Source organism: Bacillus sp. z14 (2026) (assembly GCF_058313575.1).
This window is the reverse complement of record NZ_JBZFQK010000005.1, coordinates 173,015-230,685: the sequence shown is the minus strand read 5'-3', so window position 1 is coordinate 230,685 and position 57,671 is coordinate 173,015. Positions and strand designations below refer to the sequence as shown.

At 38.1% G+C, this 57,671-nt stretch carries 53 protein-coding genes, 2 riboswitches and 1 other annotated feature (2 of these 56 running past the window's edge); of the genes, 36 read left to right on the top strand and 17 right to left on the bottom strand.

Annotation, left to right across the window (positions count from 1 at the left end; all coding sequences use genetic code 11):
* Nucleotides 1–162 carry the 3' portion of a DUF2584 domain-containing protein gene (locus AC4G3O_RS16235; protein WP_066109181.1) on the top strand. It extends 81 nt beyond the left edge of the window, so only the last 162 of its 243 coding nucleotides appear in the window; its start codon lies off the left edge, out of view; the stop codon is at nucleotides 160–162.
* Nucleotides 163–298: 136 nt separating this feature from the next.
* Here AC4G3O_RS16235 and pckA read toward each other — a convergent pair whose 3' ends face one another.
* Nucleotides 299–1,888 carry a phosphoenolpyruvate carboxykinase (ATP) gene (gene pckA, locus AC4G3O_RS16230; protein ID WP_139892774.1) on the bottom strand — a complete coding sequence of 530 codons (1,590 nt, stop codon included), beginning with the start codon at nucleotides 1,886–1,888 and terminating at the stop codon, nucleotides 299–301.
* A gap of 378 nt (nucleotides 1,889–2,266) precedes the next feature.
* Nucleotides 2,267–2,395: riboswitch (SAM riboswitch) on the top strand.
* A gap of 133 nt (nucleotides 2,396–2,528) precedes the next feature.
* Between pckA and metK the strand changes: the two genes are divergently transcribed.
* Nucleotides 2,529–3,728, top strand: a complete 1,200-nt coding sequence (gene metK, locus AC4G3O_RS16225; RefSeq protein ID WP_139892775.1) for a methionine adenosyltransferase — start codon at nucleotides 2,529–2,531, stop codon at nucleotides 3,726–3,728.
* Between the two features lie 197 nt (nucleotides 3,729–3,925).
* Nucleotides 3,926–5,821: an asparagine synthase (glutamine-hydrolyzing) gene (asnB, locus tag AC4G3O_RS16220; RefSeq protein ID WP_139892776.1), complete on the top strand. Its 1,896-nt coding sequence runs from the start codon at nucleotides 3,926–3,928 to the stop codon at nucleotides 5,819–5,821.
* On the opposite strand, the gene AC4G3O_RS16215 is transcribed toward asnB, so the two are convergent.
* Nucleotides 5,818–6,669 carry a C39 family peptidase gene (locus AC4G3O_RS16215; protein ID WP_491136458.1) on the bottom strand — a complete coding sequence of 284 codons (852 nt, stop codon included), beginning with the start codon at nucleotides 6,667–6,669 and terminating at the stop codon, nucleotides 5,818–5,820. The genes asnB and AC4G3O_RS16215 overlap by 4 nt on opposite strands.
* Before the next feature lie 103 nt (nucleotides 6,670–6,772).
* Entirely contained in the window at nucleotides 6,773–7,303 is a 531-nt protein-coding gene (locus AC4G3O_RS16210; RefSeq protein ID WP_491136457.1) for a gamma carbonic anhydrase, read from the bottom strand.
* Between the two features lie 110 nt (nucleotides 7,304–7,413).
* On the opposite strand from AC4G3O_RS16210, the gene AC4G3O_RS16205 reads away from it, so the two are divergent.
* The 5 genes from AC4G3O_RS16205 to AC4G3O_RS16185 all read left to right on the top strand — a co-directional run bounded on the left by AC4G3O_RS16205 (nucleotide 7,414) and on the right by AC4G3O_RS16185 (nucleotide 12,561).
* Nucleotides 7,414–8,217, top strand: a complete 804-nt coding sequence (locus AC4G3O_RS16205; protein ID WP_066109165.1) for an alpha/beta hydrolase — start codon at nucleotides 7,414–7,416, stop codon at nucleotides 8,215–8,217.
* 22 nt (nucleotides 8,218–8,239) lie between these two features.
* Nucleotides 8,240–9,322, top strand: coding sequence for a tetraprenyl-beta-curcumene synthase family protein (locus AC4G3O_RS16200; protein ID WP_491136456.1), 1,083 nt, complete (start codon nucleotides 8,240–8,242; stop codon nucleotides 9,320–9,322).
* Between the two features lie 27 nt (nucleotides 9,323–9,349).
* Nucleotides 9,350–10,351, top strand: a complete 1,002-nt coding sequence (locus tag AC4G3O_RS16195; RefSeq protein ID WP_066109159.1) for an LLM class flavin-dependent oxidoreductase — start codon at nucleotides 9,350–9,352, stop codon at nucleotides 10,349–10,351.
* A 48-nt stretch (nucleotides 10,352–10,399) separates the two neighbouring features.
* Nucleotides 10,400–10,545: riboswitch (cobalamin riboswitch) on the top strand.
* A 178-nt stretch (nucleotides 10,546–10,723) separates the two neighbouring features.
* Nucleotides 10,724–11,776: a FecCD family ABC transporter permease gene (locus AC4G3O_RS16190; protein ID WP_066109155.1), complete on the top strand. Its 1,053-nt coding sequence runs from the start codon at nucleotides 10,724–10,726 to the stop codon at nucleotides 11,774–11,776.
* Entirely contained in the window at nucleotides 11,770–12,561 is a 792-nt protein-coding gene (locus tag AC4G3O_RS16185) for an ABC transporter ATP-binding protein (RefSeq protein WP_140462216.1), read from the top strand. The genes AC4G3O_RS16190 and AC4G3O_RS16185 overlap by 7 nt, the downstream gene beginning before the upstream one ends.
* Before the next feature lie 41 nt (nucleotides 12,562–12,602).
* Here the strand turns inward: AC4G3O_RS16185 and mnmM are convergent, their stop codons facing one another.
* Entirely contained in the window at nucleotides 12,603–13,169 is a 567-nt protein-coding gene (gene mnmM, locus AC4G3O_RS16180; RefSeq protein ID WP_066109149.1) for a tRNA 5-(aminomethyl)-2-thiouridylate-methyltransferase MnmM, read from the bottom strand.
* Nucleotides 13,159–14,133: a tRNA modification radical SAM protein MnmL/YtqA gene (gene mnmL / locus AC4G3O_RS16175; protein WP_066109146.1), complete on the bottom strand. Its 975-nt coding sequence runs from the start codon at nucleotides 14,131–14,133 to the stop codon at nucleotides 13,159–13,161. Before mnmL ends, mnmM begins: the two co-directional genes overlap by 11 nt.
* Nucleotides 14,134–14,317: 184 nt before the next feature.
* On the opposite strand from mnmL, the gene AC4G3O_RS16170 reads away from it, so the two are divergent.
* From AC4G3O_RS16170 to AC4G3O_RS16150, 5 genes are all read left to right on the top strand, one after another.
* Nucleotides 14,318–14,581 carry a YtzC family protein gene (locus AC4G3O_RS16170; protein WP_491136455.1) on the top strand — a complete coding sequence of 88 codons (264 nt, stop codon included), beginning with the start codon at nucleotides 14,318–14,320 and terminating at the stop codon, nucleotides 14,579–14,581.
* Between the two features lie 13 nt (nucleotides 14,582–14,594).
* Entirely contained in the window at nucleotides 14,595–14,768 is a 174-nt protein-coding gene (locus AC4G3O_RS16165) for a glycogen biosynthesis protein GlgD (protein WP_066109140.1), read from the top strand.
* 384 nt (nucleotides 14,769–15,152) lie between these two features.
* Nucleotides 15,153–15,376: a binding site (T-box leader), on the top strand.
* Between the two features lie 77 nt (nucleotides 15,377–15,453).
* The gene (gene leuS / locus AC4G3O_RS16160) at nucleotides 15,454–17,865 is read left to right on the top strand and encodes a leucine--tRNA ligase (protein WP_491136454.1); all 2,412 of its coding nucleotides are present in this window, start codon (nucleotides 15,454–15,456) and stop codon (nucleotides 17,863–17,865) included.
* Between the two features lie 65 nt (nucleotides 17,866–17,930).
* A complete protein-coding gene (locus AC4G3O_RS16155) occupies nucleotides 17,931–18,239 on the top strand; it encodes a rhodanese-like domain-containing protein (protein ID WP_490553412.1) in 309 nt (102 codons plus the stop codon).
* Between the two features lie 58 nt (nucleotides 18,240–18,297).
* A complete protein-coding gene (locus AC4G3O_RS16150) occupies nucleotides 18,298–18,483 on the top strand; it encodes a sporulation protein Cse60 (protein ID WP_066109131.1) in 186 nt (61 codons plus the stop codon).
* Between the two features lie 212 nt (nucleotides 18,484–18,695).
* Here the strand turns inward: AC4G3O_RS16150 and AC4G3O_RS16145 are convergent, their stop codons facing one another.
* Together AC4G3O_RS16145 and AC4G3O_RS16140 are read right to left on the bottom strand one after the other, a co-directional pair.
* Nucleotides 18,696–19,163 carry a VanZ family protein gene (locus tag AC4G3O_RS16145; protein ID WP_491136453.1) on the bottom strand — a complete coding sequence of 156 codons (468 nt, stop codon included), beginning with the start codon at nucleotides 19,161–19,163 and terminating at the stop codon, nucleotides 18,696–18,698.
* A gap of 15 nt (nucleotides 19,164–19,178) precedes the next feature.
* Complete coding sequence (locus tag AC4G3O_RS16140) at nucleotides 19,179–20,450, bottom strand: BaiN/RdsA family NAD(P)/FAD-dependent oxidoreductase (RefSeq protein ID WP_491136452.1); 1,272 nt, start codon at nucleotides 20,448–20,450, stop codon at nucleotides 19,179–19,181.
* A gap of 202 nt (nucleotides 20,451–20,652) precedes the next feature.
* Between AC4G3O_RS16140 and AC4G3O_RS16135 the strand changes: the two genes are divergently transcribed.
* The gene (locus AC4G3O_RS16135) at nucleotides 20,653–22,275 is read left to right on the top strand and encodes a putative polysaccharide biosynthesis protein (RefSeq protein ID WP_491136451.1); all 1,623 of its coding nucleotides are present in this window, start codon (nucleotides 20,653–20,655) and stop codon (nucleotides 22,273–22,275) included.
* 66 nt (nucleotides 22,276–22,341) lie between these two features.
* Here the strand turns inward: AC4G3O_RS16135 and AC4G3O_RS16130 are convergent, their stop codons facing one another.
* Nucleotides 22,342–22,557, bottom strand: coding sequence for a hypothetical protein (locus tag AC4G3O_RS16130; RefSeq protein WP_066109121.1), 216 nt, complete (start codon nucleotides 22,555–22,557; stop codon nucleotides 22,342–22,344).
* Between the two features lie 71 nt (nucleotides 22,558–22,628).
* Between AC4G3O_RS16130 and AC4G3O_RS16125 the strand changes: the two genes are divergently transcribed.
* Nucleotides 22,629–23,360 (top strand): pseudouridine synthase, encoded by a 732-nt coding sequence (locus AC4G3O_RS16125; RefSeq protein WP_066109117.1) that lies wholly within the window; start codon nucleotides 22,629–22,631, stop codon nucleotides 23,358–23,360.
* Nucleotides 23,361–23,399: 39 nt separating this feature from the next.
* Here AC4G3O_RS16125 and AC4G3O_RS16120 read toward each other — a convergent pair whose 3' ends face one another.
* Nucleotides 23,400–23,621, bottom strand: coding sequence for a DeoR family transcriptional regulator (locus AC4G3O_RS16120; protein ID WP_049669825.1), 222 nt, complete (start codon nucleotides 23,619–23,621; stop codon nucleotides 23,400–23,402).
* A 376-nt stretch (nucleotides 23,622–23,997) separates the two neighbouring features.
* Between AC4G3O_RS16120 and pepV the strand changes: the two genes are divergently transcribed.
* The 7 genes from pepV to AC4G3O_RS16085 all read left to right on the top strand — a co-directional run bounded on the left by pepV (nucleotide 23,998) and on the right by AC4G3O_RS16085 (nucleotide 32,094).
* The gene (gene pepV, locus AC4G3O_RS16115; RefSeq protein WP_066109114.1) at nucleotides 23,998–25,407 is read left to right on the top strand and encodes a dipeptidase PepV; all 1,410 of its coding nucleotides are present in this window, start codon (nucleotides 23,998–24,000) and stop codon (nucleotides 25,405–25,407) included.
* Between the two features lie 25 nt (nucleotides 25,408–25,432).
* On the top strand, nucleotides 25,433–26,287 hold the full coding sequence (gene dat / locus AC4G3O_RS16110; RefSeq protein WP_066109109.1) for a D-amino-acid transaminase: 855 nt from the start codon (nucleotides 25,433–25,435) through the stop codon (nucleotides 26,285–26,287).
* Between the two features lie 125 nt (nucleotides 26,288–26,412).
* Nucleotides 26,413–26,973, top strand: a complete 561-nt coding sequence (gene thpR, locus AC4G3O_RS16105; RefSeq protein ID WP_491136450.1) for an RNA 2',3'-cyclic phosphodiesterase — start codon at nucleotides 26,413–26,415, stop codon at nucleotides 26,971–26,973.
* A 125-nt stretch (nucleotides 26,974–27,098) separates the two neighbouring features.
* Complete coding sequence (locus tag AC4G3O_RS16100) at nucleotides 27,099–28,094, top strand: NERD domain-containing protein (protein ID WP_491136449.1); 996 nt, start codon at nucleotides 27,099–27,101, stop codon at nucleotides 28,092–28,094.
* Nucleotides 28,072–29,034 carry a diacylglycerol/lipid kinase family protein gene (locus AC4G3O_RS16095; RefSeq protein ID WP_139892781.1) on the top strand — a complete coding sequence of 321 codons (963 nt, stop codon included), beginning with the start codon at nucleotides 28,072–28,074 and terminating at the stop codon, nucleotides 29,032–29,034. The genes AC4G3O_RS16100 and AC4G3O_RS16095 overlap by 23 nt, the downstream gene beginning before the upstream one ends.
* A gap of 5 nt (nucleotides 29,035–29,039) precedes the next feature.
* Nucleotides 29,040–31,175, top strand: a complete 2,136-nt coding sequence (gene pulA / locus AC4G3O_RS16090; RefSeq protein ID WP_175354318.1) for a type I pullulanase — start codon at nucleotides 29,040–29,042, stop codon at nucleotides 31,173–31,175.
* 142 nt (nucleotides 31,176–31,317) lie between these two features.
* Nucleotides 31,318–32,094: a phosphotransferase family protein gene (locus AC4G3O_RS16085; protein WP_066109102.1), complete on the top strand. Its 777-nt coding sequence runs from the start codon at nucleotides 31,318–31,320 to the stop codon at nucleotides 32,092–32,094.
* Here the strand turns inward: AC4G3O_RS16085 and AC4G3O_RS16080 are convergent.
* Complete coding sequence (locus AC4G3O_RS16080) at nucleotides 32,082–32,360, bottom strand: YtzH-like family protein (protein WP_257469191.1); 279 nt, start codon at nucleotides 32,358–32,360, stop codon at nucleotides 32,082–32,084. The two genes, AC4G3O_RS16085 and AC4G3O_RS16080, sit on opposite strands and share 13 nt — an antisense overlap.
* 173 nt (nucleotides 32,361–32,533) lie before the next feature.
* Between AC4G3O_RS16080 and trmB the strand changes: the two genes are divergently transcribed.
* Nucleotides 32,534–33,169: a tRNA (guanosine(46)-N7)-methyltransferase TrmB gene (gene trmB, locus AC4G3O_RS16075; RefSeq protein WP_066109099.1), complete on the top strand. Its 636-nt coding sequence runs from the start codon at nucleotides 32,534–32,536 to the stop codon at nucleotides 33,167–33,169.
* A 52-nt stretch (nucleotides 33,170–33,221) separates the two neighbouring features.
* Nucleotides 33,222–34,073 carry a YtnP family quorum-quenching lactonase gene (locus tag AC4G3O_RS16070; RefSeq protein ID WP_066109096.1) on the top strand — a complete coding sequence of 284 codons (852 nt, stop codon included), beginning with the start codon at nucleotides 33,222–33,224 and terminating at the stop codon, nucleotides 34,071–34,073.
* A gap of 334 nt (nucleotides 34,074–34,407) precedes the next feature.
* On the opposite strand, the gene AC4G3O_RS16065 is transcribed toward AC4G3O_RS16070, so the two are convergent.
* Nucleotides 34,408–34,728: a hypothetical protein gene (locus AC4G3O_RS16065; RefSeq protein ID WP_139892783.1), complete on the bottom strand. Its 321-nt coding sequence runs from the start codon at nucleotides 34,726–34,728 to the stop codon at nucleotides 34,408–34,410.
* Between the two features lie 198 nt (nucleotides 34,729–34,926).
* On the opposite strand from AC4G3O_RS16065, the gene AC4G3O_RS16060 reads away from it, so the two are divergent.
* Together AC4G3O_RS16060 and AC4G3O_RS16055 are read left to right on the top strand one after the other, a co-directional pair.
* Nucleotides 34,927–36,003 (top strand): M42 family metallopeptidase, encoded by a 1,077-nt coding sequence (locus tag AC4G3O_RS16060; protein WP_066109090.1) that lies wholly within the window; start codon nucleotides 34,927–34,929, stop codon nucleotides 36,001–36,003.
* Nucleotides 36,004–36,066: 63 nt separating this feature from the next.
* Nucleotides 36,067–36,591: a DUF84 family protein gene (locus tag AC4G3O_RS16055; protein ID WP_491136448.1), complete on the top strand. Its 525-nt coding sequence runs from the start codon at nucleotides 36,067–36,069 to the stop codon at nucleotides 36,589–36,591.
* Between the two features lie 502 nt (nucleotides 36,592–37,093).
* On the opposite strand, the gene AC4G3O_RS16050 is transcribed toward AC4G3O_RS16055, so the two are convergent.
* Nucleotides 37,094–39,175: a class I SAM-dependent methyltransferase gene (locus AC4G3O_RS16050; RefSeq protein ID WP_491136447.1), complete on the bottom strand. Its 2,082-nt coding sequence runs from the start codon at nucleotides 39,173–39,175 to the stop codon at nucleotides 37,094–37,096.
* An 849-nt stretch (nucleotides 39,176–40,024) separates the two neighbouring features.
* Between AC4G3O_RS16050 and AC4G3O_RS16045 the strand changes: the two genes are divergently transcribed.
* The 5 genes from AC4G3O_RS16045 (at nucleotide 40,025) to murC (ending at nucleotide 47,434) form a co-directional block, all read left to right on the top strand.
* Nucleotides 40,025–41,227: an MFS transporter gene (locus AC4G3O_RS16045; protein WP_139892784.1), complete on the top strand. Its 1,203-nt coding sequence runs from the start codon at nucleotides 40,025–40,027 to the stop codon at nucleotides 41,225–41,227.
* 64 nt (nucleotides 41,228–41,291) lie between these two features.
* Entirely contained in the window at nucleotides 41,292–41,603 is a 312-nt protein-coding gene (locus AC4G3O_RS16040) for a thioredoxin family protein (protein ID WP_066109075.1), read from the top strand.
* A 217-nt stretch (nucleotides 41,604–41,820) separates the two neighbouring features.
* On the top strand, nucleotides 41,821–42,630 hold the full coding sequence (locus tag AC4G3O_RS16035) for a DUF1444 domain-containing protein (RefSeq protein ID WP_066109073.1): 810 nt from the start codon (nucleotides 41,821–41,823) through the stop codon (nucleotides 42,628–42,630).
* Nucleotides 42,631–42,746: 116 nt separating this feature from the next.
* Nucleotides 42,747–45,815 carry a DNA translocase FtsK gene (locus tag AC4G3O_RS16030; RefSeq protein WP_491136446.1) on the top strand — a complete coding sequence of 1,023 codons (3,069 nt, stop codon included), beginning with the start codon at nucleotides 42,747–42,749 and terminating at the stop codon, nucleotides 45,813–45,815.
* A 317-nt stretch (nucleotides 45,816–46,132) separates the two neighbouring features.
* A complete protein-coding gene (murC, locus tag AC4G3O_RS16025) occupies nucleotides 46,133–47,434 on the top strand; it encodes a UDP-N-acetylmuramate--L-alanine ligase (protein WP_066109068.1) in 1,302 nt (433 codons plus the stop codon).
* 56 nt (nucleotides 47,435–47,490) lie between these two features.
* Here murC and AC4G3O_RS16020 read toward each other — a convergent pair whose 3' ends face one another.
* On the bottom strand, nucleotides 47,491–48,606 hold the full coding sequence (locus AC4G3O_RS16020) for an aminopeptidase (protein WP_066109065.1): 1,116 nt from the start codon (nucleotides 48,604–48,606) through the stop codon (nucleotides 47,491–47,493).
* Nucleotides 48,607–48,770: 164 nt separating this feature from the next.
* Here AC4G3O_RS16020 and AC4G3O_RS16015 point away from each other — a divergent pair, with 164 nt between their 5' ends.
* The 3 genes from AC4G3O_RS16015 to ytxJ are packed head-to-tail and all read left to right on the top strand — an operon-like array spanning nucleotide 48,771 to nucleotide 50,370.
* Nucleotides 48,771–49,274, top strand: a complete 504-nt coding sequence (locus tag AC4G3O_RS16015) for a DUF948 domain-containing protein (protein ID WP_066109062.1) — start codon at nucleotides 48,771–48,773, stop codon at nucleotides 49,272–49,274.
* A gap of 28 nt (nucleotides 49,275–49,302) precedes the next feature.
* On the top strand, nucleotides 49,303–50,007 hold the full coding sequence (locus AC4G3O_RS16010) for a YtxH domain-containing protein (RefSeq protein WP_066109059.1): 705 nt from the start codon (nucleotides 49,303–49,305) through the stop codon (nucleotides 50,005–50,007).
* A 36-nt stretch (nucleotides 50,008–50,043) separates the two neighbouring features.
* Nucleotides 50,044–50,370 carry a bacillithiol system redox-active protein YtxJ gene (gene ytxJ / locus AC4G3O_RS16005; RefSeq protein ID WP_066109056.1) on the top strand — a complete coding sequence of 109 codons (327 nt, stop codon included), beginning with the start codon at nucleotides 50,044–50,046 and terminating at the stop codon, nucleotides 50,368–50,370.
* A gap of 27 nt (nucleotides 50,371–50,397) precedes the next feature.
* Here ytxJ and AC4G3O_RS16000 read toward each other — a convergent pair whose 3' ends face one another.
* Nucleotides 50,398–52,569 (bottom strand): cell division protein FtsA, encoded by a 2,172-nt coding sequence (locus AC4G3O_RS16000; protein ID WP_077248183.1) that lies wholly within the window; start codon nucleotides 52,567–52,569, stop codon nucleotides 50,398–50,400.
* Nucleotides 52,570–52,772: 203 nt separating this feature from the next.
* On the opposite strand from AC4G3O_RS16000, the gene AC4G3O_RS15995 reads away from it, so the two are divergent.
* Both AC4G3O_RS15995 and ccpA read left to right on the top strand, forming a co-directional pair.
* Nucleotides 52,773–53,858 carry a bifunctional 3-deoxy-7-phosphoheptulonate synthase/chorismate mutase gene (locus AC4G3O_RS15995; protein WP_066109050.1) on the top strand — a complete coding sequence of 362 codons (1,086 nt, stop codon included), beginning with the start codon at nucleotides 52,773–52,775 and terminating at the stop codon, nucleotides 53,856–53,858.
* 301 nt (nucleotides 53,859–54,159) lie between these two features.
* On the top strand, nucleotides 54,160–55,158 hold the full coding sequence (ccpA, locus tag AC4G3O_RS15990) for a catabolite control protein A (RefSeq protein WP_066109047.1): 999 nt from the start codon (nucleotides 54,160–54,162) through the stop codon (nucleotides 55,156–55,158).
* A 184-nt stretch (nucleotides 55,159–55,342) separates the two neighbouring features.
* On the opposite strand, the gene AC4G3O_RS15985 is transcribed toward ccpA, so the two are convergent.
* The 3 genes in view from AC4G3O_RS15985 to AC4G3O_RS15975 are tightly spaced (at most 28 nt apart) and all read right to left on the bottom strand, a layout consistent with a single transcriptional unit that may run on beyond the window.
* A complete protein-coding gene (locus AC4G3O_RS15985; protein WP_139892786.1) occupies nucleotides 55,343–56,491 on the bottom strand; it encodes an acetoin utilization protein AcuC in 1,149 nt (382 codons plus the stop codon).
* The gene (locus AC4G3O_RS15980; protein ID WP_491136445.1) at nucleotides 56,488–57,135 is read right to left on the bottom strand and encodes an acetoin utilization AcuB family protein; all 648 of its coding nucleotides are present in this window, start codon (nucleotides 57,133–57,135) and stop codon (nucleotides 56,488–56,490) included. The genes AC4G3O_RS15985 and AC4G3O_RS15980 overlap by 4 nt, the downstream gene beginning before the upstream one ends.
* A 28-nt stretch (nucleotides 57,136–57,163) precedes the next feature.
* A protein-coding gene (locus AC4G3O_RS15975) for a GNAT family N-acetyltransferase (RefSeq protein WP_066109036.1) crosses the window boundary here: on the bottom strand, nucleotides 57,164–57,671 show its 3' portion. 125 nt of this gene lie beyond the right edge of the window; only the last 508 of its 633 coding nucleotides appear in the window; the start codon falls outside the window, past its right edge; its stop codon occupies nucleotides 57,164–57,166.

Here is a 57,671-nt window from a genome sequence, read left to right as displayed (position 1 = left end):
AAAAAAGAAGGATACCGCCTATATCCAATTGAAATTCCGATTGATATCCGAAAAACTCTGGATGGAGAATCGAGAGGAACGGCACGGATAAAAAAAGTGGAATGGGAAAATAACTGCACAACCATTACATATGAGTTGATTTCTTTAAATTCCAGTAACTAAATTGAATAGAAACTAAAGAAAACAAACCTTCATCCAGAATTACATTGGGCGGTGGGTTTGTTTTTAAATTTAGACAAATAAAATAGTGCCTCAGGAAAGCCATTTCTTTTTGGCTTCCTAAGACACCGCTAGTTCTTTAAAAGGTAATTGGTCCACCTTTAGATTCAATTTCAGAACTGATATTTTTAAATTCCTTGAAATTTTCTCTGAATTTATGTGCAAGCTCATTCGCCTTTTCATAATAGGCTTCTGGATCTTTCCACGTTTTCTGCGGCTGTAAAACTTCATCAGGTACTCCAGGTACGTGTAAAGGAATCGCTAAGCCAAATATTCTGTCTTGTACCGTTTCGATATTGGCTAGTTCTCCTTCCAATGCAGCTTGAATCATCAATCGTGTATAAGAAAGCTTCATGCGGCTACCTGTCCCATACTCTCCTCCAGTCCAACCGGTATTAACCAGATATACCTGAACTTGATGTTCCTCAATATTTTTGCCAAGCATCTCAGCATATTTAGTTGGATGCAATGGTAAGAATGGTGAACCGAAGCAGGTAGAAAACGTAGCCTGTGGTGAAGTGATTCCGAGTTCAGTTCCTGCCAATTTACTCGTATAACCGCTTAGAAAATGATACATTGCCTGTTCTTTGGTTAACTTGCTGATTGGAGGCAGAACACCAAAAGCATCAGCAGTTAAAAAGATGATTGTATTGGGATGGCCCGCTATACTAGGTGTGACGATGTTCTGCATGGCTTCGATAGGGTAAGCTGCCCGGGTATTTTCAGTTAACATTCCATTATCATAGTCAGCAATTCTCGTATCTTCATCTACAACCACATTCTCTAGTACAGAACCAAAGCGTATGGCATTAAAAATTTGAGGCTCTTTTTCCTGTGTGAGATTGATGCATTTTGCGTAACAGCCGCCTTCAATATTAAATACACCATCAGGAGACCAGCCATGTTCGTCATCACCTATAAGGCGGCGATTTGGATCGGCTGATAAAGTAGTCTTTCCAGTGCCGGATAGGCCAAAGAAAAGAGCTACATCTCCCTCGAAACCTACATTTGCTGAACAATGCATAGAGAACACATTTTTCTCAGGCAACAGGTAATTCATGATTGAGAAAATGGATTTTTTCATTTCACCTGCATACTCGGTGCCTCCAATTAAGACGACTTTTTTCTCAAAAGAAATGATGATAAACGTCTCAGATTGTGTACCGTCCACGAGAGGGTTTGCTTTAAAACCTGGTGCTGAGATAATAGTAAACTCAGGAGAATGATTTTCAAGCTCTTCTTTAGTGGGGCGGATAAACAGCTGATGTACAAATAAATTGTGCCAGGCATATTCATTGATTACTTGTATAGGAAGGCGGTAGTCTGTTGCAGCCCCAGCAAACCCATTAAATACAAATAATTCATCTCGTTTTTCGAGGTAATCGATAACTTTATCATATAATTTAGAGAATGCGTCTTCAGATATTGCTTGATTGACGCTTCCCCAGGCTATTTTATCTTTAGTGGCAGCTTCCTCTACAATATATTTATCCTTTGGAGATCTGCCGGTATATTTACCTGTTTCGGCTTTAATCGCTCCAGTAGATGTGAGGATGCCCTCTTTTCTGGTTAATACTTTTTCAACTAATTGTGGCACTGAAAGCTGAATGTGAATATTATCATGAGTAAGTAATTGTTTCAATTCATTGGAAACTCCTACACTGTTCATAAGGTATCATCCTTTTCCAGAATTTTGGTAAGCATATTATATGGAAAATAGTATAACACATTTAATCGATTTATCCATACTAATTGTGTTAATTTTCAAAAATATGGTTTAATATAGTATATAAGAATAATTATTATTGTTTTCATTGGTGAAAGAATAGGAATATTAGTCAATATTGATGGATAAATAATAAAGTATATTTATTTGAATATTCGTAAATTAATTATATCAATATCATAATTGAAATGCGAATTTTAAGTTCTGACTGTACTTCTTTTAGAAAAAGGATGAAGCTAAAGTTTTATCTTAACAATATATTCCTGTTTATTTATTGACAGAAAATGATGGATAAGATATTATATACATTTGATATGGATACTCTTATCAAGACTCGGTGGAGAGACGAGCTCTATGAAGCCGGGGCAACCTGCAGTTTGATTCCTTTTAATGGAAATCACGCAAAGGTGCTAACTTGATGCAAGGTTATAATGCCTTGAACGATGAGAGTGAAAGGCAGATTTCTGAGACTCAGACCTTTCCTCTTTTCTTTATAAAGGGGAAGGGTCTTTTTTCGTATAATCAGGAGATAATTAAAGATAATGAGTAGCCATAAACAGGGAAACTGAAGGAGGAAATATACATGTCTAATAAGAGACATTTGTTTACATCAGAATCTGTAACAGAAGGTCATCCGGATAAAATTTGCGATCAGGTTTCTGATGCCATTTTGGATGAAATATTAGCAAAGGATCCAAATGCAAGGGTAGCCTGCGAAACATCTGTTACCACTGGATTAGTTTTAGTAGCGGGAGAAATCACTACTTCTACGTATGTGGATATTCCAAAAATTGTACGTGACACAATCAAAGGGATTGGTTATACACGTGCAAAATATGGTTTCGATGCAGAAACATGCGCTGTCTTAACCTCTATTGATGAACAATCTGCAGATATCGCCCAAGGTGTAGACCAAGCTTTGGAATCAAGAGAAGGCACGATGTCAGATGAAGAGATTGAAGCAATTGGGGCGGGAGATCAGGGTCTAATGTTCGGTTTTGCCTGCAACGAAACAGAAGAATTAATGCCTCTTCCTATTTCTCTTGCTCACCAATTATCTAGAAAGCTGGCTGAGGTTCGTAAACAAGAAGTTCTTCCATACTTGCGCCCTGATGGAAAAACACAAGTCACAGTGGAATATGATGAAAATAAAAATCCGGTAAGAATTGATACCATCGTAATCTCTACTCAGCATGACGCGGAAACAACACTGGATCAAATTAAGAAAGACTTAAAAGAACAAGTAATTAAACCGGTTGTTCCTGCTCACCTTATTGATGAACAAACTAAATATTTTATTAACCCAACGGGCCGTTTTGTTATTGGAGGTCCACAAGGGGATGCAGGCTTGACTGGCCGTAAAATCATTGTTGACACGTATGGTGGATACGCACGTCACGGTGGTGGAGCATTCTCTGGTAAAGATGCTACAAAAGTAGACCGTTCTGCTGCCTATGCAGCCAGATATGTAGCTAAAAATATTGTAGCAGCAGGTCTTGCAGATAAAGCAGAAGTTCAGCTGGCTTACGCGATTGGTGTAGCTCAGCCAGTATCTATATCCATTGATACGTTCGGTACAGGTAAAATTGAAGAGGAAAAATTAATTGAATTAGTACGTGCTAACTTTGATCTGCGCCCTGCAGGAATCATAAAAATGCTTGATTTAAGACGTCCGATTTATAAACAAACAGCAGCTTACGGACATTTTGGACGTAATGATTTAGATCTTCCTTGGGAGAAAACTGATAAAGTAGAAGTACTGCGTACGGAAGCTAACATCTAAGATAAACAGCATAAACATTTCAAGAAAGAGGGATAAACCCTCTTTCTTTTTTTGTCTAAATATGGTAATATTAGGAAACTATGAAATCGGGTATAATGGATCGTATTTTGTCGGGACCCTAGCTCATATCTAAAATCTAATTCTTTGATATTTTTAAATGAAAAACAGTCGAAAGTAAAGGTAGTGAGTGAATAATAATGTGTGGATTTGTAGGATGTATGCATGATCACCAACAAGCGAATCAGGATTCAGAACTAATTAAAAGTATGAATGACTTGATTACGCATAGAGGGCCGGATGACGAGGGGTATTATATAGATGAACATATCCAGCTTGGTTTCAGAAGACTAAGCATCATTGATATTGAATGTGGACATCAGCCCTTAACGTATGAAAATGAACGCTATTGGATTGTTTTTAACGGAGAAATATACAACTACTTGGAATTGAAAGTAGTGCTGGAAAAGGAAGGCATGGCGTTTTCTACAAATTCAGATACTGAAGTAATCCTGGCGGCATTTGTTCAATATGGGGAAAAGGCAGTTGAAATGCTTCGTGGGATGTTTGGGTTCGTGATTTGGGATAAACAGGAGAAATCTATTTTTGGTGCCCGTGATCCATTTGGGATTAAACCATTTTTTTATAAGGAAGATGGGGATAAGACCTATTTTGCTTCTGAAAAGAAAAGTATTATACACGCTATAGAAAAACAAGAATTGGATCATGTGTCTCTGCAGCATTATCTTACCTTTCAATTTACTCCAGAACCAGCAACGATGACAAAGTATGTGAAAAAATTATTGCCTGGACATTGCTTTACAAAGAAAATTGGAGAACCTATGGAAATCCGCCAATATTGGAAAGCGGAATTTAAACCTATTCTGCGCAGTGAACCAGATTGGATTAAAGAAATTCAAGATGTGATGTATGACAGTATCAGCATGCATATGCGCAGTGATGTACCCGTTGGTTCATTTCTTTCAGGTGGAATTGATTCTACAATCATCGCATCCATAGCTAAAGAATTTCATCCTGGAATTAAAACATTCTCAGTTGGATTTGAACAGAATGGTTTCAGTGAAATTGATGTAGCTAAAGAAACAGCTGACAAGCTTGGGGTAGAGAATATCAGCTATATTATATCGCCGCAGGAATATATGAGGGAACTGCCGAAAATTATGTGGCATATGGATGACCCGTTGGCAGACCCCGCTTGTGTTCCTTTATATTTCGTGGCAAGGGAAGCGCAAAAGCATGTAACGGTTGTTCTGTCAGGTGAAGGAGCGGATGAATTATTCGGAGGATACAATATTTACCGTGAGCCTCAATCCTTAGCCATGTTTAATAAAATTCCTGTACTTATGAAAAGAGCGCTAAAAAGAATTGCTGCCATGATGCCTGAAGGGGTAAAAGGCAAAAGTTTTATAGAGCGCGGCTGTACGCCGATTGAAGAACGCTATCTTGGAAATGCCAAGATGTTTATGGAGGAAGAGAAGGGGCAATTATTCAAATTATATAAATCAAAGCTGGATTATACTACGATAACACATCCGTTCTACGCAGAAACACCCGAATATGATGATGTGAGCAGAATGCAGTATATTGATATTCATACATGGCTGCGCGGAGATATATTAGTAAAAGCTGATAAGATGACGATGGCACATTCTCTTGAGCTTCGAGTGCCATTCCTTGATAAAAAAGTATTTGAGGTGGCATCCGGAATTCCAACTGATTTAAAAACTGCTCATGGAACGACCAAATATATACTTAGAAAAGCTGCAGAGGGAATCATTCCTGACCATGTATTAAATCGTAAGAAACTTGGTTTTCCAGTCCCTATCCGTCATTGGTTAAAAAATGAAATGTATGAATGGGCGATTACAATAATAAAAGAAAGCCAAACAGATCATTTGCTGGATAAGCAAGTCATTATGAATCTGTTCAATAATCATGTTACAGGTAAAGCGGATAATAGCCGTAAACTATGGACTGTATTGGTATTTATGATATGGTACTCTGTATATGTCGAAGAAAAATATCCTTTCCAGGCATTAGCTGAAAAGGATATGATAAGTGACCCAATCCATTAATCTTTATAGGTTATAGCCTGTTTTCCCATTTGCACCCACGCTTTTTCAAAATCAGCGGAGGGTGCTTTTTTATTTTTAATTCCTGTTAAGGGATCGTTAAAATAAATATAATGCTGATCATATCCCGTTACTACGACAGAATGCTCCTTATAAGTAATCGATATTTTCCCATTTGGTGTTTTCCAAGTATGGAAATAGGATGGATCCAGTTTTTCATAGGCTGTATTTATGATAACCCAGACGGGCCGATTGGTTGAGAGATACTTTTTGATTTGGTTGAAATCTCCATTGGTAAAATCGATTATTTTGCCAGGCATATAATGCTCAGCAAGTTTTTTTATAGGCTTATGATACACTCCGAGGCCAGGTTTATTAGTTGAATACATATCTCCAATAAATCCATCATTAGGATCACCGTAATGGATTTCACCATTTATTTTTTTTATTTTAGCTGGATTTTTTTTTATTTGCTGGGCAAGTTTTAATTTATCAGCATCCAATCCGGAATATTGAAGAAGCATAGCCAGGCTGGTTACTTCACATCCTCTTGGGAGCTCGGGCAGCTGTTTAACGATTGGCACATCAAGAAGTACTTTATCTTTGGCAGGAGGTTTTGCAGGTCGATTATCTTTGGTAATAGAAGTTGTTAAGCTTACTGACTTATCAATCATATTATTAATTTGATGAGCAAAGGAGTAATTTGAGTTATAGACCTTCCAGCCTGTATACAGGAAAGTGCCTATCAAAGAGATAACAATCAAAATAGATAGTGGCTGATATTGACGCCATAGGACCAAAATGATTGAAATGATACCAAATAACATGAAAATCAAAATGAAAGTATTCATAATCCTACTCCTGAAATTGATTTTAAAAAGGTGTATCATTTATAGCTAAATAATAAAGGGAATGGGTATACAATAAAGAGTATACCCTAATGAGGAATGATAATTAGTTATTCTCTTTTAAAGGTTGTATACTTGAATAATAGCGTGCTTTTTCTGCGTATTCCTTATTTATTCTTTCCATGTCTTTACGATCATCATCTGTTAATTCACGAATTACTTTAGCAGGTCTGCCGAAAGCGAGTGTGTTTGGTGGGATTTTTTTACCTTGAGATACTAAACTGCCTGCACCGATGAAGGCACCTTCTCCTATTTCAGCTCCGTCAAGAATAATGGAGCCCATCCCAATCAAAGCATTTTTCTTCACATGGCAACTATGGAGAATGACTTGATGGCCTATCGTCACATTATCTTCCAGTACCAATGGGTTGTTGGGACTTTGATGGAGGACTGAGTTATCTTGAATATTAACATTTTTACCGATAATCACAGGAGCGACATCACCTCTAATGACTGTGTTAAACCAAACACTTGAATTTTCACCGATTGTGACATCACCGCTGACAACTACATGATCTGCTAAATAAGCAGTTTGATCGATAGAAGGAATTTTATCTATATATTGATATAATTTCATTACAAAACCTCCGTTTTCTACTGTAAAATAGATAGTTAATAAAAGTGTACATATAAAGCGGTACAGTGTAAATAAAATAAAGCTAAACATCATACAGGAGGAGTTCATCTATGAAAAAGTGGGAAGCTGAGGGGAAAGCCTATGGTGTAATCGTGATTGTTCACGGCGCCATGGAGCATTCAGGCAGATATAAATGGTTAATTGAAAGATGGCTATCAGAAGGGTATCACGTAATTATTGGAGATTTGCCAGGTCAGGGAATGACTTCACGTGCAAATCGAGGGCATATTGACTCATTTGAGGATTATATTGATGAGGTTGATTCATGGGTGAACGAGGCTTATACATTTGGTTTGCCAGTATTCATGCTGGGTCATAGCATGGGAGGACTCATCATCATTAACATGCTTCAACTTAAAGAATATAATTTAGCGGGTATTATCCTATCTTCACCATGCTTTGGAACATTAATTCACCCTCCAAAATTACTTGAATCCATGTCAAAGGTTTTAAATCTTGTTTATCCTACATATAAAAAACCTTCAGGATTAACGGTTGAAATGGCAACGAGAAATCCAGAAGTTATTGAATTTGATTTGAACGATTCACTCTACATCACAAGTGTATCAGTCAGATGGTATCGTGAATTAATTTCAGCTATGAAGGATGCCTTTGATTTTGATGAGGATTTCCCGGATATTCCTGTTCTTGTTATGCAGGCAGGGGACGACAAAATAGTGGACAAGGCTATGGTTAGAGAATGGTTTAACTACTTTCCGGCATCCGAAAAGCATTATAAAGAATGGCCTAAGCTGTATCATGAAATATTTAATGAGCCAGAGAGAGAAGATGTATTTCTATATGCAAAGAGCTTTATTGAAGCGAGATTGCGCAATATAGGGTATATCGTTTAAGGGGTTAGGAGATGGGACACAAATGAAATTACCCACTAGTGATATCAGCTTAGTAAAGAATGTATACAGAAATGTATTTCCGGTTGTTCATCGGGAACTCGCGAGTTGGCAGGCAAAGGCAGAAAAAATCCCTAATGAAGAGCTGCGTACACAGGCCTTATCCAGTATTGCCCACAAAACTTTCCATTGCGAGGGTGGTTCTATATTAGCTCTCGCAGCAGGTGAAAAAAAAGATGATGTCATTCGATTTATTGTTGCGTATCAAACCATCAGTGATTATCTTGATAATCTATGTGACCGCAGTACCTCACTTGATCCTAATGATTTTACGCTATTGCATCAATCAATGAAGGATGCTCTTAATCCGGAGGCCTTGACGAGAAATTATTATGAACTCAGAGAGGAGCAGGAAGATGGCGGGTATTTAGTCGAGTTAGTAAAAACCTGTCAATCTGTTCTTTCAAATATGGTGCATTACGAACATATCGAGCCTTATTTGAAAAAGCTTTGCACCTTTTATTGTGATTTACAAATACATAAGCATGTTACGTGGGAAGAACGGGTACATAGATTAGAAACCTGGTTCAATGAAAATAAACAGCAGCTTCCAGAAGGTTTGTCATGGTATGAATTCAGTGCTTGTGCAGGATCTACTCTGGGCATCTTTTGTTTAGTTTCATATGCAGTGCGTGATAATTTTACTGAACATTTGGGGAAAGACATATATGAATCTTATTTTCCTTATGTGCAAGGATTGCATATTATGTTGGACTATTTTATTGATCAGGAGGAGGATCGCCAAGGCGACGATTTAAATTTCTGTTTTTATTACGAAACGGAAGAGCAACTGATTGATAGACTTTGTTATTTTGTTGAAAAAGCCAATTTAGATGTCACAAAAATACCGGACAGCAAGTTCCACAGCATGATTAACCAGGGATTATTGGGTATTTATCTAGCCGATTCCAAGGTGAAAGACCAGTTGTCGGTTAAGCAATATACTAAAAAAATGTTAAGCCTGGGTGGCCGTTCAGCGTATTTCTTTTATTGGAATAGTAAGCTGTATCATGCGTTTAAGAGAATGAAAAAGAATAGGCGAGTCTAGCATTCAATACTAAGGGGATGGAGCAGAATGGTGAAATTAAGTATTCTAGACCAGTCACCGCGCTCTGTTGGAGAGCCTTCAGAGCAGGCACTTGCTAATACGGTCAAACTGGCAAAATTGGCTGAGGAGTGGGGATACTCAAGATTTTGGGTCAGCGAGCATCATGATAGTCAAGGCTTGGCAGGATCTTCGCCTGAGATATTGGCAACATGGATTGCTGCTCAAACAGATAAAATAAGAGTTGGAACAGGCGGTGTTATGCTGCCTCACTACAGTGCTTATAAAGTAGCTGAAAACTTCAGAGTATTATCTGGTTTAGCTCCAGGAAGAATAGATTTGGGAATCGGCAGGGCTCCTGGAGGGATGCCAAGAGCAACGCGAGCGTTGCAGGAGGGGAGAGTACAGGAACTGCATCGTTTTCCTGACCAGGTAGATGAGTTATCCTGGTATCTCTATGATCAAATACCGGAATTGCATCCTCTATATGGGTTATCGGCGACACCTACCATTACATCTCCGCCGGAATTGTGGATGCTTGGATCTAGTTCATCTAGCGCAGCTCTTGCAGCTCATAAGGGTATACCCTATAATTTTGCTTTGTTTATTAACAGTGAATATGCTGAAGAAAATATGAAGCATTACCATGAAGCATTTCGACCTACAGAGTTAGTACAGAATCCATCAGGTATGGTTACTGTATTTACAGTTTGTGCGGAATCGGACGAAGAGGCAGAATATCTGGCTGGTTCATTGGATTTATCGATGCTGTTTCTTTCACAGGGAATTATAAGAGAGGGAACACCTCACCCAAAAGAAATTCATGAAATGTCATTATCGCAGTTTGAGAAAGCTCGGATTGATTACAACAGAAGCAAGATGATTATCGGTTCTCCTAAAATGATTGGAGAAAAAATTAGAGAGCTGAGTGAACGCTTCTTTACAGATGAAATTATGCTTGTGACAATCACCCATTCATACGAGGCTAAAGAAAACTCCTTCAGATTAATTGCCAAAGAACTGTTGAAATAATAGTGGATTTGCCATTAGTCAATCAATCTATTAGAATAAGAATAAAATCTAATAAATCACTTTAAAAGTGCCTCGGTACACGAGGGTAAAAGGGAAAACGGTTCAAATCCGTTGCAGCCCCCGCTACTGTACTTACTAAATCACAAGTCTGATTTAGTAAAAGCCAGGAAACCTGCTTTTAGAGTTTTAGTACTTATTTTTCGGAGGGAAAAGTAGGCTTATTGTATTCACAGGCGTGAAAAAGTGAATCCTTAGCTCAATACCATCCTGAGCTAAGGATTTTTTATGTGTTGTAGCTTATAATCTTGTTTTAAAGTGCATGAATAATCCGAGGTTCGCCGCCAGGAGTAAAGAGGAATTGAAGTATAAGTTATGAATAATAAAAATAGAACAACCGGTATTTATTTTGGGAGTATCCTGTTTTTGCTGCTCGCTGCGTTGCTCGGCCTGTTTATAGGCAGCGTGGACATGTCATTTAAAGATATTCTTGGGATTCTCTTGAAGAACGTGACCGGCCAGGAATCCTTCTATACCGGTCCAAAAAATATAGAAATGATTATTTGGAATATACGATTACCCCGGGTATTAATCGCTTTATTTGTGGGTGCCTCACTGGCACTTGCCGGTGCTGCCTTTCAGGGGCTTTTGCAAAATCCACTCGCTGATCCATATACTATTGGAATTTCTTCCGGTGCATCGGTTGGGGCAGTGATTGTTCTATTCTTTAATATCGAATTTGCTCTTTTTGGTCAGTTCACATTGCCGCTTGTTGCAATCGTGTTTAGTTTTATAACCTTGTTTATTGTATTTGGTATTACAAAGGCAGCTAGTGTTACCTATGCAAATGAGACCATTATTTTAGCCGGTATAATTATGAATTCATTCATTGGCGCTGTGGTCTCACTTATCATTGCGCTATCCTCAGGAGATCAAATGAGGGAGGTATTAAACTGGCTGATGGGCAGTGTGGCTATGAAAAATTGGGGACACGTCAGTATATTGATTCCCTTTTTTATTATAGGAGCTTCCATAATTTTATATCATTATCGTGAACTAAATGGGATGGCTCTTGGAGATCAATCCGCTCAATATAATGGTATCGATGTGAAACGAAAGAAAATAATCATTATTATCGGGGCTGGACTATTAACGGGTGCAGCAGTTGCCGTATCAGGAGCTATTGGCTTTGTTGGACTGGTTATTCCACATCTTGTTCGCCTTCTTGCTGGTGCTGATCATCGCCACTTACTGCCATTATCCATGATTATTGGAGGTGGATATCTCGTATTGGCTGACTTGATTGCACGTACGATTATCAACCCGCAGGAATTACCAATCGGTGTCATTACTGCCTTAATCGGTGCACCTGTATTTACAATCTTACTGATTAAAGAACGCATAAAAAGAAGGAATTTGACATGTTAACCGTAGAGAGCCTCAGTGCAGGCTATCATAAAAATAAGCAAGTGCTTCAGGACTTTTCTATTAAGGTTGAGAGCGGAGAATTTTTTGCTCTTCTTGGTCCAAATGGAAGCGGTAAGACGACATTGATTAAAAGTATATTGGGAAAAATGGAATATAAAGAAGGGACTTCAATCATTAATGGGAAAAGGACCTCATCCTATAAAACCGGAGAATTGGCTAAAATTGCTGCCGTGTTAAGTCAGGAACATATGGTGGGTATAGATTTTACGGTGGAAGAAATCGTACTATTAGGCAGGTATCCTTATCAGGAGAAGGGATTTTTTAATCATTACCGTAGTGAGGATTACGCAATTGTTGATGAGTGTCTTGCTCAGACAAACACGCTGAAATTTAAGTATACATACTTTTCGTCATTAAGCGGAGGGGAAAAGCAACGTGTCCTTTTAGCAAAGGCTTTGGCCCAGCAGCCAAAGCTCCTGTTTCTCGATGAACCTACAAATCATCTGGATGTAAAGCATACAATCGAATTGTTAAATTTATTAAAGAGGCTCCAGCTTCAAAATGGGCTGACGATTGTCGCCATCCTCCATGATTTAAACATGGCAGCTTTATATGCAGATAGATGTGCTTTGCTTAAGGATGGAAGGAAGGTGGCGGAGGGTGGAATAGATTTACTTTATGATGAAACATTGCTTTCATCTGTATACGAGGTAGATTTGGTAAGTCGCCCTCATCCTATTACGGGAACACCGCAGATCTTTTTTACCCCTGAGAACTTTAAATGATTATATATAAAAAGTGTGAGCATCCATAAGCTCACACTTTTTTAACGTTTTTCGATAGCGATAATAAATGGCGGATTGTTTTTTTGATTCATAAATCGGTATTCCAGCACATGGGCCGTATCCTGTGGAAGCTCTGTAACGAATTTGATTAATTCGTCACGTTCAATGTCTCCGCCGGGATGACCGTGATAGATGACAAGAACTATGATGCCTTCAGGCTCCATAATTTTGAGTAATGACGTTACAGCCTGAATCGTAGTAGGAGCGGTTGTAATAATTTCTTTATCGCCGCCAGGCAAATAGCCTAAATTAAAGATTGCGCCTGTAACAGATTTGCCAGTTGGGATAAATTCCTGTAAACGCTCATGACCTGCATGAATTAGTGTTACCCGCTCCTGAAGCTCATTTGTCATCAGTCTCTCTTCCGTTTTTTGCAAGGCAGATTCCTGAATGTCGAAGCTGTATACATGTCCATCCGGACCAGTTAAATTTGCTAAAAATACGGTGTCATGCCCATTGCCCATCGTACAATCAATGGCTATATCACCAGGTTTAACTGCTTTTTCAAGCAATAGTCTTGCGAAGGGAAGGATACGATCAAGCTTCATTTATGACAGCATCCTTACTTGGCACATAAAATTTACCTTGATAACTATTGCGACGCTTTAATTCAGCATCGATAGCATTTAATACTTCCCATTTATTAACGCTCCACATTGGTCCAACCATCAAATCAATCGGACCGTCACCGGTAATACGATGGACAATCATTTCAGGCGGAAGGATCTCCAACTGATCACAGACAAGATTGACATATTCATCTAACGAAAGGAATTCCAGCATTCCTTTTTCGTATTGTTTTACCATTGGAGTGCCCTTTAAGAGATGCAATAGGTGAATTTTAATTCCCTGTACATCCAGTTTAGCAACTTCTTTAGCTGTCTCCATCATCATTTCTGGAGTTTCAAGCGGCAATCCATTAATAATATGGCTGCAAATGCGTATACCGTGTTTCCGAAGTTTGTTTACTCCCTCTACATAGGTTGGATAATCATGTGCACGGTTTATGATATTAGCTGTTTTCTCGTGAACAGTTTGCAGACCAAGCTCAACCCACAGGTAAGTACGTTCATTTAATTCAGCTAAATATTCTACAACATCATCAGGCAGACAGTCTGGACGAGTGGCAATGGATAATCCGACTACACCTTCCTCGTTCATGACGGTTTCGAATTTTTCCCGTAACACCTCGACTGGTGCATGGGTATTTGTATAAGCCTGGAAATAGGCCATATACTTGCCGTCCTTCCATTTTTGGTGCATTTTTGCTTTTATATCGGCAAATTGTTTTTGCAGATCTTCAGCACGATTGCCGGCAAAATCACCGGATCCAGCGGCACTGCAAAATGTACAGCCACCAAAAGCTACCGTGCCATCACGATTTGGACAATCAAATCCACCATCAAGAGCTACTTTAAATACCTTGTGACCAAATTGATTGCGGAGATGATAATTCCATGTATGATAACGTTTGTCGTCACTAGCATATTGAAAAGGGTTAACCTGTTTCATTACAAAAACCCCCTGTTTAGATTTCAAGAACATAAACTCCATTTTACCATGCTGATGTATACTTTCCAATTGACTATTATTAGCAGCTATTTAAAAATCATTAATCTTTTCAATTTCAAAGGGGCATAATGGATAATGGATGAGCTTTTGTAAACCAATCCAATGAAAAAAGGAGAGGGTATCTTTGGCTACACGAAAATCCATGGGTGAGTGTATAGAACGATGTACTAATGCAATTGAATTCGCAGAAGAGCAATATAAGGAGTCTGCAAAACAGGAGCACTACAATGAAGCAGGATATACCGAGGCATTGGTCAGATTGGAAAACTCATTTAATGAGTTAGAAGCAATGGATCACAGTGCAAATGATCAACAGCGTGATATGTTGAACCGTATGAAAATACAGGTTCAGGATATTCAGCATGCAATGGTTGTACGCAGGCGCTAAGGGGGTATTCACTATGCGGAAACGTTCTAAACATAATAATCCGGAACAAAAGACTCGTAATGGCATTAATAATCAAGATATCGAGGCTGGTGAAGATCAAGATATTATAAAGAAGGCTAAAAAGATGAACGAAGCATCTGGAGGCCAACAAACTAAAGCAACAGTTCATCCAAAGCAATACAAATAAACCAGCAGGCACAGTCTATATGGCTGTGCTTGTTGGTTTATTTGTATACAAGTGAGTTATGGGGATAATGAATGCGGCGGAGAATCCAGCCGGATGAAAGACTAATTCAGCCAGATGAGTGAGTAGATCAGCAAAATGAGAGGAATCCAGCCAATCGACAAAGGAATAGAGCCGGATATGCCCATAATCCAGCCAAATAAAGGATTAATCCGGCCAAAATTGAGATTAATCCAGCCCCCAGTTTCCCTCGCCAATCACACATAAATTTTTATCAAACCTGTATAATCGATGCTATATTTGTCAATGATTGAAAAAACAGTCTAAATTGACTTGAACTTTTTAGCGGATTTACATACAATGAATGTATATATTTTTTGAATCATATGAATAACTTTGAGAGGGATTAGTAGTAATTGTTGTTCTTTTTAGAGAGTTGACGGTCGCTGCAAGTCAACAGGACACATTATGAACTCACCCTGGAGTTGCAAGCCTGAACTAAGAGTAAGGTTTGCCGTACATCTGCGTTAAAGAGTCGAGCCGGATGCATATTTACTGCATCAATCAGGGTGGTACCGCGGGAAGTTAATAACAAGCCTCTCGTCCCTACTTATTAGGGATGAGTGGCTTTTTTTATTGTTTTAAGCTTTTAAGCACAGCAATTTTGAACCATGTAGGAGGAATTAGGATGAGTTTCAATCATGTAGAGATTGAAAAGAAATGGCAATCTTATTGGGAAGAACACAAAACATTCAAAACGACTGATCATGTAGGGAAGCGTAAATTTTACGCTTTGGATATGTTTCCTTATCCATCAGGAGCCGGCCTTCATGTAGGGCATCCTGAAGGATATACAGCAACAGATATTCTATCTCGCATGAAACGTATGCAGGGATATAATGTCCTTCATCCAATTGGCTGGGATGCATTTGGATTGCCTGCCGAGCAATATGCTCTTGATACAGGAAATGATCCGGAAGAGTTTACAGCTAAAAATATCGGTACATTCACACGTCAGATTAAATCACTTGGGTTCTCCTATGACTGGGACAGGGAAATCAATACAACCGACCCAGAGTACTATAAATGGACGCAGTGGATTTTCTTAAAGCTATATGAAAAAGGACTTGCCTATATGGCTGAAATACCGGTTAACTGGTGTCCGGCACTCGGAACAGTTTTGGCTAACGAAGAAGTTATTGATGGGAAAAGTGAGCGGGGCGGACATCCGGTTATCCGTAAGCCTATGCGCCAATGGATTTTGAAAATTACGGCTTATGCAGATCGTTTGATTGAGGATTTGGATGAATTGGATTGGCCTGAAAGCATTAAGGATATGCAGCGTAACTGGATCGGACGCTCTGAGGGAGCATCTGTAACTTTTAAGATTAAAGGTACGAACGAATCCTACACGGTATTCACGACACGTCCTGACACCTTGTTCGGGGCAACATATTCTGTCCTGTCACCAGAGCATCCGCTTGTGGATAAAATTACAACAGCAGAGCAAAAAGAAGCAGTTGAAGCGTATAAAAAGGAAATTCAATCTAAGAGCGATCTTGAGAGAACAGAGCTTTCTAAAGAGAAAACAGGTGTATTCACAGGAGCATATGCAATCAACCCGGCAAATGGGGAAGAGATTCCGATCTGGATTGCTGATTATGTATTGATGAGCTATGGTACAGGTGCAATTATGGCAGTTCCGGCTCATGATGAACGTGACTATGAATTCGCTAAGAAATTTGATTTGCCAATCCGTGAGGTTGTAGCGGGCGGAAATATTGAAAAAGAAGCTTATGCAGGAGAAGGAGAACATGTAAACTCTGAATTCTTGAATGGCTTGAATAAAGAAGAAGCAATTGGCAAAATGATCGAATGGCTTGAAGAACAAGGAATTGGTGAGAAGAAAGTAACCTATCGCTTGCGTGACTGGAACTTCTCTCGTCAGCGTTACTGGGGAGAGCCTATCCCAATTATTCATTGGGAAGATGGTACTATGTCAGCTGTACCTGAATCTGAGCTCCCGCTTATGCTTCCGAAAACAACCGAAATTAAACCATCAGGTACAGGTGAATCTCCTCTTGCCAACATTGAAGAGTGGGTAAATGTAGTAGATGAGAACGGCCGTAAAGGAAGACGCGAGACAAACACAATGCCTCAATGGGCGGGCAGCTGCTGGTACTTCCTGCGCTATATCGATCCGAAAAATCCAAACGCGATTGCTGATCCTGAAAAGCTTAAGCATTGGATGCCAGTAGATACGTATATTGGCGGAGCAGAACATGCTGTACTTCACTTGCTTTATGCAAGATTCTGGTACAAATTCTTGTATGATATTGGTGTTGTTCCTACAAAGGAACCTTTCCAAAAGCTATTTAACCAAGGAATGATACTTGGAGAAAATAACGAAAAAATGAGTAAATCCAAAGGAAATGTAGTAAATCCGGATGATATCGTAGAAAGCCATGGTGCGGATACACTTCGTCTCTATGAAATGTTCATGGGACCGCTTGATGCATCCATTGCTTGGTCTGCAAACGGACTTGATGGTTCCAGACGTTTCCTTGACCGTGTTTGGAGATTGTTTATTACCGATGACGGTACAGTAAATGATAAGATCACTGAATCCAATGATACTCACCTTGAGAAAATCTATCATCAAACGGTTAAAAAGGTAACAGAAGATTTGGAAGCACTTCACTTTAATACAGCTATTTCTCAAATGATGGTGTTTATTAATGAAGCGTATAAAGCGGAAATCCTTCCAATTCAATATATGGAAGGATTCGTGAAGCTCTTGTCACCTATTTGCCCTCATATCAGTGAAGAACTTTGGAGCAGACTTGGCAACAATGAAACACTTGCCTATGCTTCATGGCCTGCATATGATGAGTCCAAATTGGTTGATGATGAAATTGAAATTGTCATTCAAATAAACGGTAAAATGAGAGCAAAACTTCAGGTGCCTGCCGGCATTACGAAAGAAGAAATGGAAAAAATCGTAATGGAGAATGGAAAGGTCCAGGAGCAAATTGACGGTAAAACAATCCGTAAGGTTATTGCTGTTCCAGGAAAATTAGTAAATATCGTTGCAAACTAACAAGTGTGGCCGTCTTACGTTTACTAAAACGTAAGACGGCTTTTTTATAAAGGGGGAAAATGGAGATGGAAGAAATAAAAATTATCCAACCGGAAGAGCTGCAGATCAGAATTGAAAATGGAGAGGAATTATCCATCATTGATGTACGGGAGGATTATGAAGTTATAAATGGCATGGTACCAGGTGCTATTCATATGAGAATGGGAGAAATACCCGATCGGCTTGATGAGCTTGATAAAGAAACGGAGTATATTCTAATCTGTCATGCAGGAGTAAGAAGTGAAAATGTGGCTTATTTTCTGCAGGAGAAGGGATATAAGACAGCCTCAATGGAGGGCGGTATGATGCATTGGCAAGGGGAAATGGTATTCTGAATAGTATAAAAATATAAAAGTCTGGCAAAGATAGATAAAAACAGGAGGAGTCTTTGCCGTGATCCAAGTAAAAATGTTTGATTATGAACATGAAAAAGATCTGGAAAAAGGGATGAATCATTTTCTCGGAAAAATAGATGAGGATAGCATTGTAGATATAAAATATAATATAGCAGCTTTCGGTGAAGAGGATGAGGAAGACCAAATCTATTGTTTTAGCGCAATGGTTATCTATAAAAAATGAGTAGTTATCATTGTGGGTAAAATTAATTCTTAGTTCATATTTACAAGGAACAAGTCTATTCCCAAATGAAACGGAACATTTAAGAAATAATCCATAGGTTGATGAATTTAATTTTTGCTAACTCAATCGTTACAGCTAAAATTACAATTGAATATAGTAAAAAAAGTGGAGAAAACAAACTTGTTTCTCCACTTTTTTTAGGTTTGGACTTATTAGGTTAATGGTTTTTTGAAAAGCTTATACATGAGCTTGAAAACCATGTAGCCAAAGAAACCGCCGATTGTATTTAATAGAATATCATCTACATCAAATCCACCGACATGGAAGGTAAGCTGCATCGTCTCCACAAATAAAGAAAACAAGAAGGACAGAAATGTGATAATCAGTAAATTTCTCAGCTTTTTAAAGGCGATTGGCAGAAAAAATCCAAATGGCATAAAAGCAATAATATTACCGAATAGATTCGAAAACCATATTTTAAATTTGAAGTAATCAGCAAACGTAATATACATATTGATTGTTTTAAAGGGAACAAGATTATAAGATTCTATCCTGTCTTCTTGTCTATAGTATCCAAAAAACAAAAGATAGGAAAGGATGGCTAAATAGATGAAAAACAACATGTAAATAAGCGGCGAAAACAGCTTATTGTTTTTTATCGTTTGGGCTATATCCTGCACTTATACCATCCTTTCTTATGCCAGGAAATTATTCTTTGCTGCAGCATTTAATCCTGCTAAACGGCCGGTTACCAAAGCTGAAGTGATATTATAGCCGCCCGTATATCCGTGAATGTCCAAGATCTCTCCGCAGAAATATAAGCCATTCATGAATTTACTAGCCATTGTTTTTGGTTCAACTTCTTTAACCGATACTCCTCCGCCAGTCACAAATGCTTTCTCTAAAGAAAGTGTTCCATTAACACGGACAGGGAATTTTTTAATATCTTTGCTTAAAGAGCGCCATTTCTCATGGGCGATGACTGCACCCTGGGCAGAAGGGTCAATCTGGTTACGCTCCAGTAAAAATAATAAATATCTTTCAGGCACTAAACCTTTTAAGCTGTTTTTGACAGCTTTTTTGTCATCCGATTTAATAATTTTAATAATCTGTTGGAATACCTGTTCTTCATTTAAATCAGGGAGCGCGTCAATTTGGACAACGACCTCTTTAAGATTCCATTTTTTGAGGGCCTTTACAACAAATTGGCTGCATCGCAGGACACCTGGACCTGATAAGCCAAAATGTGTGAAAATCATATCCATACGATGGGTAATTAATGGTTTTCCTTTAGGATTCATTACGCTGATTGCGACATCGCGAAGTGAAAGACCCTGTAATGTTTTCTGTTTGATAAAATTTTCAGCTGACGTGAGCGGAACCTCAGTTGGGAATAGCTCTGTAACAGTATGTCCAGCTTTTTCCGCCCAAGCGTAACCATCACCGGTTGACCCGGTGTGAGGAACGGATTTACCACCAACAGCAATGACAACGGAGTCAGCTTCGATCGTTTCGCCTGTTTGTGTCCGAACGCCAATTACTTTCCCTGAATCATACAAAACATCAGCTATAGGTGAGTTTGTGCGTATATCAGTACCCAATTGGTTCAAGCGATTCATCATTGCATCCACAACGGATTGGGCTTTGTCATTAACTGGAAACATTCTTCCGTGATCTTCCTCTTTTAATTCAACTCCCAGTTTCTTGAAGAAAGAAATGATTCCCTCATTATCAAATTCAGAGAATGCACCGTACAGGAACTTGCCATTACCGGGAATATGCTTGATAATCTCATCAATCGGCAGACGGTTTGTGACATTGCATCGGCCTCCGCCTGAAATGGCCAGCTTTCGGCCAAGCTTGGATCCTTTATCTATTAATAAGGTGGAAGCGCCGTTTTCTGCAGCTGCTATGGCAGCCATTAAACCGGAGGGGCCTCCGCCTATAATTATTACATCGTATTTCATTATTCCATCTCTTTTCTAAAACATGCTAATATGTTCTATTATAAGTGATTTTATGAATAAGGCAAAAGTCGTAAACAAATTGAAGTTCAATTGTCAAAAAGGATAGAAAAGAGTAAACTACAGAATAGTGAACAAATAAACAAAAAGACTCATGAAAATATATTTCTTACAGGTTAAGGGAAAGAGTGAAAGGGATTGTTACATGTCATCGAAACTTATTAGAGGCACTTTTATTCTAACAGTTGGTATGGTTTTATCGAAAATACTCGGATTGTTTTATGTTATTCCTTTTAATCAAATTGTCGGCAAAGAAGGAATGGCGTTATACGGCTTTGCGTATATCCCCTATACGATTTTCATCAGTATATCAACGGGAGGGATTCCCCTCGCGGTAGCCAAATTTGTGGCCAAATATAATGCAATGGGTGAATATGCAGTTGGGCGTAAGCTGTTTGAATCAAGCCGAAAAATAATGATGTTAACGGGGATTACGGCTTTTCTCATTATGTATGTTAGCGCCCCTGGATTGGCTGCCATGATGGATACGCAAAAATTTTCCGTTGAGGATGTTACATCGGTTATACGGGCTGTTAGCTTTGCTCTGATCCTTGTACCTTCGCAAAGTATATTGCGTGGGTTCTTTCAAGGAAATGAGTCAATGGGGCCGACAGCTGTTTCCCAGGTTATCGAGCAGATAGCACGAATTATATTCCTGCTGGGCGGTGCATATATTGTCCTGAATTTAATGGGCGGAGATGTCGTACAGGCTATGAGTGTGGCAACATTTTCAGCCTTTATTGGAGCGGTTTTCGGATTTCTAGTTCTCTTATGGTATTGGAAAAAGCGGAAACGTCATCTCGATAAACTTTTGAGCGAAAGTAAAAATGAAATAGATATATCTCTTAAAGAGATCTATAAAGAAATCATTGTTTCCTCAATACCATTTATTTTTGTTGGATTGGCTATGCCTCTATTCCAGTTAGTTGATACGGTTACTTTTAACAGAGCGATGGTATCAATTGGAGAAAAGGCAACAACAGATGTGGCTTTTGGTGTTTTAAATGTATCGACTCAAAAGCTTGTCCTTATTCCAATGACACTGGCTACGGCCTTTTCGTTGTCCATTGTTCCAAGTGTAACGAAATCGTTTGTTGAAAAGAATTGGAAGCTATACAAACAACAATTAACAGAAACGTTCCAAACTTTGCTGTTTATTCTGATACCGGCAGTTGTAGGAATCAGTGTTTTATCTGAGAGCGTATATGGATCGTTTTATGGATTTCTTGATTTAGGGTCAGAAGTATTGAAAGTTTATGCACCGGTTGCTATTCTATTTGCTTTATTTTCTGTTACAGCTGCAATCATGCAGGGAATAAGCCAGCAGCGTTTTACAGTCCTTAGTTTATTGACTGGGATATTAATAAAACTGAGTCTTAATATTCCGTTTATAAAAATGTTTGAAACGAATGGGGCAGTTTATGCGACTGCAATTGGATATACGGTCAGTACGCTTATTAATTTATATGTAATTTATTACTTTACTGGTTATCGAATAAAACCCGTGCTGAAAAGGGGATTATTATCACTCATATTTGCTGGGGTTATGGCCTTGGTTGTATGGAGTCTGGATCAGGTCCTGGCTTCCTGGATAGGTTCAAAAGGTCAGATGGATGCGGTTTTCAGGGTGGCGATTACTGTTCCAGTCGGGATCCTAATCTACTTTTTCTTATCCATTAAAAGTGGTCTATTACATGTTATTTTTGGAGAGCGAACGGATGGACTATTGCGCAAGCTAAAATTGAGCCGTTTCACGAGAGGGAATTAATCGAATTAAAATGTGAAAGTTTAACTTTAAGGCCTGCTTATTATTTAAAGCAGGCCATTCTCATAATTAGTATCGCATTCCAAGTGCTCGTTCAATGCGGGATACACGTCGATCAAGGCGTTCAAATTGGCGCTCCAGACGTTCAAAGCGGTTTTCAAGCCGATCTATACGGGCATTAACTCCACCTAAGCCAGGAAATAGGCCTCCTGGTCCAGGAAAACCGGCTGGCTGTGGCAATTGTCTATCATCTTGTTCGTTAGAGGGTTGTTGTTGATAATCCATAAATTTAGAACACTCCTTCAATTTATATTCAGCATTAGTCTATTCAAAAAAGGAAAATGGGTGATTTTAGGATGAGAATTGATAAATTATTGGCTAACTCCGGTTATGGAAGCCGGAAAGAGGTTAAACAATTACTTAAATCAGGGGCAGTTCTTTGTAATGATGTAAAAATAAGCGATGCTAAAAAGCATGTCAATCCGGATGAGGATGTAATTACCGTTTATGGAGAGCAAGTCAACTATAAGGAATACATTTATTTGTTAATGAATAAACCGGCCGGATACATATCTGCCACAGAAGATGACAGGCTGAAAACGGTGCTTGATTTATTGGAACCTGAAGATGCAAGTAAAAAACCATTCCCTGTTGGAAGGCTGGATCGGGATACTGAAGGGCTGTTGGTTCTTACAAATGATGGGCAGCTTGCTCATGAGGTGCTTGCTCCCAAAAAACATGTTCCTAAAACCTATTACGCAGTTATTCAGGGGATTGTAACCGAGGAAGATATTGAACAGTTTGCTAAGGGAGTTACATTGGATGATGGATATGTAACGAAACCGGGAAAATTAAGGATTCTTACAAGTGGTCCAAGATCTGAAATAGAAGTCATCATAACAGAAGGAAAATATCATCAGGTTAAACGGATGTTTGAAGCTGTAGGAAAAAAAGTAGTGTATTTGAAAAGAATTAAGATGGGCGAGCTTGAGTTGGATGAGAGCTTGAAAACAGGAGAGTACAGAGAAATGACTGAAGAAGAGATCAACCTATTGAATACACGTACTCCGGAAAAAGAAGACCGTTAAAAAGCGGTCTTCTTTTTGTAGGAAAAACTGTTTAAATCATTACGAGGTTAATTTAACTTTCTTTTGAGTGGTGGTCCACTTTCCACGACTGGGGCTGACAACAAGTTCGTTATAAGCCAACACATTTAAGTCCCTCTGAATGGTGCGTGGAGTAATTCCAAATTCATCCACTAATTCTTGGGTTGTTACCGTGCCGTTGCGGACGATGAACATATAAATGGACTTAATTCTGGTAAGCATACGGTTTGTTGAAGGTTTCAAAAAACCACTCCTTATGGATAGTTTCCAATGGCAACATTCCAACCTGCAAGGTATAAAGGCTGTTAACCATCCCACTTAACTAAGTTATCACCTATACAGCACTCCTTTTTTAGGACTTCAAAATACAAGTCCTTCTAGTACTATAATACCCCTCTCTAAATTTTAAATCCATATTTTCCAATAAAATAAAATGAAAATTCACTTAACTATATCTATTTTTGCGATACAGGCACTATGACAGCAATACGATATATTTTATTTATTACACTATAAAATATGAACGGCACAGTCATGTGGTTCAACAAAAAATGCTAATCATGCTGAAATTCGATATAATAACGATAAATGATATGACAAAGAAATGAGGGTCACTTTTATGGATCTTAATTGGCAAAAAGAAGTGGAAATGAGAAAAAATGATTTGATTGCCGACACCCAGAAATTACTTCGAATTAAAAGTACACTGGATGAATCTGCATCAACTACTGATATTCCTTTTGGTCCTGGAATAAAGGAAGCGCTTGATTTTATGCTTCAGCTTGGAGAAAAAGACGGTTTTACCACTAAAAATGTTGATAACTATGGAGCTCATTTGGAAATGGGAAACGGAGATGAGCTCCTCGGTATACTTGGACATTTGGATGTAGTGCCTGAGGGAGAGGGCTGGACCAGCGACCCTTATTCAGCAGATATTCGGGATGGAAAAATATTTGCACGTGGCGCGATCGACGATAAAGGACCAACGATGGCTGCCTATTATGCGATGAAGATCATTAAAGAAATGGGCATCGATTTAAATAAAAGAGTTCGATTGATTTTGGGTACGGATGAAGAAAGTGACTGGCGCTGTATGGATTATTATTTTGAAAAAGAAGAAATGCCAACGGTAGGGTTCGTGCCGGATGCTGATTTTCCAATTATCTATGCAGAAAAGGGGATAGCAGATTTCACAATGGATATGAAATCAAAAAGTATACCGGCTGAATCCTTTGTTGTGAAAAGCTTTGAAGCGGGCCAGCGTTTTAATATGGTACCAGAGGCAGCTAAAGCAACTATTTCTCTTAATTTCGATGAGGCGAAAGAGTGGAAAGAAAAATTTGCAATGTACTTGAAAGATCATAATTTAAAAGGTACATATTCCATGTTAGATAATGAGGTCATCTTAACGATGGAAGGGATATCTGTCCATGGTATGGAGCCTGATCTTGGACTTAATGCAGGTCTTAAGCTGGCGGATTTTCTATTCACCATGCCTTTACGTGGGGATGACCGTGCATTTTTTGAATTCATCCATCAGTATTTGAGCAGTGAATCCAGAGGAAGAAAACTTGGTGTAGCTTATTCGGATGATATTACCGGTGATTTAACCATTAATTATGGAATTATTACATATAGAAATGGCGAATTAGGTAAGATTGCCTTCAATATGCGTTATCCTGTGACATATGATTTTGAGAATGGATGGAAAACGATTGAGCAAATCGCTGATAAGCATCAATTTACTGCGACTATAAAAACCCATTTGGGACCTCACCATGTGGATGCAAATAGCCAATTGGTTAAAACTTTGCAAAAAATTTATCACGAGCACACAGGGGAAGAACCTGAGCTATTGGCAATTGGCGGCGGGACGTATGCGCGTGCGCTGAAAAATGCGGTTGCCTTTGGCCCTTTATTTCCGGGGAGGGAAGATGTAGCTCATCAAAAAGACGAATACATCATGATTGACGATTTATTAAAAGCAACAGCTATGTATGCACAAGCTATCTATGAATTAACAAGATAATCTATCACAAGGGGAGTTGGGGGAAATGGATTATATTGTTCACAATGGCGTCCTTTCGAAAAGAGAAACAATTGCCATCGATATAGAAGATCGTGGGTATCAATTTGGGGATGGTATCTACGAGGTTATACGGATTTATAATGGAAAGCTATTTGCGTGGGAAGGGCATAGCAGGCGTCTGTTTGCAAGCGCACAAAAGATCGGCATAGAGATACCCTACAGTCCGAAACGCCTTAAGGAGATTATTGAGGAATTGGTTCTTAAAAATGAGCTGACTACCGGTACTGTTTATCTGCAATTTACACGGGGGGTTTCACCGCGGAATCATGCTTTTCCAGGTAAAGAGGTGGTACCGACCTTTATCGCTTATACAAGAGAATCTGAACGTCCTGTTGTACTGATGGAGTCAGGTGCTGAAGTCTGTATTATTGAAGATAAACGGTGGCTTAATTGCGATATTAAAAGCTTGAACCTTCTCGGTAATATCCTAGCCTTTGAAGAGGCGGTTAAACAGGGATGTAAGGAAGCGATTTTAAACAGAGATGGCATGATAACAGAAGGCAGTCATACGAATGTATCGATTATAAAGGATGGTATTCTGATTACTCATCCTGCAAACAATCTAATTTTAAATGGGATTACCAGGCAGTTGGTTTTAATGCTTTGTGAGGAGCTTTCAATTCCTTACGAAGAAAGACCATTTACACCTGGGGAATTAATGTCGGCTGATGAGGTATTTCTGTCTGGTACCACATTAGAAATTATACCCGTTGTAAAAACCAACGGACAAGCGGTTGGAAAAGCTCCATATACTACAACAAGAAAGCTTCAGAAAGCCTTCCTTGCTAAAATTGAAAATGAATGCGGAAGATTAAAGTAAATGGAAAAGAGTTCAGGGAATACTAACCCTGAACTCTTTTTTGAATAAACATTTTTATTCAAAATCGTCTAAATAGTTAAAATAGAAGGAAGGACATTATGTTAAAATATGAAGGAGATAGGCCGATGAATAGACAGAATCATTATTTTTTTGCAATTGAATTACCTAAGGAGATTAAAGAATCATTGCACCAATGGGCTGCTGAATTAGAACGTATGTATGCATTTAAAAGCTGGGTTCATCCAAGCGATTATCATATTACTTTAGCATTCCTTGGCAGTGCCTCTCATAGTATGTTGGATGGTGCTGTGAATTTATTGAAGTCAAGAGCAGAGCAACTTGTTAAATTTCCATTAACGATTAAAGGATTGGGTACATTTGGTATGGTGAATCAGCCAAGAATTCTATGGGCAGATGTGAGGAAACAGCCGATCTTATATGAAGTGCAGAAGAACGTATGGAATGCTTGTACAAGTATCGGCTTTAAGTTGGATACAAAGCCGTTTACACCGCATGCTACGATAGCAAGAAGATGTATGGAGGCAATGGAAAAAGACAGTCTAAGACAACTAGAAGACTCTCTCCCATCTATACCAGAATTTCAGGTACAGCATCTCGTTCTATATCAAACCAATAGCCAATCTATTCCTAAATATGAACCGATCATTAAATTTCCATTGGTGTAAGATATTCATAAACGTAATGGTAGGTTGAATTGATTAAAACATGAAGGCTTTATTGGTCATGATTATGCACATCTAAAATGACCATATAGATTTTAAAGAGACTAGAAAAGGGCAGGGGAAACGGGATGGGACAATTAATTAAACTGCAGGATTATGTATCCCGTTATGAACAGGATATTTATCATTATTCCTCTCAGTTTGTCCGCTTAAAAAAACAGCAATGGACTAAACTAAAGCAGGCTTATGAAGAAGGAGATATCAATGACTGGCTGATTGGCGGAGAAAACAATGAGATATCTCAAAATCAGGATGATCCCATTAAAAAGAGAACTCTCTCGGAGACGTTTAAGAAGATATTTACTAAAAGAGAACAAGGCGAACCTTTTCACGTTCATGAAGGGCAAACTGTTTCAAACAGAGAACAGGAATTGGGACGATTTTTGAAATTCCCCCCACGAACAGAGAGCGATTTAAAACAGCAATTTTTAGATCGGATTTTTAATTTTCAGCTTAAATGGGCGAGTTCAACCTTAAGAGAAAAATCTGTAGTAAATGCCAATTATGTATATGACCAGAAACTGCGTTATTTTTTGCAACGCTTTCCTGATAACTGCTTAATTCTTTACAAGCCTGTCTTTCAGTTTAAAAATGCACCGGTAGAATTGGATATTCTGCTTATGACGCCTACGGAAATATGGTGCTTAACTTTTCTTGAAGCAGAAGAGGATGCCGTATTTTTGGCGGACAGGGGAAGGTTTTGGACAAGAAAACATCATAATCGGGCAGACAAAAAAGTGTTAAACCCGTATATATCCATAAATCGTATGGAAAGAATCATTAAGAGGATCTTAGAAAGCAAGGAGATTGATATGCCAATCAGAAAAGGAATCATTTGTCGTAATGGATATATCGATGATGTAAATGCCATCCATACAGAGATAATCATCGACAAGCGTTCTTATGCAAGATGGTTTGAGGGCATACGTAATAATCAGTCTCCTATAAAAAACCAACAGCTTAAGTCAGGTCAGGCTCTATTGGACTACTGCAGTACAGCCTACACTATTAGAATGGATTTGGAAGAGGAGTTGGAGGAGCTTGATAGAGAGAGCGGTTTATAGGGAAGCTTTAATGAGCAAGGAGAAGTTCAATTTCATTATAAATCCTGCCGCGAAGAATAGGGGAAGCTTAAAAATTTGGAAAAAGGTAAAAAAATACCTAGAACGTGAAAATATCCATTACCAATATAGGTATACAGAATATGAAGGACATGCCTGTAAAATCACTAGAGAAATTTTGGAAAAGGAGAGTGATTCGTTAATTATTGCTGTAGGTGGAGACGGGACGATTCATGAAGTCATTAATGGTGCTGTCGGATATAAAGAAGCCAGGATATCTTATATTCCTGCAGGATCCGGAAATGATTTTTCAAGAGGATACCAGATTGATAAAAATCCGACTAAAGCATTTAAAAAATTGTGTCTAAATAGTGAAAAAATGACACCAATCGATCTAGGATCCTATAAAACTGACAAACAAGGGTATTTTATGAACAGTTTGGGTATGGGATTGGATGCAGCAGTTACAAAAGCTGTAAATGAGTCGAAATCAAAATATTACTTTAATAAAATAGGCGCTGGAAAGCTTGTTTATTTATATTTCTTTTTTATTAAATGGTTAACATATAGACCAATTGATGTTTCTCTTTCGATAGATGGCCGGGACCTCAACTATAAAAATGTTTGGCTTGTTACGACATCCAATCAGCCCTATTTTGGTGGTGGAATAAAGATTTCACCAAACTCGAAACCAGATGACGGGCTTTTTCATATCATAATCGTACATAATATTTCCAAATGGAAACTGATACTTATGTTCGTCACAGTAGTTTGGGGCGGCCATCTCAAAATAAGGGGAGTACAGGAATTACAAGGGAAGAATATAAAACTTTCTTCTGAGCAACCAGCATTTATTCATGCAGATGGCGATTATATTGGCAATGATAAGGTAGTCGTTAATATGCATCATCATAAAGTAAATATTGCAGCTTTAGGAGAGTGAGTATTGTGTATTCAGATAGGTTTTCAGCTTTTTTGGACGCATTAAACAAAATTACCATCTTAATTCCACTTAATTATCGTGATAACGAAACCCCGACCTTTACGATTTATTTCGAAGGTCAAAAAATTGGCGTATTAAAGGTTGAAGAGGTCGTTCGAATAGAGCATTACATTAAATATATATGTACGGCTCCATTTGAAATACCGCTTGGTGAAGAGTATCAAATAGAGGATGATAAAGGAATAGCCTTTGGACTTCGGACAGGTGCAGTAATCCGGACTCCTGAATTTGATGAACATTATCATTATGATGGAAATGATTTAGGCGCTGTCTATACAAAAGAAAAGACAGTGTTTAAGCTATGGGCACCAACTGCTACCAGTGTAAAGGTTAAGCTAATCAATGATTTTGGGGCCGAAAAAGGAACTGTGGCGATGCAGCGGGGGGAAAGAGGAGTATGGTCATTAACGATTCATAATGATTTAAAGGGTTATTTTTATTCTTATTTGGTTCGTGTCAATTATATTTGGAGAGAAGCAACCGACCCATATTCGAAGGCTGTTTCTGTAAATGGCCAATACAGCGCTATTATAGATCCCGAAAAAATCGAAAGACATTCCTATAAAATTCCTACGTTAGACAGCCATGTCGATGCAATTATCTATGAAACACATGTACGCGACTTTTCTCATCATAACAACAGCGGCATGGATGCCAAGGGGAAATACTTGGCGTTTACAGAAGAAAATACGAAAACAAACAAAGGATATTCAACCGGGATCAGTTATTTAAAGGAACTTGGAGTTACTCATATTGAACTCTTGCCGGTTAATGATTTCTCAGGGGTTGATGAAACAGTCATTGGTAAGGAGTATAATTGGGGTTATAATCCGCGTCATTTTAATTCTCCAGTAGGAGTCTACAGCACAAATCCGCATCTGCCGTTCAATCGAATAGAAGAATTAAAGGAATTGATTAAGAGTCTTCATAAAAATGGACTTGGCGTTATTTTGGATGTTGTTTATAATCATGTATTTCAAAAGGAATTGTCTAACTTTGAGAAAATCGTACCTGGCTATTATTTCCGCTATGATTCAAACGGAATGCCTTCAAATGGCAGCGGCTGTGGAAATGATGTAGCATCAGAACGATTTATGGTCCGAAAATTCATTATAGCCTCCATTAAATATTGGTTGGAGTATTTTCAGGTTGATGGATTTAGATTTGATTTAATGGGCTTACTAGACTTGGATACGATGAAGGAAATAGAACGTGTGGTAAGAGAAATAAGACCGGATGCCATTCTCATCGGAGAAGGCTGGGATTTACACACAGCACTCCCTGCTGAGCAAAAATCAACGATTGCAAATGCTCATAAATTAACGGGTATTGGATTCTTTAATGATCGCTTTAGAGATACGATTAAAGGAAGTAATTTTGATTTAAAAGATATCGGCTATATTTCCGGTAAAAGAGTAGAGCCGCATGATTTCTTTGAGCTTGTGACCAATACAGGTACCGAATATCCATTGACATCGGTACAATCAGTCAATTTTGTGGAATGTCATGATAATCACACATTATGGGATCGCCTTCAGGTGGCTAATGGGTTGGAGTCAAATGAATTAAGGCAGCGCCGTCATCGTTTTGCTACAAGTATTGTCTTGCTTTCACAAGGTATTCCATTTTTGCATAGTGGACAGGAATTTTTTAGAACAAAACAAGGAATCGAAAATAGTTATTGTTCACCGGATTGGATAAATGAACTTAATTGGGATCTAAGAGAGCAACATGATGAAACAATATCTTATTTAAAATGCTTGATACAAATTCGAAAAAGCCATGGTGCATTCCGTTTTCGAACACGTGAAGAAATAGAAAGACATATGAAAATTGTCGATATTCATGTTAATTGTCATGCCCTGATGTATGAAAATGTCGGTGAATATGGAAGCTGGAAAAATATTTTAGTAATCTTCCACCATGCTGAAAAGGAAACAGCAATCACTCTGCCAAATGATACTGAATGGGATATTCTTTGTGATAGTTGTGCTGATGGACAAGGAGACCGTATAATCAGGAAAAGCATAAGAGATTATACCCTTGAACCTTTGCGAACATATGTGTTTGTTCAGGAATAATAGTCAGGAACACTTGACGAATGTGTCCCTAACCTACTAAAATTTAATAAGATGGCTATTGGAAAAAAGCAGTCAATGGCTGTCTTTTTTATTTTTACATACAACCATGCCAGAATAGATTAGATTATTGAAGGTGAATACCATGGATTATTTAGGGCAAGAGTGGGAGATAACCCCTGCCGGAGGAGCAACAGGTGAAGCGTTTATTGCCAGGCATGATGAGCAAAGACTATTTTTAAAAAGGAATTCGTCTCCTTTTTTAGCTGTGCTTTCCGCTGAAGGAATAGTGCCAAAACTGATCTGGACCAAGAGGCTTGAAAATGGAGACGTGATTACTGCTCAGGAATGGATGAATGGTAGAGAATTACATCCTACTGAGATGAGTGAAGAAGCGGTTGCTGAATTGCTTCAGAAAATCCATCTTTCTAAACCTTTATTAAACATGCTTCGACGCCTAGGTAAGACAGCCCAAACACCTACACAAATCCTAATGTCCGTAAAAAATTCCCTTGATAAGGAATTAGAAAATCATCCAAGTATTCAAAATACGATTGAATTTATGGAAAGACATATACAGGATGTCAACAGTGACCAGCAAGTTGTATGCCATGGTGATATTAATCATAATAATCTCCTTATTTCTGACAATGGTGATCTATATTTGATTGATTGGGACGGTGCAATTATCGCAGATCCGGCTATGGATATCGGTATGCTATTATATTCCTATGTTAAACAAGAGCATTGGAAGGAATGGCTATCCAAATACGGATTAGAGCTCACTGAAGACCTTAAGTTAAGGATGAAATGGCATGTGCTTGCACAGGTTATACAAAATATAGTCTTGCACAAACGAAAAAACCGGTTGCATGAAATGAACCGGTATATCGAATATTTAAAATTTGCTCAGGAATATTGATCAATGTCTCGAACCCAGCCAGAGAGTTGCTGCTGGTGTGCTTCTATATGACTTTCCAGGTTGGCGGCATGTATACCGCTTTGGCTGTATTGGTAAATCTCATCAAGTACAGCTTTTGTATTTACATCAAGACCGGGTTGAACCATCAGGGATTTAACAGTTCTCTCAAGCTGTTCAACTTCTGATTGTGAACCGCAGCAATCTTCTTGATGATTATTTAAAATATCTTTTACTAACATCCAATGATGATTTTGTGATAATGGCAAATTATCCACAACCCTTCTCTTCATATTCAATTTTAGGTTGTGAAAGTTTAGCCAAATTTATTCATATTTAACCGGCATATGCCGGTTTTTATTATGTTTTAACTAATAAGCATGGTATTTTATGAAATGTTATGCTACTCTTTTTTTACGTATTTTAGCGGAGGTGCACAAATTTGAGACAACGTTATAAACCATGGGCTAAGGATAAGCTAATGGCCAATCCTTATTATTGCATTCAGGAGCCGACTACTAAAAAGGGTTCATGGAATGAAGTGTTTGGGAATAATAATCCGATTCATATAGAAGTAGGTACTGGTAAAGGACAATTTATTAATGGTATGGCTGCACAAAATCCGGATATTAATTATATCGGTATTGAATTGGCAGAGCGTGTGATTGTTACAGCACTTGATCGATTGCTGGAATCTAATCTTCCAAATGTGAAGTTGCTGAATGTGAATGCCGAAGAGCTTCCAAATATTTTTGCAGAGGGAGAAGTTTCCCGTGTTTATCTGAATTTCTCTGATCCATGGCCTAAGAAACGTCATGAAAAGAGAAGATTGACGTATAAGACATTCCTTGATCTATATAAAGGAATTTTGCCGGAGCATGGCGAAATTCATTTTAAGACAGATAACAGAGGATTATTTGAATACTCACTTGTAAGCTTCTCGCATTATGGGATGACATTAAATGAAGTGAGCTTGGATTTACACAACAGTGATATGGAAGGCAATATTATGACTGAATATGAACAAAAATTTTCAGCAAAGGGCAATCCAATTTATCGTTGTGAAGTCTCCTTTTAATCCTATGGTTTTTTGATCTGTCAACACACTTATAAAAAGGGGCTTATAGATTATGGAAACTTTGCAATTTGGTAAGTTTACATTAACCTGGTTGAATGGCGGAGATACTCATATGGATGGTGGAGCCATGTTTGGAGTGGTTCCGAAACCATTATGGTCAAAACGTTATCCTGTTAATGAATTGAACCAAATAGAGTTAAGGTCGGACCCCATCTTAGTACAGACAGATCATAAAAATTATTTAATCGAAGCTGGCCTCGGCAAAGGGAAGCTGTCGGAAAAACAAATTAGAAATTATGGTGTCAGTGAAGAGTCCAAGCTCGAGGAATCCTTGAGCAGGCTCGGAATGACCTATTCGGATATCGATGCAATTCTGATGACTCATATGCATTTTGATCATGCCTGTGGGCTGACTGGTTATCAGGAAGGCGAATTGATCAGCCTATTTCCTGAGGCAACGATTTATACCTCGAAAATTGAATGGGAAGAACTTCAGAATCCCAATATTCGTTCCCGTAATACCTACTGGGAAGAAAATTGGAAGCCAATTGTTACACAGGTCGAAACATTTGAAGGTGAAGTATTAATCACTGAAGGACTGAGGATGATTCATACAGGCGGCCACAGTGACGGTCACAGCATTATCGTGCTCGAGGACAATAATCAACAATTAATTCATATGGGAGACCTTATGCCAACGCATGCCCATCAGAATCCTCTATGGGTGCTGGCTTATGATGATTACCCGATGGATTCCATACATGCAAAAGAGAAATGGATTAAACAAGGAATTGAAAATAAAGCATGGTTCACTTTTTATCATGATTATGCTTACCGTGCCATCAAATGGGATGCAGACGGAAAAGGAATAATCGAAAAAGTTGAGCGAAATCGACCAGAATAAAGGCTGTCCGGTAGGTCACTTGTTGGTGACTTATCGGCGCTTTTTTTTACGGGCTATTAGTTTAATGTGGTGGTATGCTGCGGTTATGAGGCATCCAATATCTAAAATTCCCGCTCAATCAATATCTTTTTCGCTCATAAGAGGGGAAATTCGCTCGATAAATTCTGCTTTCGCGCATAAAATAGGGGAAATCGCTCAATAATTCCTGATTTCGCGCATAAAATAGGGAAAACATATAATTCTCCTTCAAAATTACTACTATCTTATTGAAACGCCTAATGAAATAAAAAAATAGAAGGGGGAAAAGTGATTTTCCTCCTTCTACCATTTTTAATTAATGTACTTGTTCGTAAAAATCGATGATTGTTCCTGTTGTTGCATCCGCTATAAATTCATACTGCGTAGATTCAAGGCCTTCTTGCTTTGTAAGCCCACCTTTGTATACATCATAATCCAATTCATTTTTTGTATACTTTTCAGGCTTCATCATAATCCATGAGCCTCTGATGGTCTCTCCGCCTTGTCCAAGTGTACTTTTAATAGTGGACAAAATCTTTTCAGGAGAAGTAATATTGCTTTGATTTGTTAATTCTTTAACGACATAACCTGCTGCAAATCCTGCTGCAACACCTGAAATAAATGTTTTCCAATTCACTTATATTCCTCCAATCAAATGGGTAATAGCTGTTATTTAACATTTGCTTGGTTAATCTATTCCCGTTCATTATACATTTTAAGCTTAAATAGTGCCATCTTTTAACCAACAAACTCCATGTATGTGGTATTTGGAAGTATGATTCTGTAGAATGAGAATAGAGATTATAGAAAATAACATGGTAAAGGGGATACATATATGAAGCAATCTACTCTAGATTTATTTAAGACTCTTACCGAGATTCCAGGAGCACCTGGATTTGAACATGAAGTTCGTTCGTTTATGAAAAAGGAATTATCCAAATACACAGATGAAATCATTCAGGACGGCCTTGGCAGTATTTTTGGTGTGAAACGCGGAAATGACCAAGGACCAAAAATTATGGTTGCCGGACATATGGATGAGGTTGGTTTTATGGTAACCTCTATTACTCCTGAGGGGTTACTTCGTTTTCAAACGCTTGGAGGCTGGTGGGGTCAGGTGTTGCTGGCACAAAGAGTGCAGGTATATACTGAATCAGGCCCTATTATCGGTGTTGTCAGTTCGATTCCGCCACATTTGCTGAGTGAGGCCCAAAGGTCCAAACCTATGGAAATCGGTAATATGCTGATTGATATTGGTGCTGATGATAAAGAGGATGCAATTGCAATGGGAGTGAAACCAGGTCAGCAAATCATCCCATATAGTGAATTCACTCAAATGGCCAATCCTAAAAAAATTCTGGCAAAAGCATGGGACAATCGGTATGGCTGCGGATTGGCGATTGAACTACTGGAAGAGCTTCAAAATGAGACATTGCCTAATATCCTATACAGCGGTGCTACTGTTATGGAAGAAGTCGGTACGAGAGGCGCGGGTACAGCGGCGACGATGATTGATCCTGATATCTTCTTTGCATGTGATGCAAGTCCTGCAAATGATATGTCAGGCAGTAAATCTGTATTCGGTTATCTCGGAAAAGGTCCATTACTTAGAATATATGACCGTACAATGGTCATGCATAAAGGGATGAGAGAATTTATCTTGGATACTGCGGAATCGAATCATATTCCATATCAATATTTTGTTGCTCCAAATGGGGGGACAGATGCAGGGAAAGTACATATTACAAATCGCGGTATACCAAGTGCCGTAATTGGTATATGTTCACGGTATATCCATACGCATGCCTCCATTATTCATATTGATGACTATGCTGCAGCAAAAGAATTATTGGTTAAATTAGTTAGAAGCTGTGATAAAACAACCGTTGAAACGATTAAACAAAACGGTTAATAAAAGAGTTGAGAAGGCAGAGGCATCTATCTGTCTTCTTTTTTAAAGAAAGGATGCAGATTAATGGTTAAAATTGCTTTGGGCACTAAAAATCCGGCGAAAATTAAGGCTGGAGAATTAGCGGGCCGGGAGTTATCAGCTGAGCTTGTTCCGGTTAGTGTATCATCTGAGGTAAATGAACAGCCATTCTCGGATGAAGAAACAATTGAGGGTGCTTTAAATAGAGCAAGAAATGCGATGAAGGAAGTTCAGGCTGAATTTGGGCTGGGTCTTGAAGGCGGAGTGGTGAAAACGCCTTATGGATTGTTTATATGCAATTGGGGAGCACTAGTCACGAAAGAAGGCAAAAGCTTTGTCAGTGGCGGTGCACGTATCAAATTACCGGAAAGTATTGCTGAGGAGTTATACTCGGGCAGAGAGCTTGGGCCGGTTATGGATGAATATACAAAGAAACAGGATATCAGGAAGTCAGAAGGAGCTGTTGGTGTATTCTCAAACGGCCGTATAACAAGAGATCGTATGTTTGAGCACATTATTGAATTATTAGTTGGTCAGTATGAGTATCATTTAACAGTAAAGAAGTCGTGATGAGGAGAGTTTAGGAGTCTTAGTATTTTTCATCTTCTGATAGACGCTGAATTTCTTCATGTTTCTTTATTTTGGAAGAGAAGAGCTTCGAAATAATAAACCCGACGAGGGAGATAATACTATTTTTCATGTAATTTCTCACCTTTATCTATGATTTTACTAGTATGATAACATAGGTGATAAAAAAATACTGCTAAAAACGTTGAGGACTGCCGAATTTTGTCAAATAAGGGTAGTTGCTTGTTTTTATCCTTTCTAAGGGCTATTAAGAGCTGGGAATATACTATATGATCTCTCATAGCTACTAAGAGTCAAAAGCCAAATCACCTTTTGATTGAAGAAGGTGATTCTACAACTCAGCGGGCTTTCGCATGATTGCTGCTCCTGGATAAAAGTTACGGATGTACAGCCACTTCCTTTCTGGAGGCAGTTGTTTCCATATAAATCCTTACGAAAGCAGCCATATAAAAAGAGGAGAGATAATTTCTCCTCTTTTCTTGTCTTATGTTTTCTCAATTACAATTAAACAGGTGCTGTCCGGTAGCGGTACAATCTCTCTTTTTTCATTCATAATTTTTACTTTAGGTAAAAGAAATTCTTCGTATCCGTTTTGTAAATAATGATGAAGCTTTATAATTTTTGCCTCTTTACCTAAAGATACATGAATAACTTCTTCATATTCACTTGGAGTAAAATACCCAAATTGTTCTTGTACCTCATGTGGATAAGCCTCTTCTCCCCAAGTATACGTATAGAGGAATTCCATTAAATCATTAACAGGCAGTTTGATAAGAAGACTCTCCAGTCTTTCATAATTGATAGTCCTTCCCCTAAAGTCATGAACATATCTCATAAAGAAGTCCATGCCCTTTGGGTCTTCAAATTCGAGTAGTCTCCATTGGTCTATAGGCTCAGTCATAATTCCGTCTCGAATAATGATTCTTCCGCCTTTGTTTAATACTTCAAAAGAACTTTTCAGTGCTTGGATAACTACATCTCGATTGAATTTCCTGCCTTTGTACGGAATATAAGAATACATTTCATGTAAGATAGAAGAAAACACAATGGTATCCACGCTTCCTGGCTCATAATAGTCTTTTAATTCCAAGGCGTTTGCCTGTTTTACGTGCCATGATTTATTTTCCCTGAATTTTCGCCTGTTTAATTCCTCTACTACATTAATTGAGATATCAATTCCGATTACAGTTGCTTCTGGGTGATTTTCAGATAGGATATCAAGCATCACACCGCCGCCGGCTCCAATGTCCAGCATTACCTTCCCTACAGCAAAATCAGATATGACCTTTTTATGATCTTGACCATTATTCATATCGGTTAAATAGTTTTCTTCATTCTGCAAGCGATCAAAGGCATCTTTCCTGAAACCAAAAAAGTCATAAAGTAAGATAATTGCTCTTTCATAGATCGGAGACTTTTCGGCTTCCTGGCAAAATTCAATTAATTTCTGACCGGCACTTGAATAACTAAAATAAACCCCTACAATTTGACCTAGTAAGTCTGAGGGTTCAATTTGAATTTGAACGTGTTCGTTTACAGGCATCTTTCCTTTTAGTAAATCATCAATTGTAAACTCATTCAGGAATGTCTCGATAATTCTTTTTTTGTATAGATTGATTACTTTTTGCCCCTTGTAATCATAGTAAATATCCTTCATAAAAGACTCAAAGCTAACCTGTTGTATAGTAAGGGGATTAATTTTCTGGAATATCAATAAGAAAATTTTCAAAAACTCTTCTAAAGAAAACTCTTGTAAAGCAGATTCAAGATACCACATATCTATTTTACTGAAGAACAACTCTATGTATCTCTCTAATTGTTTGTTTTCAAAATACTGATTGTATAAATCATCGAAGTTTTCCCCGCGCTGGATTGAAGATCTTCTTAATCTTCTCATCCGCTCTTTTAGGGGAAGCTCTTTTGCCTGTTCACCTTTGTTTATCCAGGATAGTACTTCTTCTACTTCCTTATGGACGTTGTTCCACAACTGATCTGAAACCGCTTGAATAACACACTGATTTAGGGAATAGAGAATCCTTTCTATGTTATATTCTAAGTTTTTATGTTCCTCAATCCAATAAATTAAGGGACGGAATTGAGAATAATGGATTTCTCCTCTGATAAATTGACCGGCTAACCCATGTGTTAATATGAGAAGATAAACAAGTTCCTCTCTATCTAAATTGCGGGAGTGTAACGGCAGGTTCATTTGTTCATCAGCATAAATTTGAGCTGAGCCAATATTATGAATGGCCAATTGGAATCCTTTTTTCTCCCACTCTCTACGTTTGTGCTTCAACCCGCCTTTTGATACCTCAGACCAAATCAAGACATCTTCAATAATTGACCTTTCATTAATGGGAAGATTCATCTCGTTCAATAACCAAAGGGTTCGTTCTACATAGGATAGAACCGGATTTGGCGGCAATTTCTCTAAAGATTCTACTTGCTCTAAATTTACGTGTTGTTCTTTTGTAAGGTAGAGAAAGTGTATCCACTTATGATTTCTTAATACCTTTGTATTTCCTATCTTTACTTCTTGAATACATTTTAGTGAGTTTAACAAATAAATCCGCCTTTCTAATAAAGCAGAATAATGGGGTGAAAACCATTCTGTTAGGATTATATCTTTATGCATGTTGTAGTTACTTCCATATTAATTCTTCAATGAACGGTGTATATCCTTTTCAGAATGGAAGATATTTGTGGTGAGGATAAAGGGGATTTCTTTATAAATTATAACTATTTTTCTCCCAGCTTATTTGTATTCAATAGCCGTTTATCCTATTAGAGAATGTCTATTGGATGTTTTCGTAAAGATTGTTGCTAATGCCATAAAAAGAGGCAGTGTTTTTGCTATCTCGGATATTCAACTAAAACCCCCTTAGTCAATAAGAACTAACTTCTCTTTCTCAACAATAAATAGAATATAAATCCACTAAGAGTAAATATAACCGTACCAACAAACACCTTTACTAATGAGACACCTATTTGAACAGTATCATCAGTTGCGTGTTTTATCACATTTACTGTCCACCAGTTATAAATTGAAGATTCATATATAGCGAAGTATAGCCACAATAAATAACAGAAGAAAACAAATAAAAAAACACGGATTTTTCTATTCATAACATTCCCCTTCTACAATAAATGTCTTTATAAAACATTAACACTGCCCTTAGTTAAGAAGCTATCTTTATTCTGGCGATATCACAGAATGGTGATTAACTTATTTATTCAGGAGGAACAATCTATGAGATAACAGCCTTGTAGAATCAAAGAGACTTAGACGAGTATTATTCTTTAGAAAATAATTTAAATAGTTGTTTACACCTGTCAAGACAGAAGTTAATATACAAATTAGAGATTTCATTTTAATAGTTTTCATTGAGATTGTGATGGGGAGGGTCAATGAATGGGGAAGGGAAAGGTAAAAGAACGGAAACTATTGGGGATTGCCGGGGTCGCTTGGCTATTCGATGCTATGGATGTTGGAATGCTTTCGTTTATTATCGCGGCTCTGCAGAAGGAGTGGAATTTAACCTCAGAACAAATGGGGTGGATAGGAAGTGTGAACTCTATCGGCATGGCAGTAGGTGCTTTAGTGTTTGGGATTTGGGCTGATCGTATCGGCCGAAAAAATGTATTAATTATTACGCTATTATTATTTTCCTTAGGAAGCGGATTTTCTGCTTTGACGACAAGCTTATCTATTTTTCTGGTTTTCAGATTTTTAATTGGAATGGGGCTTGGCGGTGAATTGCCAGTTGCTTCTACGTTGGTGTCGGAAAGTGTGCCTGCAGAGAGAAGAGGCAGAGTCGTAGTGCTGCTTGAAAGTTTTTGGGCTGCAGGCTGGCTGATTGCGGCGCTTATTTCATACTTTGTCATTCCAACTTATGGCTGGCAAATTGCTTTACTAATCAGTGCACTTCCTGCTTTTTATGCGATTTATTTAAGAATACATCTACCTGATTCTGAGAAGTTTCAAATGGTTAAGGAAAAGAAATCCATCTCAATCGTAAATTCGCTTAAGACACTATGGACTAAAGATTATGCGGTAAAGACTTTGATGCTCTGGATTCTGTGGTTCTGTGTTGTCTTTTCCTATTACGGGATGTTTCTGTGGCTTCCCAGTGTTATGATTTTGAAAGGTTTTACACTCATAAAAAGTTTCCAATATGTTGTTATGATGACCTTGGCGCAATTGCCTGGGTATTTCACGGCTGCCTGGTTTATAGAGAAATTTGGACGTAAATTTGTATTGGTTACATATTTGTTTGGAACAGCTGTAAGTGCTTATTTCTTCGGTAATGCAGAAACATTAACAGCCTTAATGATTTCAGGGTGTTTTCTTTCCTTTTTTAACCTGGGAGCTTGGGGAGCGCTCTATGCCTACTCACCTGAACAATATCCAACTATTATAAGAGGGACTGGCACAGGAATGGCAGCAGCTGTGGGGAGAATAGGAGGTATCCTTGGCCCGCTTGCCGTCGGAAACTTACTGGCTTCTCATACATCTATTGATAAAATCTTCTTACTTTTTAGCATTGCCATTATAATTGGGATGCTGTCTGTATTGATTCTTGGCAAGGAAACTAAAAATGTGACGTTAGAATAGCAATCCTCTGTAGATTTGGGTATGATAACTCATACAAGAGGCTACTCGAGAGGATGATTTTGATATGAAAAAATTAGAAAGTATGGAACATTATAATGAATTGATGTCAAATGGGAAAGTGATGCTTTTATTTTCTGCAAATTGGTGCCCGGATTGCAGATTCATCGAACCATTTATAGGTGACATTGAGGCCGCAAATAAAGAGTATACCTTTATCTATGTGGACCGCGATCAATTTCTTGATCTGTGCATAAAGCTGGATGTCTTTGGAATACCGAGCTTTATTGCATTTGAAGATGGAAAAGAGCTCGGCCGATATGTAAATAAGGACCGGAAGACTCAAGAGCAAATTGAAGATTTCATTGCTTCATTATGATAAACTATTATACTCCCCCCTATTCGGGGGATTTTTTTATTCCGTTCTTACTTCAAAAAAAGCAGAAAAAAGAACGATTAAGTGGAGATAATCGCCCGTATGAACCCGATTGACTCCGTTGGTGCTCTTTGGAATGAAGGAACCCAACCAACAAAGTTACACTTTATTTAGCAGCATGAGTTTAATTAAGCTATAGTAATGTTAAGGAGGAATCCCTATGAAAATGACGACTACTAAAATGAAATCTTTACTTATGGAAAGCTTAGCTGATACAAATTCAAAATTTAATTATAATCGTGATAAAGAGGAATTAAGAATTGAAAATGAAGAAACTGGCAAGGGAATAACAATTGGATTGGCGCCGCTTGTATCGAAGTATGAGCAATCTGGTCAAAAAGCGATTGATGAAGTCCTTTATTATATAAAAGAATCAACGAAAGTAATGGGTACGGAACAATCTTTGAAGGGAAATGAAAAATTAATTTACCCTGTTATCCGTTCGACTTCCTTCCCAATGGAGTCCCGTGAAAATACACCGTTTATTACAGATGAGCATACAGCCGAAACGAGAGTTTATTATGCTCTTGATTTGGGTAATACGTATAGGTTGATTGATGAGGAGCTAATGAGGAAAGAAGGCTGGGATCAAGATTCCATACGTTCAATGGCTATGTTTAATGTCAGGTCATTGCCGATTAAGTCTAAAAAAGACAGTGTACGCGGAAATGACTTTTATTTTATTAATCATAACGATGGATACGATGCTTCAAGAGTCCTGATTGATTCACAAATGAAAACATGGAAGGAAGATATGAAAGGGACAATGGCAGTGGCCATTCCACATCAGGATGTCTTAATCATTGCAGACATACAAAATGATGCAGGTTATGACATTTTAGCACAAATGAATATGCACTTTTTTACAAATGGAAATGTTCCGGTCACCGCTCTGCCATTCCTTTATGAAAATGGAGAATTGGAGCCAATCTTTATTTTAGCAAAGAATCGACCGGTAGAAGACCAATAATATAATAGGAAATTGATACCATTTACAAGGAATATGTCTTAAATGAGTAAATTTTTTGATAAAATAGATACTTGTAATACTAATTTATAACAACCATAGAAAGTGTGAGGAAGGCTATGAGCTTTTTCAAAAAAATCATTGATTGGTTCTATGAGGATGTAGAAGAGGAAGTAGAAGTAGAACCTCGTAATAGCCATGAAAACATTCAAAAAGTACCTAAACAAGTAAAAAGACAAAAAGAAAATCAAATTGAAATTGAAGCAAGAATTCAATATAGATACCCAAAGGATAATTTCAAATTCCCATTAATCTCAGATGAAGAGTTAATAAGATTAAAAGAACAAAAAAAGAAGCAAAATGAGTTGGGTGTGAAGAAGGAAGTGCACGTGAGGAGATTTGAGAAATCCCCGGCTGCTGTTCCTAAATTGAAAGTGTCTAATCAAAGAATAATACCTAAGCCAGAACCAAAACAGAACGAAGTTGTTCCGAATAAAAAGCCGTTTAGAAGAACAGAAATACCTTCGCCTATTTATGGATTTCAAAATCGACAGACCGGCACTAAAAATCAAAAAATAGTCGAATACGAATTACCACCTGAAACGACCTTAGATTCCGTTCTTGCTTTAATGCATGGAAAGAAAGTGAATCCACCGAGTGTCAATCGAGAACCATCATTTGAAATGGAAACACAGAATGAGTTGCCGCTGAATTCCGATTTTAAGCATTCAGATGAAGAGATAAAAGAGGAACAGCAAAAAGTCTCGACTAATGATGGAAATAGACATACGGAGGATATCGAGAGTGTGATTGCTCCGCTATTACCTGATACTGTTTCAGCAGAAGATACAGAGGTTGCAGCCACAAGTGAAATAGCATGGAATCCAGTCAGCGAGAATCAGATAATTGAGGAAATGAATAAAGCAATTTTGAACGCTGATTACGAAGATGAAATAACTCAAGAAGAAGGAATCGTGGAAAAAGATACGCTGATCATGCACTCTGGCTCACAGATGGAGCAGGAGGAATTTCAGTCGATTCCAATGATTCATCAGAATCTTGACGAACAAGCTGATGATGAAAATCTGGAGAACAACTTTGGATTACAACCGGAGGAACCAGTTGAAGATTACTACCATTCCCCTTCAGGCAGTGAGGTATATGAGGATATTGAGGAAGCTGATTCTGATATGGAGGAAGACCAACCATACAAGAGAGATGAAATTCAGCAAGCTCATGATTTAATCACGCAGACCCATGAATCTGCAATGAATATAGAAGAAAATCATCAGGTAAGCGGAAATGATGAGAAAAATATAGACATCAGTCACAATGAGAAAAATGGGCAGGATATCATTTTGCTTGACGGAACTGAGGATGAGTTTTCAATCAAGGACATTCAAACGAATGAGCCAGTTTCGAATGAATCTATAGCTTCGTTCGAAACGCAGTCAATCGATCGAACTAATGGTTTGGAGAAATCCGCGCAACTGGATGATACGGAGAACCATATAGATAGAGAAGTCTCTTTATCAGAGCCGAACAGTCCAATGGAAGCAACAGTGACAAGCGATGCTATGGATGAAGAAGAGAGACGAAAAATAGAAAGAGAAAAGCGCATTAGGGAGCGCAGAAAACACATTCCTTTTAACGTTTTAATGCTTAAGAATGATAAAGATCATATTGCAGCAAATCGCAATCAAAAAACGATTGCCGGCAAAGAGGAAAAGCCTTCGGAGCAACCTAAAAAAAAACTGAATGATTCCTATCAATATCCGGATATTTCAATTTTGAAGCCACGAGTGGACATTAGAGAAGATGCTGATTGGCTTGCAGAACAAGCAGCATTGCTAGATGATACACTTGAACAATTCAATGTTAAGGCTAGAGTACATACGTATTCTCAAGGACCTTCTGTAACAAGATTTGAGGTTCAGCCGGATCCTGGTGTTAAGGTTAGTAAAATCACAAATTTAAATGATGATCTAAAACTAAGCCTGGCTGCTAAAGATATTCGTATAGAAGCACCGATTCCCGGGAAACGAATGATTGGAATTGAAATTCCCAATATAAATACACGTCCTGTTTATCTGCGTGAGGTTTTGGAGGAAAAAGTTTTTGCTGAGAATACCTCACCGCTTTCAGTGGCAGTTGGGTTGGACATTTCAGGAAACCCGATTGTAACAGATTTAAAGAAAATGCCGCATGGTTTGGTGGCAGGCTCTACAGGTTCTGGAAAAAGTGTATTTATTAACTCTGTTTTAATCAGTTTATTATATAAATCACACCCATCTGATGTCAGACTCTTATTAATTGATCCGAAAATGGTTGAACTTGCGCCATATAACAATATTCCGCATTTGGCAGCACCGGTTATTACTGATGTAAAAGCTGCAACAGCTGCACTGAAATGGGCAGTAGAAGAGATGGAACGGAGATATGAGTTGTTTGCCCATTCAGGAGTGAGAGATATTGTCAGATATAATGAAAAGGCACTATCATCCGGGCAAATGGAGCATAAGCTGCCTTATTTAGTTATCGTGATTGATGAGCTGGCTGATTTAATGATGATGTCTCCTGCTGACGTAGAGGAAGCGATCTGCCGTATTGCGCAGAAAGCCAGAGCATGCGGGATTCATTTACTGGTGGCAACACAAAGACCATCTGTAGATGTCATTACCGGGTTAATCAAAGCAAATATTCCTACAAGAATTGCTTTTTCCGTTTCTTCACAGGTAGATTCACGTACGATTTTGGACCAAAGTGGAGCTGAAAAATTACTTGGACGGGGAGATATGCTGTTTTTGGAAAATGGAACTTCTAAAACAGTTCGCCTGCAGGGAACTTTTGTAACTGATGATGAGATTGAGGATGTCGTAAAACATGTAATGGCTCAGGCTAAACCGTCCTTTATGTTTGAGCCAAATGAATTGGTAAAAACAAGTGAACATATAGAAGAAAAGGATGAACTCTATTACGAAGTGTGTGAATTTGCGGTTGAGATGGGAGGAGCATCCATATCCAGTCTGCAAAGGCGCTTTAGGATTGGTTATAACAGGGCAGCGAGGCTGATTGATATGCTGGAGAAAGAAGGTATTTTATCAGAATCAAAAGGAAGTAAACCTCGTGATGTGCTTATATCTGAATCTGATTTAGAGGCTATACATGAATCTCAATCCCCTTTTTGAACAGAGGAAAAATTTTTGTATAATAATTTAATTATGAGTATTTCCCAGAAAAGGTAATACTATATTTATGAGAAAATCAGTTAGAAAAATTGTACGAAATCGATTTATAGGTTTATAATCATACAAGTTATATCTTTAACGCAATGAAGATATTGATTGCATGTGCTCGTTATAATAGTAATCTAACTGGTTTTAAATACTTATATTGTTTCAATTAGTAAAGCCTAAACAGGCATAGCAGGCAAATTGCAATTAGCAAAAAAAAGAGACCGTCATATACTGTTTTACAGCATTGACGTATGTTGGAGGTTCATTCTATGACAGTTTATCACTTCGTAGGTATAAAAGGATCCGGGATGAGCGCGTTAGCCCAAATCCTAAATGATATGGGATATCAGGTACAGGGTTCAGATTATGAAAAAAGATTTTTTACCCAAATCGCACTTGAAAATGCCGGTATAAAAATATTGCCATTTAATAAAGAAAATATTAAACCAGGTATGACAATCATTGCAGGAAATGCTTTTCCTGATAGTCATGATGAGATTGTTCAAGCTTTAGAACTTGGTTTGCCAGTCATTCGCTATCCACGATTTCTTGGAGATTTCCTTAAAAAGTTCGTGAGCATAGCTGTTACAGGCGCGCATGGAAAAACATCGACTACCGGCTTAATGTCTCATGTAATCAGCGGAGCTGAGCCAACGTCATTTTTAATTGGAGATGGAACGGGTAAGGGAGAAGCAGATTCTAAATACTTTGTATTCGAAGCTTGCGAATACCGAAGACACTTTTTATCCTACGATCCGGATTATGCCATTATGACCAATATTGATTTTGACCATCCGGATTATTTTGCAAATCTTGATGATGTGTTCTCTGCCTTTCAAGAGATGGCACTGCAAGTAAATAAAGGAATTATTGCCTGTGGTGATGATGAGCAGCTACAAAAAATCCAGGCGAAAGTACCGGTCATATTTTATGGGTTTAACGAAGAAAATGATTTCCAGGCTAAAAATATTGTCACTTCAGAAGCTGGAACTACATTCGATGTGCATGTAAGAAATAATTATTATGAGACATTTACGATTCCAATGTTTGGGCGCCATACAGTTTTAAATGCGCTAGCTGTTATTGCACTTTGTCAATATGAGGATATTGATGTGGAGATCATTAAGGAACGCCTAATGTCATTTACTGGCGTTAAGAGACGTTTCTCTGAAAAACAACTTGATCATCAAATCTTAATTGATGATTATGCCCATCATCCAACAGAGATAAAGGCAACAATTGATTCAGCTCGACAAAAGTATCCTGATCGGGAGATTGTAGCTGTATTTCAGCCGCATACCTTCTCTAGAACTCAGAAGTTTTTGGATGATTTTGCTGAAAGCTTAAAAGAAGCAGATAAAGTATACTTATGTGAAATTTTCGGATCAGCAAGAGAGTTGAATGGGAAATTAACAGTTAAAGATCTTTGTAATAAGGTGGACGGTGCTCAAATTATTCAGGAGGAAGATCCGTCTATCCTTAAAAATCATCACAATGGTGTATTATTATTTATGGGTGCTGGAGATATTCAAAAAGTGCAAGCAGCCTATGAGAGCTTTATAACGAAATAAATGCACATAAAGACCCTTCGAGAGTAATCAGTAAGTACTCTTGAAGGGTTTTTTATTTATTTTAGATTTTCAGGATTTAATTTCTCTAATTCTGGGAGAACGAATCTGCCGTCTTTTCTAATTAGTCGATCATCAAAATATATTTCGCCGCCTCCATAATCTTTACGTTGGATATTAACCAAATCCCAATGAATGCTGGAGTGATTACCATTTGGCGCCTCATCATAGCTTTGACCCGGTGTAAAGTGAAAGCTTCCATCAATTTTTTCATCAAATAGAATATCCTGCATTGGATTGGTTATATATGGATTAACCCCTATCGCAAATTCGCCGATATAACGTGCGCCTTCATCACTATCAAATACCTTATTGATTCTTTCTGTGTCATTCGCTGTTGCCTTAACGATTTTTCCGTTTTCGAATGTTAGACATACATTTTCATATGTAAATCCCTGATATGGAGATGGGGTATTATACGTAATGGTGCCATTTACAGAATCACGTACAGGTGCGGTATACACTTCACCATCTGGGATATTACGCTCCCCTGCACATTTAATGGCAGGAATGCCTTTAATAGAAAAATGTAAATCTGTTCCTGGACCTGTAATGCGTACTTTGTCCGTTTGATTCATTAACTCGACTAGGCTGTCCATCGCCTCAGACATTTTGGCATAATCAAGATTACATACATTAAAATAAAAATCTTCAAATCCTTCTGTACTCATTTTTGCCAGCTGAGCCATTGAATTGGTTGGGTAACGAAGGACCACCCATTTCGTTTTTGGAACTCGGATGTCTCTATGTACTTTATTTTGTACGGTCTGTCCATAGATTTTCATTTTATTAGCAGGGACATCAGAATGTTCTGAAATATTATCGCCTGCACGAAGACCTATGTATGCATCCATTTTACTCATAACCTGTGATTCAAATTCGGCGATTAATCTATAGTGTTCTTCAGTTGCACCTAATAGTAACTGTCTTTCAATGGTTTGATCCTTTGTTGAAACGAATGGATATCCACCTGCCTCATATGCTTCACTTACCAATGCTTTAACCAATTCTGGTTGTATACCGAAATTTTCTATAAGTACTTTTTCACCTTTTTGTAATTTTACAGAATAGTTAATTAGATTATGAGCTAATTGCTGAATTCTTGGATCCCTCATAAAAAAAATCTCCTTTCATCTCTAAACTTTAATTTAATTGTATCTTACTTTAGTAATAATATTAAGGTGGAAGGAACATTGTGGATCAGAATAAATTCCTATATAGTTTAAATAAGGAGATAAAGGGTAAAAACTAATTATAATTTAGAGATGGAGTGAAGACGATGGAAATTATCTTATATTTAAGCGTGGCATTGATTGCCATAGCGTTCCTGGTTCTTGTTATTTATCTTTCAAGAACATTAAAATCCCTTCAAACAACAATGGAGAGTGTATCTAGCACATTAACAGGCCTAGAAACTCAGATGCAAGGCATAACAACCGAGACAACACTGCTGCTACATAAGACGAATGCTTTGGCTGAAGATATTCAGCATAAATCTGAGAATCTAAATACGGTTGTTGATGCAGTTAAAGGTGTGGGAGGATCGATTCAACGTGTGAATCAAACCATTGACCAGATTACAAACCGAGTTCAATTAGCAGCGAGTCAAAATGACGAAAAAATTACCCAAGTAGTTCAATGGGGAAATGCATGCATTGAGCTTGTGAATAAGTGGAAAAAGCATAAAGCTGAACAGAGTACAGCAATCTATACCGAATCTGAAGCAGGCAGAGATGTTACTTTACCTTCACAAGAAACCAGATATCAACGTTCTCAATCTTAATCAACCATAAAAAAGGAGATGTTTAAGAATGAATAATAAAAATGATAATTTTAATCAAGATAATGGTATGTCAACAAAAGATTTTGTAGTAGGAGCAATAGTAGGCGGGCTTGTTGGAGCAGCTACTGCACTGTTTTTAGCACCTAAGTCCGGTAAAGAACTTCGTCATGATTTATCTGAACAAGGCAGCGTTTTAATGGAAAAAGGAACTCCATTGATTGAAAAGGGTTCTGCTTTAAAACAAACGGCTACAGAAAAGGGATCTGCTTTAAAACAAACAGCCACTGAAAAAGGAATTGCTCTAAAACAAACAGCTCAAGAAAAAGGAACAGAATGGATTTCTGTCGCAAGAGAAAAAGGTGCACCATTAACAGAAGCGGTTAAGAAAAAGTTTGGAAGCACGACAAATGAAGAAAGCAACAGTCAATCATCTGATACAAAGGAAAATCAAACAGATAAGAAGATGGATAGTAATGTTGTAGTTGATTCCCCAGATGACGTTTATGTTGGAGAAGAAAACATAGACAGTAAAAATACTGCTAAAGAAGAAACGTATGCTTCTGAAAAAACTGGTTTCAATTCTACAGCCAGCGGAAATACATCTTCAGGTAAAACACCGTCCAATAGCTCGAATAATACAATAAAAGTTGATTTAGGTTCTAATTCTTCTAATTCAACTGGAAATAAAAATAATTCAGCAACCAATTCGAAAAACACAACGAATAAAAAATAAAAGTGGTTTGGAATAAACACAAATGGGGGGATATGGATGAAAAAGATTACTAACGAAGAGGAATTACAGCAACTTTTAGAGCATGATGTTTTTCTGCTTCTGAAGCATAGCCTTACATGTCCAATTAGTGGTGCAGCTTTTGATGAGTATTCCCAGTTTGTCGCTGAGCATCCTGCTATAGCTACAGCTTATCTAGCTGTACAGGAAGCCAAACCACTATCAGAGCATGTTCGAGATTTAACCGGAATTAAACATGAGTCACCGCAAGCTATATTATTTAAAAATAGTGAGGCTGTGTGGAATACATCTCATGGAAGAATTACAGCACAAAATCTAGAACAGGCACTTAAAGAATATATCTAAATAGAAACCGGTAAGGAATTTAATTCCTTACCGGTTTACTTTGGTCGGATAATTCTGTGAGTTGAACCAAACAATTTCAAGTTGATCACCATCTTGGATTTCATTGTAAAATGTGACTTCCTGTTTATTCCGCATAAGGTGAAAGCCGCCCGGATTATTCTTGGGAAGTTCTATTTCTATGTACCGAAATAGATCCTGGAATATAAAAGCGGATTCTTTATTAAAGTTTATTTTTAGTTGCTCCCCGTTAAAAAGGATATCTGTATCACTTAAGGACTTATCTTCTCGATAGACTGTATAGCTGTTATTTGTCAACGTAAGTGGTTGACCATTAAACGTAACAGATATTTGATTAATCTCTTCAGCCTTATAGACACCTATTAAATCTTTGACTGTGATTGCTTTTCTACGAACTAAGGTGAGGCGATCATGATCGGCTATCCGATGGTTAAAAGATACACCTTTTCCGTTAACATATATGGCACCTGAAAACGAGACGAAGCTTTCCAGCCGGCCATTGATAACTAGATTAAACGGGACAAGTTCGTCCAGTATAGAATTCAAGCCAGCGAACAATAGTGCATCCTGCACAGTCTCTGGCATTTTAAAAGCAATCCGATCACCATCATGAATATCTTCGTGGCCATCAGCAGGAAAACCATTCATAAATAGGGTACAAGGAATTTCATATTTCTCTTCGTTTATATAAATCTCCCTCATAGGCAGTTCATCAAGTAATTCTCTTAATATCACAGATGTTTCAGAACCGTCTTTTCCCTTATCTATCCATAGCTGATCTCCAGGGGTTAATGGGGAATCAAGAGAGCAAGACACATTATTTCTTTTGATTTGCGGAGGCTCTCCGTGTGTACCTGGTATGGTAATATTTCTGCCGTTAATACTAACAATCTTCGCATTTCCAGGTTTACCGTATAGCTTTGTTAAATGAAGTCCTGCTGCAAGCAAGGCATCTCCTATAGTCAGTTGCTTAAGATCAAATAAACGAACTGGGGTCCCATTTACTTCAACAGAAACATAATGAATTGGATTAACATCTGATGAAATGGCTATTCCAATGGGCGTAACGAGTTCGGGCCCTTTAATGTAATCTGACTCAATCACTAAATTTTTGATAGCGTCTATTCCGCGTATAGCAACTCTATTGGCAGGCAGATTTAATTTCTTTGCCAAAATATCTGGTAAGCGCGGTGTTAAGCTACCTCCGCCAATAAGCATAACGGCTTGCGGAGGCTTAGCATTATTCAGTTGCAAAATTTCTCGGCTAATGGAATCTGCTAATTTTTCAATGGCGGGATAGATGGCTGTAATCATTTCTTCTTTTGGGATCTCTGATTCGAAACCAAGAATATCACTGATTTTGACAAACTCCTGTTCATTTATGGATCTCTTGGTATCTTCCGCATTCGGGAAATCAAGTAAATACTGATCACTGATTTCCTCTGTTATCTCATCTCCAGCAACAGGGACCATTCCGTAGGCAATAACGGTTCGTTCATCTGTAATCGCTATATCAGAAGTACCAGCTCCAATGTCAACAAGGCATACGTTGAGCCTTCTCATAGAGGGTGGAATAAGGACATGAATTGCAGCAATTGGTTCAAGAGTAAGTGCTTCTAGCTCAAGATTTACTCTTTTGAGTGCAGCAAACAGTGATTCAACGACCACTCGCGGCAGAAAAGTAGCGATAATTTCTGCTTCTGCTTCATCCCCTTTTTGGTCAAGTAAATTTCCGATTTCCTGGCCATCAAGATAGTAATGGAGAACAGAATAGCCTACACAATAATAATGATAATTACTTTGGATGTCTTCTTTTTCAGCTACCTGAAACTGTGCTTGTTGTACAGCAGCTAATTCCAGATGAATGCGGTCATCGGCAGACAGGAGAGGCTTGCCGGATATGGGAATAGATGATCTCCCAATCTCTGTACGCAAAGCACGTCCTGCAGCTGCTACACATACTTTAGTAAGAGGACCGTGCTTTTTTTCAAGTGTAAGCTTAATATCGAGTATAACGTTGGAAACAGCTACGACATCATGAATCTGGCCATCCAGCATGGCACGCTCAGTATGTTCTCTAATGATGACGTCTGTAACGACATATTGATCGAGGCGTATTTCTAATATGATTCCTACAACTGAGCGAGTGCCAATATCGAGAGCAAAAATTTTTTTGGTCAAGGATTCGTCTCTCCTTTTATGCTTTAACACTTAAAAGCGGTTTATTGATAAAGGTTTAATAGTGACAATACCGAATTAATCCGTTATAATAGTTTCAATTATATACTGAAATGTAAAATATTTTACTAAGTGATTTAGAAATTTTTAAAATATATGTAACCCAGGCTAAAACATGCAATGCAGAACAGAGAGGATGAGTGATATTGAGTAATATGGAACTGGATGTATTAAGAGAACAACTGGATAATTTGAATTTGCAATTATTAAAGCTTATTAACGAACGAGGAAAAGTTGTACAACAAATCGGTGAATTAAAAGGTAAGCAAAGCCAGTATCGTTTTGATCCTGTTAGAGAAAGAGAAATGCTTAATACACTTATCCAAAATAATGATGGTCCATTTGAAAAATCAACCATTGAACATATTTTCAAGGAAATATTTAAAGCAAGCCTTGAACTACAGGAAGATGATCATCGTAAAGCATTGCTTGTTTCCCGTAAAAAGCATCCTGATGATACTATAATTGATTTGAAGGGTGAGAAAGTGGGAAATGGACAACCGTCCTTTGTGTTTGGCCCATGTGCGGTAGAATCCTATGAACAAGTAGCGACTGTAGCAAAAGCTGTTAAGGATAAAGGATATAAATTACTTCGAGGCGGAGCTTATAAACCGAGAACATCCCCTTATGATTTCCAAGGATTGGGTGAAGAAGGATTAAAAATCCTGAAAAGGGTTGCTGATGAATTCGATTTGGCTGTTATAAGCGAAATTGTAAACCCGGCGGATATTGAGACTGCGGTTAAGTATATTGATGTGATCCAGATTGGTGCTCGTAATATGCAGAACTTTGAGTTGTTAAAAGCAGCGGGAGCGGTCAATAAACCCGTTCTGCTAAAAAGAGGGCTGGCAGCGACAATTGAAGAGTTCATTAACGCAGCTGAATATATAATGGCGCAGGGAAATGGAAATATCATATTATGTGAACGCGGAATTCGTACGTATGAAAAAGCTACACGGAATACATTGGATATTTCAGCTGTACCTATACTGAAAAAGGAAACGCATTTACCGGTAATGGTGGATGTTACGCATTCGACTGGCCGAAGAGATCTGCTAATTCCAACTGCTAAAGCTGCATTGGCAATTGGTGCTGATGGGGTTATGGCTGAAGTTCATCCGGATCCGGCAGTTGCTCTTTCCGATTCCGCACAACAGATGGATCTAAACCAATTTGATACGTTTGTAAACGAGATTAATCAATTTACCAAGCAGACAGGTATCAGAATTTAATAAATATGGAGTTGCTATTTGGCAACTCTTTTTCATTTTTCTCCAATAGATTAACGAATCAATAGTCCCTGAATTTTTCAGTGGAATTTTTATAATTTATTATTCAAATGCTATCATTTTAAAGAAGTACTGAGTTAGTCTTAGTGAAAATTGGATTTGTTATGTATACAATAGTAAGAAAATAGATAAAGTGTTTATTTGCACGAATTTAGAGGGTAGAGTATTATTATAATAACATACTAAATGGTACTTAATTGAATACTATTAGGATTAGAATAGAGAAATTTGGGCGGTGTAAAAAATGAATATTACAATTTATGATGTAGCTCGTGAAGCAAATGTTTCCATGGCAACTGTATCACGTGTTGTCAATGGTAATCCAAACGTTAAACCGGCAACACGTAAAAAAGTAAATGAAGTAATTGAAAGACTTGGCTACAGACCGAATGCTGTGGCACGCGGATTAGCAAGTAAGAAAACAACAACAGTCGGAGTTATTATCCCAGATATCTCCAGTATCTTCTATGCTGAATTAGCAAGAGGGATTGAAGATATTGCCACCATGTATAAATATAATATTATTTTAAGTAACTCGGATTCAAATGAAGAAAAAGAAAGCCGACTAATCCAAACGATGCTTGGCAAACAAGTCGATGGACTTGTCTTTATGAGTTCAAATATTACGGATGAACATATTGAAGAATTCAAGAAATCACCGGTTCCTGTTGTATTGGCAGGTACAATTGAAGATTCTGCTCAAATTCCATCTGTGAATATTGATTATGAACAAGCAGTGATGGATGCGATTAAATCTTTTGCTGATCGTGGACATAAGAATATTGCCATGGTATCAGGATCTTTTCAAAATGCAATTATAGAGAAAAAAATGGTGCCGGGATACCGAAAAGCATTGGAGGCAGCTAATATTCCTTATAATGAAGAATATCTAGTAGAAACAGATGCATCCTATGATGACGGAATCGAAGCCTTGAACCAGCTAATGGAATTGGATAATAAACCGACAGCTATTTTTGTATGTTCAGATGAGGCAGCTCTTGGTATCATTCATGCAGCACAAGATAAAGGTATCTCCATACCGGAGGATCTTGAAGTAATCAGTTCGGATAGCACGAGATTATCTTTAATGGTGCGACCTCGCCTAACGTCGGTTGTTCAGCCATTATATGATATTGGTGCTGTTTCCATGCGCTTGCTGACAAAGCTTATGAACAAAGAAGAGGTAGATGAATCCTCTGTAATTCTGCCGTACAGAATTGAAGAGAGAGATTCAACAAAATAAAAAATAAAAAAAGCTGAGCCATTTTGTGAATAGTTCTACAAATGGTTCAGCTTTTTATTTTAGTAAAACAGGTAGTATACATTATATCCAGTCCTCATCTTTTTAGTGTGTAACTTGGTGTCTGTGACCAGTTATATAAGAAATTTAAATAATCAGGTATTTGAAATTCAGCAGATTCATCGGGTTAGGATAGAATCGTGTATAATGCCTTTTCTAGAGTTTTTGCATTTTTTTCAGTAATCTCAGCCTTACGTGGGATGGGCTTGTACATATCAGGTGGATCTTCCCATGTAGTGGGTAATGTAACGGGTGCTAATGCTGACCAATGATTGACCCAATCAACAGGCAACTCACCTGAACAATTCGAATTATTAGTCATTTCTAGCCATATTAGGGACCAGGCACGCGGAACCACTCTCCAGATATCATATCCACCGCCACCAACTGCTATCCACTTACCTTGACAGTACTGGTGTGCAAGCTTATGGGCCAGTTTTGGGATGGATTGATAGATTGCAGTGGTAGCAGAAAGGTGCGTTAATGGATCATAGTAATGAGCGTCAGCGCCGTTTTGAGTTAAAATAACGTCTGGGCGAAAAAATTCTATGACAGATTTAAAGGATTTTTCATAGCACTCGAGCCATGATTCATCCTCCGTAAAGGCATCGAGGGGGATATTAAATGAATAACCATATCCTTTTCCATTTCCACGTTCAGTAATATTGCCAGTTCCAGGGAATAGGTAGCGACCTGTTTCGTGAATGGACAGTGTACAAACAGAAGGATCATCATAAAAAGTCCACTGAACACCATCTCCATGATGGGCATCCGTATCTACGTAGAGAACTCTGGCATTATATTTTTTTTGCATATATTTAATGGCAACAGAGCTGTCATTATAGATACAGAATCCGGAGGCTTTCCCTCTAAAGCCATGATGCAAACCACCGCCCAGGTTTATGGCATGCTGAGCACGCCCTTCCATTACTTCATCAACGGCAGACAATGTTCCTCCCACAAGCCAGGCGCTTGCCTCATGCATTCCAGAGAAAATGGGGGTGTCTTCGGTCCCAATTCCATAATTTAATGCTTTATCCTGGTCAAGCTTTCCTTGTCCGGCTAATCTAATCGCACTGATGTAATCGGGATCATGCACCAGGCTTAATTCCTCATCTGTTGCCATTCGTGGTTTGATGCAGTCATCCTCTTTCAGGGCATTCATTTTATTTAATAAGTCTACTGTTATTTGCAGCCGTTTTTGGTTAAAAGGATGGTTATCATTAAATTTGTAGGAAAGTAAATCGGTTGAATAAACAAATGAGGCTTCCTTCATAGAGTGCTCTCCGGTATATCTGGCCATAATACCTCATATCCGGATGACCGTAGGCCCTGTACGATTTTCATCGGGTTCATTGTTTGAATCCTTAGTACCAAGACTTTAAATGCCGGGTCTTCTTTATATGGATAAATGAAAATGCTATTTACATTGGAATTGTGGCCTTTGATGACTTCGGCTATTTCACTGAGCGTACCTGATTTATTAGTGACCTTCACCTCTATTTGGGATGCAGGCTGATTTGAGCCAGTAAGTTCTACATATGTATGCAGAAGATCTGTTTCAGTAATAATCCCGACTAATTTGTTGTCGCTGATCACAGGCATACAAGATATCTTTTGTTCATAGAATACAAATGCAATCTCTTCAACGAAATCAAGTGGGTGTGCTGTATAAATATCGGTAATCATGATATCGCTTATTGGCTTTAGAAGGTCTTCCTTATATTCATCAAGATGGAAGATAGATGGAGTTGCAGAGCGGATATCGACATCACATAACAGGCCGATTAACCGTTGTTCATCATCTACTATTGGTATATGCCTGATTTTTTTTTGTTTTACTAAATCAATTGCCTGCTGGAGTGTAGCATTTTTTTGAAGCGTAATAACATCCTTGATCATGATATCCTCAATAATCACAAGTAGCCCTCCTCAAAAATCAGTTCGTTCAATACATATATCGATTCATGAATCGTAATTGATCGAATTTTTGAATACTCTCTTTTTTAACGTTTTTCCCAATTCTGGCCATTAAACAATTGGCTGGATGGGAGCAAATTTCAGGGTCATCAGTGGCATACCATTCCAAGCCACCGGCACTCATCATTTTCTCCATCATTTTTCGATATTCCCATACATTTAATCCGCTGCCTTTTAAATCCCAATGCCAATAATATTCTGTGGTAATAATAATGTAATTTTCCATCCACTCATCCATCATAGCCACGCGGATCAAGTTTTTCCCGACCGCACATCCGCGATATTCACGGATTACTTCAATAGCACCCAATTCCAGTAAGTCATCCATTTTCCCTTCAGACCATCTTTCAAGAGGATCTGGGTATAAATAAGTGACATATCCGACAATGACATCGCCGGCCCTCGCAATAATAATTCGGCCTTCAGGAAGGCTGCTGATTTGAATTAAAGCCTTATGCTGCTTCTCAGGAACCCTA

Bases quoted from the DNA above. Each gene is read 5' to 3' on its own strand.
- pckA (WP_139892774.1), bottom strand. From the start codon at position 1,888: ATGAACAGTGTAGGAGTTTCCAATGAATTGAAACAATTACTTACTCAT.
- metK (WP_139892775.1), top strand. From the start codon at position 2,529: ATGTCTAATAAGAGACATTTGTTTACATCAGAATCTGTAACAGAAGGT.
- asnB (WP_139892776.1), top strand. From the start codon at position 3,926: ATGTGTGGATTTGTAGGATGTATGCATGATCACCAACAAGCGAATCAG.
- AC4G3O_RS16215 (WP_491136458.1), bottom strand. From the start codon at position 6,669: ATGAATACTTTCATTTTGATTTTCATGTTATTTGGTATCATTTCAATC.
- AC4G3O_RS16210 (WP_491136457.1), bottom strand. From the start codon at position 7,303: ATGAAATTATATCAATATATAGATAAAATTCCTTCTATCGATCAAACT.
- AC4G3O_RS16205 (WP_066109165.1), top strand. From the start codon at position 7,414: ATGAAAAAGTGGGAAGCTGAGGGGAAAGCCTATGGTGTAATCGTGATT.
- AC4G3O_RS16200 (WP_491136456.1), top strand. From the start codon at position 8,240: ATGAAATTACCCACTAGTGATATCAGCTTAGTAAAGAATGTATACAGA.
- AC4G3O_RS16195 (WP_066109159.1), top strand. From the start codon at position 9,350: ATGGTGAAATTAAGTATTCTAGACCAGTCACCGCGCTCTGTTGGAGAG.
- AC4G3O_RS16190 (WP_066109155.1), top strand. From the start codon at position 10,724: ATGAATAATAAAAATAGAACAACCGGTATTTATTTTGGGAGTATCCTG.
- AC4G3O_RS16185 (WP_140462216.1), top strand. From the start codon at position 11,770: ATGTTAACCGTAGAGAGCCTCAGTGCAGGCTATCATAAAAATAAGCAA.
- mnmM (WP_066109149.1), bottom strand. From the start codon at position 13,169: ATGAAGCTTGATCGTATCCTTCCCTTCGCAAGACTATTGCTTGAAAAA.
- mnmL (WP_066109146.1), bottom strand. From the start codon at position 14,133: ATGAAACAGGTTAACCCTTTTCAATATGCTAGTGACGACAAACGTTAT.
- AC4G3O_RS16165 (WP_066109140.1), top strand. From the start codon at position 14,595: ATGCGGAAACGTTCTAAACATAATAATCCGGAACAAAAGACTCGTAAT.
- leuS (WP_491136454.1), top strand. From the start codon at position 15,454: ATGAGTTTCAATCATGTAGAGATTGAAAAGAAATGGCAATCTTATTGG.
- AC4G3O_RS16155 (WP_490553412.1), top strand. From the start codon at position 17,931: ATGGAAGAAATAAAAATTATCCAACCGGAAGAGCTGCAGATCAGAATT.
- AC4G3O_RS16140 (WP_491136452.1), bottom strand. From the start codon at position 20,450: ATGAAATACGATGTAATAATTATAGGCGGAGGCCCCTCCGGTTTAATG.
- AC4G3O_RS16135 (WP_491136451.1), top strand. From the start codon at position 20,653: ATGTCATCGAAACTTATTAGAGGCACTTTTATTCTAACAGTTGGTATG.
- AC4G3O_RS16130 (WP_066109121.1), bottom strand. From the start codon at position 22,557: ATGGATTATCAACAACAACCCTCTAACGAACAAGATGATAGACAATTG.
- AC4G3O_RS16125 (WP_066109117.1), top strand. From the start codon at position 22,629: ATGAGAATTGATAAATTATTGGCTAACTCCGGTTATGGAAGCCGGAAA.
- pepV (WP_066109114.1), top strand. From the start codon at position 23,998: ATGGATCTTAATTGGCAAAAAGAAGTGGAAATGAGAAAAAATGATTTG.
- dat (WP_066109109.1), top strand. From the start codon at position 25,433: ATGGATTATATTGTTCACAATGGCGTCCTTTCGAAAAGAGAAACAATT.
- thpR (WP_491136450.1), top strand. From the start codon at position 26,413: ATGAATAGACAGAATCATTATTTTTTTGCAATTGAATTACCTAAGGAG.
- AC4G3O_RS16100 (WP_491136449.1), top strand. From the start codon at position 27,099: ATGGGACAATTAATTAAACTGCAGGATTATGTATCCCGTTATGAACAG.
- AC4G3O_RS16085 (WP_066109102.1), top strand. From the start codon at position 31,318: ATGGATTATTTAGGGCAAGAGTGGGAGATAACCCCTGCCGGAGGAGCA.
- AC4G3O_RS16070 (WP_066109096.1), top strand. From the start codon at position 33,222: ATGGAAACTTTGCAATTTGGTAAGTTTACATTAACCTGGTTGAATGGC.
- AC4G3O_RS16060 (WP_066109090.1), top strand. From the start codon at position 34,927: ATGAAGCAATCTACTCTAGATTTATTTAAGACTCTTACCGAGATTCCA.
- AC4G3O_RS16055 (WP_491136448.1), top strand. From the start codon at position 36,067: ATGGTTAAAATTGCTTTGGGCACTAAAAATCCGGCGAAAATTAAGGCT.
- AC4G3O_RS16045 (WP_139892784.1), top strand. From the start codon at position 40,025: ATGGGGAAGGGAAAGGTAAAAGAACGGAAACTATTGGGGATTGCCGGG.
- AC4G3O_RS16040 (WP_066109075.1), top strand. From the start codon at position 41,292: ATGAAAAAATTAGAAAGTATGGAACATTATAATGAATTGATGTCAAAT.
- AC4G3O_RS16035 (WP_066109073.1), top strand. From the start codon at position 41,821: ATGAAAATGACGACTACTAAAATGAAATCTTTACTTATGGAAAGCTTA.
- AC4G3O_RS16030 (WP_491136446.1), top strand. From the start codon at position 42,747: ATGAGCTTTTTCAAAAAAATCATTGATTGGTTCTATGAGGATGTAGAA.
- murC (WP_066109068.1), top strand. From the start codon at position 46,133: ATGACAGTTTATCACTTCGTAGGTATAAAAGGATCCGGGATGAGCGCG.
- AC4G3O_RS16020 (WP_066109065.1), bottom strand. From the start codon at position 48,606: ATGAGGGATCCAAGAATTCAGCAATTAGCTCATAATCTAATTAACTAT.
- AC4G3O_RS16015 (WP_066109062.1), top strand. From the start codon at position 48,771: ATGGAAATTATCTTATATTTAAGCGTGGCATTGATTGCCATAGCGTTC.
- AC4G3O_RS16010 (WP_066109059.1), top strand. From the start codon at position 49,303: ATGAATAATAAAAATGATAATTTTAATCAAGATAATGGTATGTCAACA.
- ytxJ (WP_066109056.1), top strand. From the start codon at position 50,044: ATGAAAAAGATTACTAACGAAGAGGAATTACAGCAACTTTTAGAGCAT.
- ccpA (WP_066109047.1), top strand. From the start codon at position 54,160: ATGAATATTACAATTTATGATGTAGCTCGTGAAGCAAATGTTTCCATG.
- AC4G3O_RS15985 (WP_139892786.1), bottom strand. From the start codon at position 56,491: ATGAAGGAAGCCTCATTTGTTTATTCAACCGATTTACTTTCCTACAAA.